The sequence below is a fragment of the Streptococcus gallolyticus subsp. gallolyticus DSM 16831 genome (assembly GCF_002000985.1).
Taxonomy (GTDB): domain Bacteria; phylum Bacillota; class Bacilli; order Lactobacillales; family Streptococcaceae; genus Streptococcus; species Streptococcus gallolyticus.
Genome location: NZ_CP018822.1, coordinates 2,383,574 through 2,441,244 on the forward strand (window position 1 = coordinate 2,383,574; position 57,671 = coordinate 2,441,244).

53 protein-coding genes, 1 tRNA gene and 1 pseudogene (1 of these 55 cut by a window edge) are annotated in these 57,671 nt (G+C 37.8%); 13 read left to right on the forward strand and 42 right to left on the reverse strand.

Going from position 1 to position 57,671, the window contains the following annotated elements; genetic code table 11:
• Positions 1–201: 201 nt before the first annotated feature.
• The 3 genes from tsf to BTR42_RS11925 form a co-directional block, all read right to left on the reverse strand.
• Positions 202–1,239 carry a translation elongation factor Ts gene (gene tsf / locus BTR42_RS11915; RefSeq protein ID WP_009855142.1) on the reverse strand — a complete coding sequence of 346 codons (1,038 nt, stop codon included), beginning with the start codon at positions 1,237–1,239 and terminating at the stop codon, positions 202–204.
• Between the two features lie 110 nt (positions 1,240–1,349).
• Positions 1,350–2,117 carry a 30S ribosomal protein S2 gene (gene rpsB, locus BTR42_RS11920; RefSeq protein WP_012962617.1) on the reverse strand — a complete coding sequence of 256 codons (768 nt, stop codon included), beginning with the start codon at positions 2,115–2,117 and terminating at the stop codon, positions 1,350–1,352.
• A 315-nt stretch (positions 2,118–2,432) separates the two neighbouring features.
• A tRNA-Cys gene (locus BTR42_RS11925) sits at positions 2,433–2,503 on the reverse strand.
• Positions 2,504–2,640: 137 nt separating this feature from the next.
• On the opposite strand from BTR42_RS11925, the gene BTR42_RS11930 reads away from it, so the two are divergent.
• Positions 2,641–3,594 (forward strand): S66 family peptidase, encoded by a 954-nt coding sequence (locus BTR42_RS11930; RefSeq protein ID WP_077497894.1) that lies wholly within the window; start codon positions 2,641–2,643, stop codon positions 3,592–3,594.
• Between the two features lie 269 nt (positions 3,595–3,863).
• Here BTR42_RS11930 and BTR42_RS11935 read toward each other — a convergent pair whose 3' ends face one another.
• On the reverse strand, positions 3,864–4,730 hold the full coding sequence (locus tag BTR42_RS11935; RefSeq protein WP_061458153.1) for an Rgg/GadR/MutR family transcriptional regulator: 867 nt from the start codon (positions 4,728–4,730) through the stop codon (positions 3,864–3,866).
• Positions 4,731–5,078: 348 nt separating this feature from the next.
• The gene (locus tag BTR42_RS11940) at positions 5,079–6,974 is read right to left on the reverse strand and encodes a M13 family metallopeptidase (protein WP_077497896.1); all 1,896 of its coding nucleotides are present in this window, start codon (positions 6,972–6,974) and stop codon (positions 5,079–5,081) included.
• 135 nt (positions 6,975–7,109) lie between these two features.
• Between BTR42_RS11940 and BTR42_RS11945 the strand changes: the two genes are divergently transcribed.
• On the forward strand, positions 7,110–8,090 hold the full coding sequence (locus tag BTR42_RS11945; protein WP_013852320.1) for a Gfo/Idh/MocA family protein: 981 nt from the start codon (positions 7,110–7,112) through the stop codon (positions 8,088–8,090).
• Positions 8,091–8,491: 401 nt separating this feature from the next.
• On the opposite strand, the gene treC is transcribed toward BTR42_RS11945, so the two are convergent.
• Both treC and treP read right to left on the reverse strand, forming a co-directional pair.
• The gene (treC, locus tag BTR42_RS11950; protein WP_077497898.1) at positions 8,492–10,123 is read right to left on the reverse strand and encodes an alpha,alpha-phosphotrehalase; all 1,632 of its coding nucleotides are present in this window, start codon (positions 10,121–10,123) and stop codon (positions 8,492–8,494) included.
• A gap of 14 nt (positions 10,124–10,137) precedes the next feature.
• Entirely contained in the window at positions 10,138–12,111 is a 1,974-nt protein-coding gene (gene treP / locus BTR42_RS11955; RefSeq protein WP_077497900.1) for a PTS system trehalose-specific EIIBC component, read from the reverse strand.
• A gap of 196 nt (positions 12,112–12,307) precedes the next feature.
• On the opposite strand from treP, the gene treR reads away from it, so the two are divergent.
• A complete protein-coding gene (treR, locus tag BTR42_RS11960; RefSeq protein ID WP_077497902.1) occupies positions 12,308–13,021 on the forward strand; it encodes a trehalose operon repressor in 714 nt (237 codons plus the stop codon).
• Between the two features lie 296 nt (positions 13,022–13,317).
• Here the strand turns inward: treR and BTR42_RS11965 are convergent, their stop codons facing one another.
• The 6 genes from BTR42_RS11965 to BTR42_RS11990 form a co-directional block, all read right to left on the reverse strand.
• Positions 13,318–14,145: a class C sortase gene (locus BTR42_RS11965; RefSeq protein ID WP_077497904.1), complete on the reverse strand. Its 828-nt coding sequence runs from the start codon at positions 14,143–14,145 to the stop codon at positions 13,318–13,320.
• Between the two features lie 187 nt (positions 14,146–14,332).
• Entirely contained in the window at positions 14,333–15,820 is a 1,488-nt protein-coding gene (locus BTR42_RS11970) for a SpaH/EbpB family LPXTG-anchored major pilin (RefSeq protein ID WP_077497906.1), read from the reverse strand.
• A gap of 112 nt (positions 15,821–15,932) precedes the next feature.
• Complete coding sequence (locus BTR42_RS11975) at positions 15,933–17,282, reverse strand: SpaA isopeptide-forming pilin-related protein (protein ID WP_077497908.1); 1,350 nt, start codon at positions 17,280–17,282, stop codon at positions 15,933–15,935.
• 336 nt (positions 17,283–17,618) lie between these two features.
• Entirely contained in the window at positions 17,619–20,360 is a 2,742-nt protein-coding gene (locus BTR42_RS12770; RefSeq protein ID WP_174564811.1) for a hypothetical protein, read from the reverse strand.
• Between the two features lie 31 nt (positions 20,361–20,391).
• Positions 20,392–21,006 carry a signal peptidase I gene (gene lepB, locus BTR42_RS11985; RefSeq protein WP_074658600.1) on the reverse strand — a complete coding sequence of 205 codons (615 nt, stop codon included), beginning with the start codon at positions 21,004–21,006 and terminating at the stop codon, positions 20,392–20,394.
• A 15-nt stretch (positions 21,007–21,021) separates the two neighbouring features.
• A complete protein-coding gene (locus BTR42_RS11990) occupies positions 21,022–21,300 on the reverse strand; it encodes a DNA repair protein (RefSeq protein WP_077497910.1) in 279 nt (92 codons plus the stop codon).
• 400 nt (positions 21,301–21,700) lie between these two features.
• On the opposite strand from BTR42_RS11990, the gene BTR42_RS11995 reads away from it, so the two are divergent.
• The gene (locus BTR42_RS11995; RefSeq protein WP_077497912.1) at positions 21,701–22,303 is read left to right on the forward strand and encodes a TetR/AcrR family transcriptional regulator; all 603 of its coding nucleotides are present in this window, start codon (positions 21,701–21,703) and stop codon (positions 22,301–22,303) included.
• 970 nt (positions 22,304–23,273) lie between these two features.
• On the opposite strand, the gene ruvB is transcribed toward BTR42_RS11995, so the two are convergent.
• From ruvB to BTR42_RS12065, 17 genes are all read right to left on the reverse strand, one after another.
• On the reverse strand, positions 23,274–24,272 hold the full coding sequence (ruvB, locus tag BTR42_RS12000) for a Holliday junction branch migration DNA helicase RuvB (protein ID WP_077497914.1): 999 nt from the start codon (positions 24,270–24,272) through the stop codon (positions 23,274–23,276).
• Positions 24,273–24,768: 496 nt separating this feature from the next.
• Positions 24,769–25,383, reverse strand: a complete 615-nt coding sequence (gene nrdG / locus BTR42_RS12005; RefSeq protein WP_003066866.1) for an anaerobic ribonucleoside-triphosphate reductase activating protein — start codon at positions 25,381–25,383, stop codon at positions 24,769–24,771.
• 41 nt (positions 25,384–25,424) lie between these two features.
• The gene (locus BTR42_RS12010) at positions 25,425–25,931 is read right to left on the reverse strand and encodes a GNAT family N-acetyltransferase (RefSeq protein ID WP_077497916.1); all 507 of its coding nucleotides are present in this window, start codon (positions 25,929–25,931) and stop codon (positions 25,425–25,427) included.
• Positions 25,932–25,942: 11 nt separating this feature from the next.
• Positions 25,943–26,089: a hypothetical protein gene (locus tag BTR42_RS12725; RefSeq protein WP_013852326.1), complete on the reverse strand. Its 147-nt coding sequence runs from the start codon at positions 26,087–26,089 to the stop codon at positions 25,943–25,945.
• Between the two features lie 239 nt (positions 26,090–26,328).
• Positions 26,329–28,545 carry an anaerobic ribonucleoside-triphosphate reductase gene (gene nrdD, locus BTR42_RS12015; RefSeq protein WP_012962622.1) on the reverse strand — a complete coding sequence of 739 codons (2,217 nt, stop codon included), beginning with the start codon at positions 28,543–28,545 and terminating at the stop codon, positions 26,329–26,331.
• 101 nt (positions 28,546–28,646) lie between these two features.
• On the reverse strand, positions 28,647–30,236 hold the full coding sequence (locus tag BTR42_RS12020; protein WP_077497918.1) for a glycosyltransferase family protein: 1,590 nt from the start codon (positions 30,234–30,236) through the stop codon (positions 28,647–28,649).
• A 42-nt stretch (positions 30,237–30,278) separates the two neighbouring features.
• Positions 30,279–30,407: a hypothetical protein gene (locus tag BTR42_RS12945; protein WP_099046295.1), complete on the reverse strand. Its 129-nt coding sequence runs from the start codon at positions 30,405–30,407 to the stop codon at positions 30,279–30,281.
• A gap of 91 nt (positions 30,408–30,498) precedes the next feature.
• Positions 30,499–30,816, reverse strand: coding sequence for a DUF1292 domain-containing protein (locus BTR42_RS12025; protein ID WP_006531413.1), 318 nt, complete (start codon positions 30,814–30,816; stop codon positions 30,499–30,501).
• Positions 30,817–30,848: 32 nt separating this feature from the next.
• Complete coding sequence (gene ruvX / locus BTR42_RS12030; RefSeq protein ID WP_009855163.1) at positions 30,849–31,268, reverse strand: Holliday junction resolvase RuvX; 420 nt, start codon at positions 31,266–31,268, stop codon at positions 30,849–30,851.
• Positions 31,265–31,534 (reverse strand): IreB family regulatory phosphoprotein, encoded by a 270-nt coding sequence (locus tag BTR42_RS12035; RefSeq protein WP_003066890.1) that lies wholly within the window; start codon positions 31,532–31,534, stop codon positions 31,265–31,267. The genes ruvX and BTR42_RS12035 overlap by 4 nt, the downstream gene beginning before the upstream one ends.
• A 321-nt stretch (positions 31,535–31,855) precedes the next feature.
• A complete protein-coding gene (gene spx / locus BTR42_RS12040; protein WP_009855164.1) occupies positions 31,856–32,254 on the reverse strand; it encodes a transcriptional regulator Spx in 399 nt (132 codons plus the stop codon).
• Between the two features lie 269 nt (positions 32,255–32,523).
• Entirely contained in the window at positions 32,524–33,678 is a 1,155-nt protein-coding gene (gene recA / locus BTR42_RS12045) for a recombinase RecA (RefSeq protein ID WP_009855165.1), read from the reverse strand.
• Between the two features lie 49 nt (positions 33,679–33,727).
• A complete protein-coding gene (locus BTR42_RS12050) occupies positions 33,728–34,987 on the reverse strand; it encodes a competence/damage-inducible protein A (protein ID WP_077497920.1) in 1,260 nt (419 codons plus the stop codon).
• A 131-nt stretch (positions 34,988–35,118) separates the two neighbouring features.
• Entirely contained in the window at positions 35,119–36,309 is a 1,191-nt protein-coding gene (locus BTR42_RS12055) for an MFS transporter (RefSeq protein WP_077497922.1), read from the reverse strand.
• Positions 36,310–36,468: 159 nt separating this feature from the next.
• The gene (locus BTR42_RS12730; protein WP_167367618.1) at positions 36,469–36,642 is read right to left on the reverse strand and encodes a hypothetical protein; all 174 of its coding nucleotides are present in this window, start codon (positions 36,640–36,642) and stop codon (positions 36,469–36,471) included.
• Positions 36,643–36,691: 49 nt separating this feature from the next.
• Complete coding sequence (locus tag BTR42_RS12060; protein WP_077497924.1) at positions 36,692–37,156, reverse strand: hypothetical protein; 465 nt, start codon at positions 37,154–37,156, stop codon at positions 36,692–36,694.
• Between the two features lie 69 nt (positions 37,157–37,225).
• On the reverse strand, positions 37,226–37,633 hold the full coding sequence (locus BTR42_RS12065) for a hypothetical protein (protein ID WP_077497926.1): 408 nt from the start codon (positions 37,631–37,633) through the stop codon (positions 37,226–37,228).
• Between the two features lie 162 nt (positions 37,634–37,795).
• Between BTR42_RS12065 and BTR42_RS12070 the strand changes: the two are divergent.
• Positions 37,796–38,637 (forward strand): annotated as a pseudogene (locus BTR42_RS12070) (helix-turn-helix domain-containing protein).
• Between the two features lie 73 nt (positions 38,638–38,710).
• Here BTR42_RS12070 and ruvA read toward each other — a convergent pair.
• The 5 genes from ruvA to argR form a co-directional block, all read right to left on the reverse strand.
• On the reverse strand, positions 38,711–39,304 hold the full coding sequence (gene ruvA, locus BTR42_RS12075) for a Holliday junction branch migration protein RuvA (protein ID WP_009855172.1): 594 nt from the start codon (positions 39,302–39,304) through the stop codon (positions 38,711–38,713).
• Position 39,305: 1 nt separating this feature from the next.
• Positions 39,306–41,249, reverse strand: coding sequence for a DNA mismatch repair endonuclease MutL (gene mutL, locus BTR42_RS12080; protein ID WP_009855173.1), 1,944 nt, complete (start codon positions 41,247–41,249; stop codon positions 39,306–39,308).
• Between the two features lie 116 nt (positions 41,250–41,365).
• Positions 41,366–43,936: a DNA mismatch repair protein MutS gene (gene mutS / locus BTR42_RS12085; protein ID WP_077497928.1), complete on the reverse strand. Its 2,571-nt coding sequence runs from the start codon at positions 43,934–43,936 to the stop codon at positions 41,366–41,368.
• Entirely contained in the window at positions 43,923–44,279 is a 357-nt protein-coding gene (locus BTR42_RS12090; RefSeq protein ID WP_077497930.1) for a YlbF family regulator, read from the reverse strand. Before BTR42_RS12090 ends, mutS begins: the two co-directional genes overlap by 14 nt.
• The gene (gene argR / locus BTR42_RS12095) at positions 44,276–44,713 is read right to left on the reverse strand and encodes an arginine repressor (protein ID WP_003066930.1); all 438 of its coding nucleotides are present in this window, start codon (positions 44,711–44,713) and stop codon (positions 44,276–44,278) included. Before argR ends, BTR42_RS12090 begins: the two co-directional genes overlap by 4 nt.
• Before the next feature lie 190 nt (positions 44,714–44,903).
• Between argR and argS the strand changes: the two genes are divergently transcribed.
• Both argS and BTR42_RS12105 read left to right on the forward strand, forming a co-directional pair.
• Positions 44,904–46,595: an arginine--tRNA ligase gene (argS, locus tag BTR42_RS12100; protein WP_009855176.1), complete on the forward strand. Its 1,692-nt coding sequence runs from the start codon at positions 44,904–44,906 to the stop codon at positions 46,593–46,595.
• Positions 46,596–46,706: 111 nt separating this feature from the next.
• Positions 46,707–47,000, forward strand: coding sequence for a bacteriocin immunity family protein (locus tag BTR42_RS12105; protein ID WP_009855177.1), 294 nt, complete (start codon positions 46,707–46,709; stop codon positions 46,998–47,000).
• 41 nt (positions 47,001–47,041) lie between these two features.
• Here the strand turns inward: BTR42_RS12105 and BTR42_RS12110 are convergent, their stop codons facing one another.
• From BTR42_RS12110 to hisS, 5 genes are all read right to left on the reverse strand, one after another.
• Positions 47,042–48,547 carry a prolyl oligopeptidase family serine peptidase gene (locus BTR42_RS12110; protein WP_077497932.1) on the reverse strand — a complete coding sequence of 502 codons (1,506 nt, stop codon included), beginning with the start codon at positions 48,545–48,547 and terminating at the stop codon, positions 47,042–47,044.
• Between the two features lie 339 nt (positions 48,548–48,886).
• On the reverse strand, positions 48,887–49,759 hold the full coding sequence (locus BTR42_RS12115; RefSeq protein WP_009855179.1) for a YitT family protein: 873 nt from the start codon (positions 49,757–49,759) through the stop codon (positions 48,887–48,889).
• Between the two features lie 83 nt (positions 49,760–49,842).
• Complete coding sequence (locus tag BTR42_RS12120; RefSeq protein ID WP_009855180.1) at positions 49,843–50,781, reverse strand: YitT family protein; 939 nt, start codon at positions 50,779–50,781, stop codon at positions 49,843–49,845.
• Positions 50,774–52,522 (reverse strand): aspartate--tRNA ligase, encoded by a 1,749-nt coding sequence (aspS, locus tag BTR42_RS12125; protein ID WP_077497934.1) that lies wholly within the window; start codon positions 52,520–52,522, stop codon positions 50,774–50,776. The genes BTR42_RS12120 and aspS overlap by 8 nt, the downstream gene beginning before the upstream one ends.
• Positions 52,523–52,678: 156 nt before the next feature.
• The gene (gene hisS / locus BTR42_RS12130) at positions 52,679–53,956 is read right to left on the reverse strand and encodes a histidine--tRNA ligase (RefSeq protein WP_061458175.1); all 1,278 of its coding nucleotides are present in this window, start codon (positions 53,954–53,956) and stop codon (positions 52,679–52,681) included.
• A gap of 316 nt (positions 53,957–54,272) precedes the next feature.
• On the opposite strand from hisS, the gene rpmF reads away from it, so the two are divergent.
• The 3 genes from rpmF to BTR42_RS12145 all read left to right on the forward strand — a co-directional run bounded on the left by rpmF (position 54,273) and on the right by BTR42_RS12145 (position 55,090).
• A complete protein-coding gene (rpmF, locus tag BTR42_RS12135) occupies positions 54,273–54,449 on the forward strand; it encodes a 50S ribosomal protein L32 (protein WP_003066947.1) in 177 nt (58 codons plus the stop codon).
• A 15-nt stretch (positions 54,450–54,464) separates the two neighbouring features.
• On the forward strand, positions 54,465–54,614 hold the full coding sequence (gene rpmG, locus BTR42_RS12140; RefSeq protein WP_002262412.1) for a 50S ribosomal protein L33: 150 nt from the start codon (positions 54,465–54,467) through the stop codon (positions 54,612–54,614).
• Positions 54,615–54,778: 164 nt separating this feature from the next.
• The gene (locus tag BTR42_RS12145; protein WP_077497936.1) at positions 54,779–55,090 is read left to right on the forward strand and encodes an antibiotic biosynthesis monooxygenase family protein; all 312 of its coding nucleotides are present in this window, start codon (positions 54,779–54,781) and stop codon (positions 55,088–55,090) included.
• A gap of 181 nt (positions 55,091–55,271) precedes the next feature.
• Here BTR42_RS12145 and BTR42_RS12150 read toward each other — a convergent pair whose 3' ends face one another.
• Both BTR42_RS12150 and BTR42_RS12155 read right to left on the reverse strand, forming a co-directional pair.
• Positions 55,272–55,730 (reverse strand): GNAT family N-acetyltransferase, encoded by a 459-nt coding sequence (locus BTR42_RS12150; RefSeq protein ID WP_077497938.1) that lies wholly within the window; start codon positions 55,728–55,730, stop codon positions 55,272–55,274.
• A 4-nt stretch (positions 55,731–55,734) separates the two neighbouring features.
• Positions 55,735–56,181 (reverse strand): MarR family winged helix-turn-helix transcriptional regulator, encoded by a 447-nt coding sequence (locus tag BTR42_RS12155; RefSeq protein ID WP_074658562.1) that lies wholly within the window; start codon positions 56,179–56,181, stop codon positions 55,735–55,737.
• Positions 56,182–56,414: 233 nt separating this feature from the next.
• On the opposite strand from BTR42_RS12155, the gene BTR42_RS12160 reads away from it, so the two are divergent.
• The 3 genes in view from BTR42_RS12160 to BTR42_RS12170 are tightly spaced (each overlapping or abutting the next) and all read left to right on the forward strand, a layout consistent with a single transcriptional unit that may run on beyond the window.
• A complete protein-coding gene (locus tag BTR42_RS12160) occupies positions 56,415–56,741 on the forward strand; it encodes a PadR family transcriptional regulator (RefSeq protein WP_012962637.1) in 327 nt (108 codons plus the stop codon).
• Positions 56,728–57,312, forward strand: a complete 585-nt coding sequence (locus BTR42_RS12165; RefSeq protein WP_077497940.1) for a DUF1700 domain-containing protein — start codon at positions 56,728–56,730, stop codon at positions 57,310–57,312. The genes BTR42_RS12160 and BTR42_RS12165 overlap by 14 nt, the downstream gene beginning before the upstream one ends.
• Positions 57,309–57,671, forward strand: the 5' end (the start) of a protein-coding gene (locus BTR42_RS12170; protein WP_077497942.1) for a DUF4097 family beta strand repeat-containing protein. 543 nt of this gene lie beyond the right edge of the window; the window shows 363 of its 906 coding nt (coding positions 1–363); it begins with the start codon at positions 57,309–57,311; its stop codon lies beyond the right edge, outside the window. The genes BTR42_RS12165 and BTR42_RS12170 overlap by 4 nt, the downstream gene beginning before the upstream one ends.

Sequence of the window (57,671 nt, forward strand, 5' to 3'; positions counted from 1 at the left end):
GATTTAATTATAACTAATGATATTATTTTGTCAATATAAAAAACGGTTTAAGAATTTTTATAATCTTTTTGTGATTTTTTCTAAAAAACAACTGTTAGTCCCTACAATTTTACACACAAGTCAATTTCTTTGATAAGACATCCACACAAAAACCACCTGAGATTTCTATCTCAGGTGGTTAGTTTTATTAGCAAGCTATTCTTATTTGTTAAGTGCTGCTGCCATTGTTGCTGCAACTTCTGATTCAAAGTCGTTAGCAGCTTTTTCGATACCTTCACCAACTTCAAAGCGAGCGAAAGTGATAACTTTAGCGTTTACTGAATCAAGGTATTGTTCAACAGTTTTGCTGTCGTCCATGATGTAAACTTGTGCAAGAAGTGTGTATTGTTGGTCAACTTTAGTGTTGTCAAGCATGAAGCGAGCCATTTTACCAGGGATGATTTTATCCCAGATTTTTTCTGGTTTGCCTTCTGCTTTAAGTTCTGCTTTGATATCTTCTTCAGCTTGAGCGATTACTTCATCAGACAATTGTGATTTAGAACCGAATTTCAAGTGTGGAAGAGCTGGTTTGTTAACCATTGCACGTGATTCGTTATCTTGATCGATTTTGTGGTTCATTTGAGCCAATTCATCGTGGATGAATTCTTGATCAAGTTCTTCGTATGAAAGAACTGTTGGTTTCATAGCTGCAACGTGCATTGAGATTTGTTTAGCAAGAGCTTCGTCGCCACCTTCAATAACAGTTACAACACCGATACGTCCACCGTTGTGTTGGTATGCACCAAAGTGTTGGTCATCAGTTTTTTCGATAAGAGCGAAACGACGGAATGAAATTTTTTCACCGATAGTTGCAGTTGCGTTAACATAAGCTGCTTCCAAAGTTTCACCTGAAGCCAAAGTAACTTTAAGTGCTTCTTCGTTGTTAGCAGGTTTTTGTTCAGCGATAGCTTTAGCTGTTTCTTTAACCAATTCAACGAATTGTGCGTTTTGAGCAACGAAGTCAGTTTCAGCGTTAACTTCAACAACTGCTGCAACGTTACCGTCAACATAAAGACCAGTCAAACCTTCAGCGGCTACGCGGTCAGCTTTTTTAGCTGCTTTAGCCATACCTTTTTCGCGAAGCAATTCAATTGCTTTTTCCATGTCACCGTCAGTTTCAACAAGTGCTTTTTTAGCGTCCATGACACCAGCACCTGATTTTTCACGCAATTCTTTTACTTGAGCTGCAGTAATTGCCATTTTTTATGTCCTCCAGGATTTTTTGTTTTCCAAAATAATAAAAACGAGACAGAGCGGTTTGCTTTCTGCCCCGTTTTAAAGCATATCAAAGACTGTTAAGCCTTAAAATCTTATTCGTTGTCGCCTTCTACAACTTCAACGATTTCTTCGATTGAGTCAGCTTGTGCTTCTGATGCAAAATCAACATCTGCATCTTCACCTTGACGTCCTTCGATAACAGCATCAGCCAATTTAGATGTAATCAATTTAACGGCACGGATAGCGTCATCGTTTGCTGGGATGATAACATCGATGTCATCTGGATCAGCGTTTGTATCAACCATTGCAACAACAGGGATACCAAGTTTTTTAGCTTCTTTAACAGCGATTTGTTCTTTGTGTGGGTCAACAACGTACATTACGTCTGGGATACGAGGCATATCTTCGATACCACCCAAGAATTTTTCAAGACGAGCACGTTGTTTGTTAAGAAGAGCAACTTCTTTCTTAGGAAGAACTTCAAAAGTTCCATCTTCTTCCATACGTTTGATTTCTTTCAAACGAGCGATACGTTTTTGGATAGTATCCCAGTTTGTAAGAGTTCCACCCAACCAGCGGTGGTTGATGTAGTATTGACCAGCACGTTCTGCTTCTTCTTTAACAGCATCAGCAGCTTGTTTTTTAGTACCAACAAACAAGATAACAGCGTCGTTAGCAGCTGCATCACGAACGAATTCGTAAGCTGCGTCAGCCATTTTTACAGTTTGTTGAAGGTCAATAACGTGGATACCGTTACGTTCTGTGAAGATGTATTTAGCCATCTTAGGGTTCCAGCGACGAGTTTGGTGACCAAAGTGAACACCAGCCTCAAGAAGTTGTTTCATTGAAATTACTGCCATGAGTAGTTTCTCCTTTTTATAATGTTTTTTTCCTCTCCCAGACTTCATCTTGCAAACCCACCCATAAAGAGCAACAGGTTCACAATACATCCAGAATGAGTATTTGTTGCATAATACAACTATCATAGTTTACCATAAAAGCCCCATTTTGACAAGTCAAATGCGACTTTAAAGAAGCTTTTCTTTAAAGTATTTTGGCAAAGATTTTTGCATACTTCCTATCATAAAATATCTGCCATGATAAATTCTTGTTCCCTTATCACAAAAACAAAAGCCCGACAGAATCGGGCTTTTGGGTGTAAACACATTATATAAAGGCGGTAGACGGATTTGAACCGACGATCAAGCTTTTGCAGAGCCGTGCCTTACCACTTGGCTATACCGCCATAACAAATAATATTCTACCTTAAAATCTAAATGGCGTCAAGTAGATTTCTTAAATTCTGAACTTATCTTACCGATTCTATTTCCTTGTAAAATACGGGATTTATGCTATAATACTAAAAATCTTTGGAGGTGTTTTATGAAAAAACTAAGTCCTAACAGTCACATTCGCGTACTCAGTCCGTCAGATTCAATTGCTCGCTTGGGTGGATTTGAAGCCAACCTTTCTGCCAAAGAAACGTTAGAAAATCTAGGATTTCGTGTGTCATTTTCAGAACATTACTTAGAATCTGATATGCTCTATTCTTCTTCAATCAAGAGCCGTGTTGCTGATTTGCACGCTGCTTTTGCTGATGACTCTGTTGATGCTATTCTGGCTACGATTGGTGGTTTTAATTCTAACGAACTGTTGCCCTATCTTGACTACGACTTAATTGCCAAACACCCTAAAATCATCTGTGGGTATTCGGATTCGACAGCTTTTTTGAATGCTATTTTTGCTAAAACTGGAAACCTCACTTACATGGGACCGTCATATTCTAGTTTTAAAATGAAAGAAGGTCAAGATTACCAGAGCAAGGCTTGGTTAAACGCCATGACAAAATCAGCTTATGACCTTGTTCCAAGTCAAGAGTGGTCGAGCGACCCTTGGTATGACCCAACACAACCACGTCATTTTATGCCAACAGAATGGAAAATTTACAACGCAGGGAAAGCTTCTGGCACCATTATTGGTGGAAATTTATCTACTTTTGGACTTCTTCGCGGAACACCTTACGCCCCTCAAGTCAACGATTATGTCCTTTTCTTAGAAGAGGCAGAAGAAGATGACTATCATGATTTTGACCGCAATTTAGCAGCCATTTTACAAGCTTACCCCAATCCAAAAGCGGTGCTTATCGGACGCTTCCCAAAGGAATGCCAAATGACACCCGAAATATTAACCTATATCCTAGACAAGCACTCACTTCTTAAAACCATTCCTGTCATGTATGACCTTGATTTTGCCCACACTCAGCCACTCTTTACAATCACTATCGGCGCACAAGCAAGCATTGACACTGATACTTTGAGTATTCATATCGAGGAATAAATACCCTAAAAAAGAATAATTAAAATATTTTCATTTGCAGATTTGCAAATAAACCGATTTCATCAATTCCTCTGCTAAAATGGGGTTATAATCTAAGGAGGAAATCTACTATGTTGAAACGCTTAATTAATTTATTACCTATTCTTATCTTTTTGCTTTTGCCACTTATTTAATAAGCAACCCTTAATAATAAACTTTAAACAAAACTCTTTTCATGACACAAAAAGAACCACCCTTATCTAATCTCTGTAAGGGCGGTTTTTATTTGTTTAGTTTTGGTCAAAAAGACTTGATAGATTTGCCTTTAAAAAAGCAACAATGGTCGGATTGCCAACTTCTTCGACGCAAGCAATATAATGCTCCAAATCAGAAAGGTCATCTGACCCACTTTCGATATGGGCAATAATTTTTTTCGAGAAATTCAAGCAAATCGTCGCAAACATATCTTGATAAGTTATGATTTTCTCCAAACATTCAATAAAATAAGTCGCTTGGTAAATTTTGCGATAACTAATCAAGGTCAAAATCAAGTTCAGAAAAACAAGCTCTGCACTTTTCTTATGATTTGGCAAAGATAAATACAATTTATCTCGCTCAACAAATGCTTTTCCAAGAAAAATCAAGTCATCATCAGATAAAATGGTCATTGTATTACCAAAAATGTAAAGCTCATACTCTGTCCATTCTTCTATCTCATAAAGATAAGACGTCAAAAAATTCTTTTCGTCTTCTGTGATAACATAGCTAGGGTCCAAAGAATGAATCGTAATCTTAATCATTAATTCATTTAAACGATTGTAAACATCAAATGATTCGGTATTTTTATCAGTCTCAAGCAGACGACGCAAACCGTCAATATCTTGCTTGTTATACAAATCAGAGATGACATTTCCTAGTTTAAAAAAACTCGTTTCTTCGTAATTATTAATGGCATGACCAAATTCTGAAAAGGTCATGTGAATCCCTGAAATAGCAATCAACAATTTATCCGCCGCTAACATGGTTTGACCATTTTCAAAACGTGACAATTGCGAAACTGATAAATTATCACGCGCAATATCTTTCAATTTCAAGCCTCGAGCAATTCTTAATTCACGGTACAATTCACCTAATTGCATTGACTTTTCAAGCTTCATACAGTCTCCTTTATGTCAAATGTTTAATCACCATCAAATCTCAAGTGATTATTTTTATGCGTCCAACTGACCAATAACCATGCCAGTCTTTACGCTTTGAATACATATTTCCCACAATTTATCGCATTGTTACAATATAACACCATTGTTTATTGTAACATACTTTTTTTAAATTCATTTGAAGATACCGTTAATCCTTTGTTCCAAAAAATAACTACCGCTGCTCAATTATCAAGAATTGCTAAAAGAGAAATAAACGAAACACAGCCTCTCCTATATTCTGAAGGTTAACAAATCCCAACAAAAAAGCTGAGCTAAAATGCTCAGCTTCAAACTTTTTTCAACAAATCACCAAATGATAACGCGTTCTTCTGGTGCGCGCCACATTGGGTCTCCTGCTTTGATATCAAATTCTGTGTGGAATTCATCAAAGTTTGTCAATGTAACATTGGTACGAAGTTTTCCTGGTGCGTGAACGTCAATGCTTGCTAACATTTGCATATATTCATCACGCGCTTTCATGCGCCAAATCGTCGCAAAGTTGATGAAGAAATCACGTGCTGAGAAATCCTCGTCTTGTTTTGCAGCTTCGAGCGCACAAGCCACACCACCAAGGTCAGCCACATTTTCAGAAACGGTTAATTTACCATTGACTTTCGCACCATATGAATCTAAACCATCAAATTGGTCAACGATTTTATCCGTACGTTCTGTAAAGGCTTTGTAATCAGCTTCTTTCCACCAGTTATTGAGGCTACCATGTTCGTCAAATGATGCACCATTGGTATCAAAAGCATGTGAAATTTCATGGGAAATAACCGCACCAATACCACCATAGTTAGCAGATGAACTTTGTTCTAAACTGTAAAATGGGGCTTGTAAGATAGCCGCTGGAAAGACAATCTGATTTTGTTGTGGGTCATAGTAAGCATTAACCATATGGGCAGGCATATGCCATTCACTACGGTCAACAGGCTTGTTCCATTTGCTCCAGCTATGTGCGATTGAAATTTTAGCAAGGTTTTGCGCATTTTCAACTAATGACAACGAATCATCAATGATTTTCTTAGCATAAGTTTCTGGCAATTTTTCAGGATAACCAATGTGTGGTGTAATCACGTTTAATTTAACAATGGCTTTATCACGTGTTTCTTTTGCCAACCAATCTGCTGATGTCAAACGTTTCTTGTAAACATCAATCATTGTCGCTACTTTATGCTCCACATCGGCTTTAGCTTCTGGAGAGAATTTTTGCCCAGCATACCAAAGACCAAGTGCTTGGTTGTAAGGACCTGAAGCTAAGTAATATGCCGCTTTTTTCTTATCCATAGCCTGTGGTGTTCCTGAAAGCGCACGACCATAAGCACCTGAAAGCACACGAATATCATCTGTTAAGTAACCGTTAAATGCCCCCGTAGCTGATAAAACCAAATCTGCCTTTAGCAAATCCCAGTTTTTTTCTGAATAATAGTCAGCAGCAAATTCTGTCCAGAAACGTTCTTCAGGAACAATCACTTTGTCAGGAATTTCTCCCAAAATTTGCGTGAAAATAGCGTCCAAAGGCAATTCTGGTGCTAATTTTGTAAAATCAGCCCAATCATATGGGTGATAAAGTTTGACGTATTCAGAAGATTCTTCACGTGACAAAACATATTTAGCGACTTTGGCATCTAATTCAATCACCTTGTCAAGCAAGTCTTTCGTTTCTTCAGCTGAAAAACCAAATTTTGGCAATAATTCTTCTTGCATTTGGCGCCAGATAGCTAGTAATTCTTTACCTTTTTCGTTATCTTCGGCATAGTAAGTCGTATCAGGCAAGATTGTTCCAGGAGCTTCTGCCCAAAGAACATTAAGCTGCGCATTCATGAAATCTGGGGCAACACCAAGTGGGAATTCATTTGGTTTTCCTGCCATTTCAAAATCGGCAATTTTGCCTGCAAATTCAGCAAAAGAATCCAAGTTTTTGTATTCTTCAATCAATGGAAGAACTGGCGCGACACCAACTTCTTCACGTTTATCATAATCTGAAGTCATACGATGAAACTTGATATAGTTTTGTAAAATACTGTCCTCTGGCACATCTTCGCCGCTAAGCCATTTATCTGTTGTCGCCAACATTAAGTCTTCAATCTCATCGGCTAAATCTGAAAAACCACCTGTACGTGGTTTATCATCAGGAATGACGGCTGTTTTTTCCCATTCGCCATTGACAGCATCATAAAAATCGTCTTGATATCGAGTCATAAAAAATCTCCTTTAATCTATTAAAACCATTTTATCAAAAAAACGTGAGAATAGCAGATATAAAGCGCATTTGTTAGAGATTAAATAACGGACTTTCTGACACTTTTTTGCTATACTTAGGGCAAGGAGGCGACTATGACTAAAAAACATTATAATTGGGCAACCCTAGGAACTGGTGTCATTGCTAATGAATTAGCGCAAGCACTTCAACAACAAGGGCGAAAACTCTATTCTGTTGCTAACCGTACTTATGATAAGGGGCTAGCTTTCGCTGAAAAATATGGCATTGACAAAGTTTATCAAACTATTGATGAGGTATTTGACGACCCTAACGTAGATATTATTTACATCTCAACGCCACACAATACACACATTAACTTTTTGCGCAAAGCCCTAGCAAACGGCAAACACGTCTTATGTGAAAAGTCAATTACGCTTAACGCTGACGAATTGGACGAAGCTATCAAGCTAGCTGAAGAAAATCACGTCATTTTAGCAGAAGCCATGACCATTTTCCATATGCCAATTTACCGCAAACTTTCAGAAATCATTGCGACTGGAAAACTCGGTGAATTGAAGCTCATTCAAATGAATTTTGGTAGCTACAAAGAATACGATATGACAAACCGTTTCTTTAATCGTCAGTTAGCTGGCGGTGCACTTCTTGATATTGGTGTCTATGCTCTTTCTTTTGTCCGTTGGTTTATGACATCAACGCCGACTCAAATTGCTTCCCAAGTAAAACTAGCTCCGACAGGAGTCGATGAACAAGCTGGGATTTTGCTAACGAATAGCCAAGGCGAAATGGCAACCTTGACATTAAGCCTTCACGCCAAACAACCAAAACGTGGAACAATCGCTTATGATAAAGGCTATATCGAACTTTACGAATACCCTCGTGGGCAAAAAGCGGTGATTACCTATACCGAGGACGGACATCAAGAAGTCATCGAAGCTGGAAGTACCGCACTCGCTCTTTCCTACGAAGTCGCTGACATGGAAAATGCCGTTTCTGGTCAAGAAAATACCATGCACCTTGACTACACCAAAGACGTCATGGACATTATGACAAAACTCCGCAAAGACTGGAACCTCACTTACCCAGAAGAAGAATGACAACACACAAAATGAGCAGGGAAATCTCCCTGCTCATATATTTTTACCCGCCAGATTCGTCTCAAAGTGCTATGGGGGAAATGGAAATACACCATATCATGTGATTATGCTCTATGCTTGTTTAATACTATTTATCATCCTTATGTGTATTGACATCTTTTTGGGAAAATCGTTGTCTAACGGAGTGTCTAAACTGCTTCTTTGCACATCATGTCTTGCTATTCTTGGCATGATTATCACTGGGTAATCGGTATGAATGTGATAAATTTGCTCAAACAAACGACTTGACGCGTATCAGAACGTTTGGTATTTCCATTAATCCACACAGCTGTCTTGGAAAAATCGGCTACGGTTTGGCCATTGTATTGATAATTACCATTCTGGTCATTATCCTACTTGCTTTATAAATTTTCTTGATAAATGGCAAGTGTTTGATAAGGTTTTAAAGTGATTTTTTCAGAAAGGTTTGTTTCTGGATAATTGCTTAACAAAACTTGTCCTGACTGATAAGCTTCTGGCAAATCAAGCTCAACTTCTTTAGCAAAAAAGTTATTCAACACCAACAACTGTTTTCCGTCAAAATGACGTTCAAACGCATAAATATAAGGATTATCTTGATAAGCTGACTGATAACTTCCTTCCGCAATAATTGGCAAGTCTTTTCTCAGACGAATCAATTGTTGATAGAAAGTGAAGATTGGTCCGCTTTTTTCATTTTCAACATTAATGTCACGATACGTTTTACCAACTTTCAACCATGGTGTGCCTGTTGAAAATCCCGCATTCTCTGAAGCATCCCATTGCATCGGCGTACGGCTATTGTCACGTGATTTTGCTTGAATAATGGCAAATGCTTCCGCTTCTGTCTTGCCTGATGTCAGTAATTCTTGGTAAGCATTTAAACATTCAACATCAACATAATCAGCCATGCTGTCATAATCTGGATCGAGCATACCAATTTCTTCGCCCATGTAAATATATGGTGTACCACGAGACAAATGAATAGCTGCCGCTAACATGGTCGCTCCCTCATTACGGAAGTTTTTAACATCTATGAAACGATTAATCGCACGAGGTTGGTCATGATTATTCCAGAAAAGTGCTGACCAGCCACCACCCTCACTCATTTTTTCACCCCAAGTGTGGAAAAGTGTTTTTAATTCTTCAAAATCAAATGATTTTAACGTCCATTTTTGACCATTTTCGTAGTCAACCTTAAGATGATGAAAATTGAAAACCATATCCAATTCATGACTGTCAGGGTTGCTATACTGGATACAATTTGGAATGTCTGTAAAGCTCATTTCACCAACCGTCATGCTATTGTCATCTTGACCAAATGTCGCTTGATTTAACATTTTCAAATAATCGTGCGCAATCGGACGGTCTGTGTATTCAGGTTTACCATCAAAAGCAGTATTATCTTTCAGCTCTTCATCTTTACCGATTAAATTAATCACATCAAAGCGAAATCCCTTGACACCTTTTTCACGCCAGAAATTAACCACCTTGAACAATTCCTCACGCACATGCGGATTGCGCCAATTCAAGTCAGCTTGTGTAATGTCAAACAAATGCAAATAATATTTGCCAGTATCACCAAATGGTGCCCAAGCATTGCCACCGAATTTTGAAACCCAATTCGTCGGCGTATCACGTAAAATGAAGAAATCTTGATAATATTTATCCCCAGCTAAAGCTTTTTGGAACCATTCATGCTCTATTGAACAATGATTCAAAACCATATCAAGCATTAATTCAATGCCATGTTCCTTAGCTTTTTGACTTAATTCTTCAAAATCAGTCATTGTCCCAAATAAGGGATTGACCGCTGTGTAATCTGAAATATCGTACCCATTATCACGTTGAGGACTTGGATAGAAAGGGTTGAGCCAGATGACATCAACACCTAATTCTTCCAAATAGGGTAATTTTTCAATAATCCCACGCAAATCCCCTACGCCATTGCCTGTCGTATCTTTATAAGATTTTGGGTAAATCTGATAGACGACTTTTCTCTTATCAAATGCCAATTTTTGCTCCTTTATCACAATTTACTTGCTGTAAAAATCGCTTCCCCACGCGCAACATCACACGGCAATTCTCGCGTAACATCCGTCTGGAAATCATTTTGATTGGTCACAATAACAGGTGTCGCCACAGGATAGCCAGCCGCTTGAATAGCTGCCATGTCAAAACTAATCAAAGCATCACCAACCGACACTCTATCACCTTGCTTAACATGAGCTGTAAAGCCGTCTCCGTCAAGATTTACCGTGTCCATACCGATATGCATCAACAATTCAAGGCCTTCATCTGAAACCAAACCAATCGCATGTTTTGTTGGGAAAAGAACTGACACCACACCGTCAACTGGCGCAACCAATTCTCCTTCTGTCGGTTCAATCACAACACCTTGTCCCATAACACCTTGGGCAAAAACAGGGTCTGGTGCTTCACTCAAATTTTTAGCACGTCCTGCAAGCGGACTTTGGATAGAAATCACTGTTCCTGCAGGCACTTCCGCATCCTTTTTAGCCTCAACAACTGCCTGAACTTGTGAATTTTCTTCTGACTTCACTTCATCTTCAGCTTTTGTCAAGAAACCAACACGACGGAAAATAAATGTCAAAACAAATGGAATAACAATTGCAATCACCATATCAATGGCAAATAAGCCCATATATTTTGCTTGAATCGAAAGAATACCTGGCAAACCACCGATACCAATCGCATTAGCCGTGATATTGAAACTTGTACAGAATAGCCCTGCAATACCTGAACCGATCATCCCTGCAACAAATGGGTAAACATACTTCAAGTTAACCCCGAAAAGTGCTGGTTCTGTAACACCAAGATAAGCTGAAATCGCTGCTGGCAATGAAATTTGAGCTTCACGTTCATCATGACGATTCATCACATAAAACGCCAAAACAGCAGAACCTTGAGCAATATTTGACAAAGCAATCATTGGCCAAAGCCCAGTACCACCAGCATCCGCAATCAATTGTGTATCAATCGCATTCGTCATGTGGTGTAAACCAGTAATAACAAGTGGCGCATAAAGTGCACCGAAGATAGCACCAAAGAGCCATTTCACAGGACCAGTCAATCCAGCAAGTACCACTGCTGAAATACCTTTACCAATTGTCCAACCAATTGGACCAAGCACCGTATGTGCCAAAATCAATGCTGGAATCAATGATAGAAACGGCACAAAAATCATTGAAATCACTTCTGGAATATGCTTACGCCAGAACCGTTCCAGATAAGCCAAAGACAACCCTGCCAAAAGCGCTGGGATAACTTGAGCTTGGTAACCAATTTTTTGAACTGTAAAGAAACCAAAATCCCAAGTCCAGTTTGCCGCAATTTCAGCAGCTGATGTGCTGGCAACATTATAAGCATTTAACAGTTGGTTTGGAGAAATCAAACAAATCCCCAGAACAATCCCCAGAATCTGGCTAGTTCCCATTTTACGTGTCACAGACCAGACGATTCCCACTGGTAAATAGTGGAAAATCGCTTCACCTGGCAACCACAAGAATGAGTTCACACCAGACCAAAATTGAGAAACCTCAACAATCGTCTTACCATTCAATGCTGACCATTCTACACCTTCAAGGATATTACGAAAACCTAAAATCAAACCACCAACGATAATCGCTGGAATGATAGGTGTAAAAATTTCCGCCAACATTGCAAGCGCACGTTGTAACCAATTTTGATTTTTCTGCGCTGCTGATTTAGCCGCTTCTTTTGATACCCCTTCGATACCAGAAACCGCTGTAAAATCATTATAAAAAATAGGGACATCATTTCCGATAATTGCTTGGAATTGCCCTGCATTTGTAAATGTCCCCTTAACCGCAGGGATGGCTTCCAAACGCTTAACATCTGCCTTACTCTCATCATTTAAAACAAAACGCATCCGCGTCGCACAATGCGTTACCGCCGCAATATTTTCTTTCCCGCCGATAGCTTCAAGCATTTCACGGGCATCTCTTTCAAATTTTCCCATATGTCTTCGGTAAAACCGACTCCTTCGTTAGTCTATAAATAGTTGCTAGCTTTATTTACAAGGTTATTGTAATCGTTTTCTATTTTGTCTGCAAGTTGTTTGGCATAAATAAGCACATTTTTTCTTGAATTTTTTCAAGTTGTATGGTAATTTAAAAACAACTTTAGAAAACTTAAGGAATTTTTCAACACAACTCATGAAAAAATACGAACAAATCTTTAAAGAACTTGAACACGATATCACCTCTGGCATTTACCAAGCAGGCGACTATCTCCCCACCGAAAATGAGCTAACCCAGACCTACCATATGAGCCGTGACACTATCCGCAAAGCGCTTAGTCTCCTTGCCGAAGCAGGGCTTATTCAGAAAATTCACGGTTCTGGCTCTCAAGTCATCAAGCACGAGCAGATTGATTTTCCCGTTTCACAGCTCACAAGCTATAAAGAGCTGGTCGACGCTCACCATATCAATTCCAAAACCAATGTCATTGCCATTGATAAACTTATCGTTGATGAAAAATTAGCTACGCTGACAGGTTTCAAGAAAAATAACCTTGTCTGGCGAATCATTCGCCAACGTGTCGTTGACGGCACCGCTTCTGTCCTTGACATTGATTATTTAGACAAAAAAATCGTGCCAAATATGACACGAGAAATCGCCGAACAATCCATTTACGATTACCTTGAAAATCAACTCCACCTCATCATCGCTTACGCTCAAAAAGAAATCACCATTGACCAGCTAACTGACCGTGACAAACTACTCCTTGACATCGGTGCCGAACACCACGTCGTCTCTGTCAAATCAAAAGTTTACCTCGCCAACAAACACCAATTCCAATTCACCGAAAGCAGACACAAACTCGAAAAATTCCGCTTCGTTGACTTCGCAACCCGAAAACCACAGTAACACGTGACACCTATTTGAGAATAAAAAAACGCAGTCTCTCCCACATCTCGAAAACTTTGAAATGCGGATTTCCTGCCGAACTGTCAGCCCTACCACCCACACTAACTAAGGAAAAAACAATGATTGTTGCTGTTCAATTTCAGAAATACTTGCTAGCAAAGCAAGCACAAAAATGATGCCTACCGTCGCCCAAACAGTTTGAGCTAAAAATTGAAAGCAAGGAAATTAAAGCAAATAGCAAAAAAATTCTTCAACCAAAAAAGCAGCTGGACACGAAATGTCCAGCTGCTTTTGCATTAATGTCGTAATCTGCGGTAAACATTTACCACCAATAAAAGCACGATTAAAATAAATATTCCAAGGAATGGCGCAACCATCAATGGTTTCACCTGACTGGCTTCAGATGTCACACGCGCAGCATTTTCCTGATTAGCGATACGGTGACCACGAACCAAGAGACGGTGAGTATTGACTCCATACGGCGTACAAGTCACCAAAGTCACATAGTCTTGCTCTGGGTCGATTGCTAACGCCGACACGTCATCTGGCGTTACCGTCAAAATTTGGTCCACTTCGTAAGTCAACGTCTCGTCCAAAACCTGAATCATGAACGTATCGCCCTCAACCAAGCGGTCAATATCCGTAAACAACTTCGCAGACGCTAAACCACGGTGACCTGAAATCACAGCGTGCGTTCCTTTACCACCCACAGGAAGTGATGTCCCTGGGATATGCCCAATAGCCACCTGCAAGACACTATCGTCCGTACCATGGTAAATCGGCAAAGTCGTATTCAACTTAGGAATTTCAACATAAGCCATAATCCCCGTACCAGTCACATCAAGCGTCTGGTCATAGGTCTTAGTCTCAGCACTCGACAAATTCAAATCAGGAATAACCCCTGTCTGCAACGTCTGATTATAAGCTTGCGCAGCAGCCAACATCTCTGCTTTCTTCTGCTCACTCATATCCTCAACATCTTGCACATAACCAGCAACCGCCTCAGATTGGTGAAATGAATTCCAATAATCGCTAACTGTCGGATACAATAACAAGGACAGCCCGATTAATAATATGCCGACGAGGCTAATCGTCAAATAATTCTCTTTAATCTTTTTTATCATAATAAAGGGCTCTCCTCACCATTGCAATAGGAAAGGGAGCGAAAGAAAAGTTGACACTCCTCATCCACTCCCTGCTAGGTAACAAGGCTCTAACAGCCGACCAATCGGTCTAAAACTCATTACAAAGTATTAACGCTTTATTTTCCACCTTGCAACCTAACGCCTATAACAACAGTCTGCCTAGTGTTTATTTAGCATCCATGCGTTTTTTAGTAACAAGCAAGATACCAGCAGCAAGAACAAGAATAGTACCTACAACGTAAAGGATAGTTGTTCCCATACCACCAGTTGAAGGAAGAACAGAACCTTTTTTGTTGACAACATCAGTTGTTAAAGAACCATCAGTAGTGCTTGAAGTAAAATCAGCACTTGTTTGGTCAACTGAAAGTGAAATCAATTTAGGTTCATCAGCTTCTTCACTGTGACTTGCTGAAATTGTAAATTCAACATCAGAGGCTTTGTTGTAACCATCTGGTACGGTTGTTTCTACAAGTTTGTAATCACCATCATCAAGACCTGAGAATGTGAAAGTAGTTGTATCTCCAGCTGAGATTGTTTCTACTTCATTCCATTTACCAGATGAATCTTTTTTGTAAAGAGTGAATCCAGCACCTTCTAGTGGACTAGTTCCATCTTCTTTAACTTTATTTACAACAACTTTGTAAGTAAAGACGATAACAGTATCTTCTGGAGTTTCACCAGTATCGCCTGGTTTAGATGTACCATCACCAGTATTATTTGGGTTGTTTGAGTATGTTAATTTAACTTTGTTAGGGTTACCAGCTGAACCAATAACAGCTTTTGAGTTCAGAGTAGCATTGTATTCTACAACAATATCATCATCTTTAGTAATTGTAGCTACAGCTTTTACATCAGTGATGATAACAGAAAGTGTTGTTGTACCAGCTGAATTACTAGTTGTTGTTACTGTGTATTGATCAGAAGTAAGAGTTGTACCATCAGCTGTTACTTTTGTAATTTTGTCAAATGTCAAACCTGCAGACAAAGTATCTGTAAATTCAACGTAGTAATGGTCATATTCAGAGATATGTGCCGGTAATGTTGCTTTCAATTGGAAAGGAATTGTATCTCCAATATCATAGTCAGCAGAATCTTGCCAATCAGTAGTTGTACCAGCTGTGTCGTTAGTATCTTTAACTTTCTTTTGAACAGTAGGTGTGTCATTTTTAAGTTGTGCTGTTGCATCACCGACAACTTGTAAGATAAAACGAGTATAGGCTGCATTTTTTCCATTTTGTGACTCATCTTTATCTTTCACCAAATAGTAACCTGGTGCTAAACCAGAAATAACAGTTGAACCAGCACTACTTGTTGCACTACCTGAAGCAGTTGTAACATTTGCACCGGCTAATTTAGCAAATGCTTTTGCTGTGGTTGAATCATATTTTTCTCCAGAAATTTTTTCGGCGATTGTTGCTGCATCAGTTGCATTGTCGTAGGTAAAAGCAGTAACACCAGAACCCCAAGCAATATTTGAAAGAGTAGTGCCATCCGATGAAAGGTCACCACTAAAAATTTGATAAGCTTCATAAGTGTGACCTTCACTTGTACCACTAATAGTCAAACTATAAGTTGTATCGGCGAATGCCTTTCCACCAACAAAGGTGAAAAGAGCTGCCAACAATATAGCAAAAATTAATTTAAAGTTTTTCATTAAAATCCTTTTCTTTCTTTTTTGATTTAGTGTGAGTAGAGTAAAAATATAATCTAAGGCTTGGCGAGTATCGACTAAGCAACACCACCTTTACCAATAAAACTAGTTATCATCATAGGTGACCTCCTATCTGATAACGTTTATAGACTTTAAAGATTAACAAGCCAATAGCAAGCAATGATAACACCGCACCAGCTATGTAATGCCATTGCGTTCCATTACCACCAGTATCAGGCAAGTCGTATTGCTTCTGAGCAGTATTCCTAATGGTAATCGTTGCAGAATCTGAAGCAATCGCCATATCAGCTGCTTCCTCAGTAGGAACAGCATTATTACTATTAGTGTAGCTAGTATCATAACCAGAAACAGCGTTCTCTTTAACGTAATAAGTATAAGTGACCGCATTGCCAGATGAATCCGTACCCGAAACAGGTAATTCTGTATAAGTTTTCGTCCAGTTATCATCATGACTTAACGTTTCCCCAGACTTATAAGTTGATTCGGTCGAAGTTCCGTCCTCTGCCGTTGCAACCTGAATCACATCATAAGTGATAGAACCATCAGAACGACTTGTTTCATCACCATCAGCCGTGAACCATTTCTTATTGACGGTTAAATCAATCGTCTTAATCTTTTCGTTTTCAACGTAAACTGAATCTGAAGTCTTGGCTAAGTTGACTGCACCGCTAAGAACACCTGTCGGTGTTATCGTATTCTCCGTATCGTAGTAGAAGTAATACTTACTTGAACTATCCGACAACTCATAACCTGACGGCGCAGTTGTCTCTTTGAAGTAATAGAAATTACCTTCTGTAAATGTTGACGGTAGGTTTGACTTCGTGATTGTAATGTGACCATTAGCATCCGTTGTATAGGTTGCAATGGCTTCATCATTGCTATCATCGTCATCACCGTCATATTTATAGACAGTAAACACCGCATTTGCCAAACCTAAACCATAGTTATCCGCATCAACCTTATTAATCGTATATGATTTTTCGGTATCAATTCCTGCATCAGTACCAATCTTCGACCATGCTACTTCAGTAGTTGTTCCAGTCGATCCATTACTAAGTCCTGATAAGGTAGCTGTATTGGTTGGCCAATACGTACTAGACGTATCTGGATTTTCTTTTGAAACAAGATAGTCATAGGCGAGCGTATAAGCTGTGGCATCTTTCAAGGTAACCGTCAAGGTACTTGTATAGGTTCCATAACCGTTATCCGTTAACGACACTTTCCATGACCATTCGCTTGTTGGAACTTCCTCACCACTATCAGCGTAGTAAAGTTTAACCGAGCTTTGGTTTAGTGCTACCGAAATGTCCGCACCATAAAACGTTAGAACGTCTGTCAAAGTCAGTTCATCCGTTCCGTCAACCAAGTCCTCAGCACTTGGATTAATGGATAAACTATAGTGCAAAGCACGATTGTTATTATCCCACGTACCAGTCTTAGTCATCGGAGTGGTTTCAGTTTTTTCTTTACCAATCGTTACATTCTGTGTCTGACTATCAGAACCATAATCTTGGTCACCGTCAACGATAACAGATACTGTATTGGTTAAGGTATCTGTTACAACTGTTCCTTCTTCAGGTAGGTCATTATAAGTCGTTGTAAAGGTTAACCAGAAATCGTTATTTCCACCAATATTATTCTTTAGTGTCTGACCGTCAGTCGTACTAAAGTTTAAGGTAACAACATTATCATCCGAAATACTACCAGTTAGGTCAATATTATACGTTCCCCAACCATTTTCACCACTGGTAATACTAGTACCACTGATAACGGCTGAAATTTATCCATAGTGTTGGCCATAAGTCAAACCAGTCAATGAAACAAGGGCTACACCATCACCGTCAACTGGTAACGTATCAGTAACAGTCATGCTTGTCGCATCATCACTCAAGTTAACCTTAACTTTCCATGTAATCACACCATCTGTGCTAGATTTCGTTGACGTTGCTGGGTTTTCATCACCATCCATTTTAACAACATTTGGATTGCTAGTATGGTGATAATCAACCTGGCTACTGTGATCCCCAGAAGTGATTGTATTTCTAAAATCTAATGTCGCTCCGTCACTCAACTTAGCTGTCGAAGCATACTCAAATGATACATTATCGGTTGACTCAAAATCAGACGTTAGTGTAATGACAAACTCTGTGTAATTAACACTATCATCCAAGTTTGCATAATCTGTATAAGACTCTGAAGACCGTTGTCTTGCTTTTAAGGTGAAATTCCCTTCACCAAAAATACTAACCAACTGCGTGTATAAATCTTCTAATTGTGATTTTGAATACCAATGAATCTCAGAATTCCGATTGTATGGTTCCATCAAAACATCAGTAAACGTCGTTCCTTTTTCAATCACTCCACTGTCAGGCATCGTGATTTCAGTTTTCCAATTAAGAACTTTGACATCAGAATCATCAGTATCTTCTTCACTCACAAAAGTCTTAGTCAAATCACCAGAACCTGGTACAGACGGGCTCGAAGAATCTTTTGTTTGATCATCAGTCGTTGTGGTATCACCGTCATCATCTAGGGTTACCGTATTTTTGACTTTAGAACTTGACCAACCAGTGTCACTCACATCTGTAGTGTAAGTGATAGTGTAGTTGTTAGTATTTTTTCCGTCTGAAACAGCATTAAATTTTATTTTAGAAACGTTACCAGAACTATCATACTGAATGGTGTAACCAGTATCGCTTGGAGAAATCTTCAAATCACTCGCTTCGCTAAGGAAACTATCTGTTAAAATAGCCCCTGCAATATCATTGCCATTAGGATTGACCGTGATTATCCAAGTGATTTTACCCGTGCTACTATCATATTTACCACTTTTCTTAACTTCATTTAGTTTTAAGTCAACACTTGTACTACTACTCGTCTCACGTTTATCACTATCGTCTTTAGAAACAGCATTGACAGTATTACTAACTTTCACGTCTTCACCAGCCGTTAAATCCGCAACTTTATAACGATAAGTGATTGTGTAGAAATGCCCAATTGCATTTCCGTCTGAATCCGTTCCACCACTTGTCAATTGATCCAAAGTTAGCGACCAAGTACCATTAGCCGTATCAAAAGTTGGACTTTTAGACACCGTCTCCGTGCTTGTAACGTTGCTTGTACTACCTGCATAAGTTGATTTTGTAATCGAAACATTATCAACAGAATCAATTGAAATACCAGAGGCTGTTAAAGTATCTGTTAAATCAATATTTCCAGGTGTTCCATACTTAGAATCTACCGTAATGGTATAAGTAATATACGGTGTATCTCCGTCGTATGAAACTGTACCAGTTTTTGATGTGGTTAAGTCGTAATTCTTTGTAATATCACTCGCTGGAATTTCAACTTTAACATCATCTGAATAAACAACAGTATACCCACCATCACTGGTCTTATGCTCTAAACCAAAGATTGCTTCATAATTAATATACCCTGTAGACTCAACCCCACTTCCCATTGATGACACGTAAGAATCGTCAAACGAAACCAAGATATAATATTTACCAGTTGACTCATCATAGTAAAATTTATATTTATAAGCTTCCGTACCATTACCATCACGACCAGTGTATTCTGTTCCGAGTGTAATGTCGGCACCAATTGAGGTATCATCTGGCAATGCGAGATAATAATTTTTTTCACTCGTCAAATCGGTTTGGTTAATCTTAAATGATAACTTTAATGAAATCGTCAATTCTTCCGTTGACAAGTCTTCTTGAACAGAGCTTTCGTCATAGCTGTATCCCGTCAAGTAATCTGAAAAGTCAGCATATGTGACATCTGCGACAGTATAGTTTGAAAAACTATCTGACTTAAAATCAACGCTTGTGACATTTTCTGAACTGTCTTGGTTAATCGTTGTATCAGTCTGTCCTGTGAGGTCCTCCACCTTATTGACATCATTGTCCACAAAGTGATAAAGCTTCCAGTTACCTCCGAGTTCAGAACTTGAAACGGCATTCTTAAAGGCGATTGAGACATTGACATCCTTACTTGGTTCAACTTCTTCACCACTTGCTGTGACAAACGAAATATCATATGTATAAGCTTGTGCCAAAGTTTGCTTTGTTTCACTCAAAACAGATGTCAGCTTGTCATTAATAGCGCTCGTATCTGATACTGAGCTGACTTTTAACGTAACAGGTTCTGAAAACGTATCATCCTCATACGTTACCGTCACCGTAACATCTGATGTTTCAGCACTTAAACTTCCTGCAGCGACAGAATCTGACGTTTCTGTCTCTGCTTCTGATGTCGTTGTGCTACTATCTGATGCTTCTGAACTTTCTGCTTGACTGCTTTCTTCTTGCAAATCTTCAGTAGTTGTTTCTTCCGAACTACTTACTGACTGAATAACAGAAGAACTGCTATCTGTACTAATTGTTAGCGCTGGCAAAATTAAAAGATAGGTTGTGCAAAAAACAATAGCAACCGATAATACTAAAGCAATTTTTGCAATAATACTATCTTGTACCCTCTTTTTTATCAGATTTGCTAGCTTAATCCCTAACTTCTTCATCCGACTCCTTTCTAAATAAATCTTTTTTCATTTATTCAATCGTTCCAATTCGTGTGAGCGGCCAAATTCTAAACGTTAGCTTGCCAACTAACTGTTCTTCACTCACAGTACCAACAGCGGTGTTACGCGAATCAATTGAGACACTTCGGTGATCTCCCATGACGAAGAATTTTCCATCTGGAACTTGATAAGGCAAATCAATATTGGTTTCACCATAAGCTTTCTCACCATCTGCAAGATATGGCTCATCAATCTTTTCGCCATCAACATAGACATTTCCGTCCTCGTCAATGTTGACCCATTGACCAGATGTCGCAATCACACGTTTCACCAAAACTTTATTATTGTAATAAAATGCAACGACATCACCCTGTTTCAAATTTTTACTACTAACAGAAACTACCATATCTCCAGCTTCTAGGTTAGGAGTCATTGAATTTCCATAGATTTGTAAAACTGGCAACCAGATTGTCGCCACGAGTACAGCAACAGCTGCTACTGTAAGCAACGTAAAGATTGTTCCTCGTAATGTTCGTATATAACGCTCGCGGTATTTCATTTTTCCTAATTCTTCCGAAAGCGCATCTGCTTTTGGTAAATCAGCTAATTCTACTTTCTGCGATTTTTTCTGAAATAAATGCTTCATCCCAAAAGTATCCTCTTACGATTTTTCACTATCTTCTTCGCTCGCACCCGCAAGACGCTTTACACTATTAAGGTAAACATTCGCAGCCGCTTGAGCTTCATCGAAAACTTTACTGATAGCCAACGCAGCTTCAGCAATCGAACCTGCCTCAGAAAGATTAATCTCGCGACGCTGCAGCTTGCCTTCTAATTCGTTAACACGCTCTTGAAGCTCTTCGATTTCTTTTGCTTGCTCAACTAACAGTTCAAATAAGTCTGAACGTTTAAGCTTTCTTAACTGTTTTGGATCAAGCACGGCGCCACCTCTTTCTAAATTATTTCCAAATCATTACCACATACTTTTTACGTTTTTTTTATATTTCACTTACTCTCTACGAAATATAAAAAACAAATCTCTACATTTATTTTTTTATATGTATAGTTTTTTAAATAATATTATAATGTTTTCTAGTTAATTTGACAATAAACTTTATACAAGTGATACATTTTTTAAGAAAATGTATCATCGTTTATAATTTTCTTAATTCTTAATATTTAATAACTGCTAATTTAGAATTATATTTGTCATTATCTCAACACTTGCTCACAAAATGATATGGCTTAATCTTTCAGAATATGATACAATGCTAACTTGATTGGATATAATTTTTTGTCTTTTCAGAAATATTACATTATTCAAGTAGAGGGGTTATTTTATGCCACATTTATCAAAAAAACAGCATCAAATTTTGGAAACCAAACATCGCTTATCTAAAGCACTTTATCTACTAGTTACTGAACGGCATTACGACAAAATCACTATCTATCACATTTTGGAAAAAGCTGGCGTCTCACGGCGAACCTTTTACCGACACTTTAATAGTAAGTCTGACTTAATGGACTATTGTTTAGATAACTTTATTGAGGGGTATTACCTCCAACGTGACAATTTTATATTAGCACAACAGGCAGAGGACGTTTTCCTCGTCACATTAAATTTCATGTACTATAATCGTGAATTTATCCGCTCACTTGTCGAAAGTGGACATTTCTCGCTTTTAACTGCAAAATTTAATGATAAATCTGAACTAATATATAAAACGATAAATCTCCCTTGGTGTGTTGAGGACACCGCAGATCATAACATTGATTACATCTCAAAAGGTTTATTCGGAGCTTATCTCAATGTTCTACAATTTTGGTTAACCAAAGATGAACCCGAAAGACCAGAACATATCGCCAAGAATCTTGCACTGCTTTTTAGTTCCATCCCAGGTTACTTTGACAACGTTTCACAAAACTCTAACAAAGATAACTAAGTTAATGGAAATTAAAGGTGTTTTTTTTTACCAGATTTTTCACTATTTATGAGAAAAGACAGTTTTTCTCATTTATTAACATATTGTAAACCTATAGTTGACAGTATTGTCAAACGAATTAACAATCTTATTACCAATAATTAGCTTTTTACACCTTTAGGGTTTACATTGGTATTGACAGTTGTTTAACAAGCTTTACAATTTTTGACATCGTTTCTCACTATAATCGCCCTTAGGTAACAATGTGTTGCAAAGCACACATTAGTCACTTTTTATGTTCTCGCAAGTTTATAACTACATGTTATCGTAGCACCAAAAAGCCTAGCATAGACAACGAACCTAACCCCAAGAGTTCGGCAAGAATCTAACAATTGGGATGCGGTTTATTATCCGTGCTAGGCTTTTATTCATGAAATTTTCTGTGGACAAGTCAAAGTATTCTGCAAATACGTAAAAAAAGCCGAAAATCACCAGCTTTTTTACACAGATATCAACATTTATTCACAGCTTGTGGATAAGTATGGTTATATACTGGGGATAACTTGTGTATAAACACGTCAAGAATCCCATAACATCAAGCCTTAGCGCTAATCCACAGATTTTGGAAACACCTTGTTTATAACTCATTTTTCACAAGAAGAAATTTTCATAAAACCCACTAAAAACCTTGATTTCAAGGGATTTCTAATATTTTCACTAAAAAAAGAAGTTGTGTACTTTTCCACAGCTTCTATTATTTTTAACTAAACTTCCACAATCTGGGAGAAATTGCTCAAGAATTTACTATTTTCTGTGCTATTTTCCGCTACCCTATGGCTTAAATTTACTATTTTTCTACTTATTTTGCGGTTCAAAACGAAAAAGAAAGAACCCCACTAGCGGAGTTCTTTCAGGAGATTATGAAAAAGAAAAGTTTTAGGATTGTTTATAGTATATAAAGGCTTGCTTAAACTTACCTTAAGCTAAAAAATTATTTTTCCGAATAAGGATAGCCCAAATGTTCATAAGCTTTTTCAGTTGCCACACGACCAGTACGGGTGCGCATAATAAAGCCTTTTTGAATCAAATACGGCTCATACATATCCTCAACAGTATCACGCTCTTCAGCGATATTAACGGATAGCGTTCCTAAACCGACAGGACCACCGTTATAAACCTCAATCATAGTACGCAAGATTTTCTGGTCAATGTAATCAAGCCCCTCATGGTCAACATCTAACATCGTCAATGCTTTATCGGTAATATCTTTTGTGATAATACCATCTCCCATAATTTGGGCGTAATCACGTACACGTTTTAAGAGACGATTAGCAATACGAGGTGTTCCACGACTACGTCGTGCCAATTCTTGGGCAGCTTCATGGACAATTTCCATTTCAAAAATATCTGCCGTGCGTTCAACAATTTCTGTCAAATCTTCAACGTCATAGTATTCCATATGCCCAGTAATGCCAAAACGAGCACGTAAAGGATTAGAAAGCATACCAGCACGTGTTGTCGCACCAATCAAGGTAAACGGTGGTAAATCCAAGTGAACACTACGACTAGTCTCGCCATTGCCAATCATGATGTCAATATAAAAATCTTCCATGGCGCTATAAAGCACTTCTTCCACAGCCATTGGCATACGATGAATTTCGTCAATAAAAAGCACATCACCAGGTTCCAAATCATTCAAGATAGCAACCAAATCACCAGCTTTTTCGATAGCAGGTCCAGATGTCTGTTTTAAATTCACCCCTAATTCATTAGCAATCACAAATGCCATTGTCGTTTTACCAAGACCTGGAGGTCCAAACAATAGCACATGGTCTAAAGACTCATCACGTAATTTTGCTGCCTCAATAAAGATTTTTAGCTGATTTTTAACCTTATCTTGTCCGATATATTCTTTAAAAAACTGAGGACGAAGCGTGCGCTCCGCAAATTCCTCATCACCCATAATATCATTATCTAAAATTCTGCTCATATCCCTATTATACCAAAACCAAGACCTACAGTGAATTGTTTAGCTAGGAAATTCCTCTAATAGCAATGATAACTAGCAATTTTATTAATAAAAAATTGTCATCAACTTAAACTAAACAGAAATTCCACCAAAATGAAAAAAATTGAAGAATGAATTTTTCCCCAATTTTTAATTTATAAACAAGTCAGTTTTTATCTAAAATAGCCTCTAAATATTATTAATTGCTATATTAACAGAATATTATTGCGAGCGAAGCGAGCACCAAAACGATACTTTGTGCCGCTTAAACAATCTGGGAGATTGTTTAAGGTTGCAGATAAGAGAAACGAAGTTTCTCCTACATCTCGGAAGTTTTAAGAATTCCTTGGGTTCCTTCAATAGTCCACTGGACTATGAACCTGCCGTCGGCTCAAAGCATCCAGTGGAAGGTTTGAGGTCTGAGCCTAGAAATAAAAAAGCGAGGAACCTAAGGAAAGTATCAAAAAAATATTTTTCCTTAAATCAAATCATCACGGCTGACTTGTTCAAATTTTTGGTCACCGTCATTTAATTTATCCCAGATGACAACTTCACCAGCTTTCAACGACTTTTGCACATCAATGATACGTTGATTAGAAGAGCCACGGAATTGCAACATTAAATTCTTCTTGGTAATATCAAAACGCCCGTCAACCAAAATATCGATTAAACTAAGCATTTCTAGCTTATCTGGCGTTTCTTGCATCATTTCTTCCCACGTATAACCTGTCCAAGACCAAATATCCTTTTCAGGCAATTCACGGCGCACGCGCTTGATTAATGGCAACAGAATCCCCGTATTAAGAAATGGTTCACCACCAAGAAGCGTTAGCCCTTGAACATAAGGTTGTGCCAAATCAGCCATGATTTGCTCTTCAAGCTCTTGTGTATAAGGCATACCAGCCTTGAAAGACCACGTTGCCGCATTGTAACAGCCTTTACAGTGAAACATACACCCAGAAACATAAAGAGAATTACGCACACCCTCACCGTCAACAAAGTTAAAAGCTTTGTAGTCAATGATTCGTCCTTGACTTAATTCCTCTGACTTCCATTCACCAGGCTCGGGAGTATTCCAATTTTTTTCTTCCATCCTAGCCCTCTTTCTATTTTTAATTTCCACTTATCCACAGGTTATTCTTCATCCAAATTTATCCAATAACGCTCGGTTGACTCACGGACATCCTCTAAAACACCACCATTTGCCAAAATCACCTTTCGGCTAGCAATATTATCCGTGTGACAAGTCACCAAAGCTTGCTTGATATTTTTCTTTTTAGCTTCTAGTAAACCTAGATGAAGCTGTTCCTTAGCCAATCCCTTATGACGCTCTGACGGACGAATCGAATACCCAATATGTCCCCCCTTATTTAAGAGATTATCATTTAGACGTAAACGTAAATGCAAAAATCCTAGAGCCCTTCCGTTATCATCAAAGGAAACAAATTGAATCGCTGGAACAAACATTGACGGCACATCAATACCCATTTCACTTAATTGATTTCTTTCAATCCAGTCCTCATAAACAAAGTTATCCACAGACCAAAAACCGCCGTCATGAGCAGATTGACTTGCCTCAAATTCTTTCATCATGTCAATAACAGCTGCTTTATCTGATAATTCAGGTCTTCGTAATTGCATAAACGGTACCTCTATTTGCTTTTCTTTTTAGCTTTTTCTAAAAACTGCGCTTTCAACTGATTAACACGCGCTTTTTTGTCAGTTTTCACATTTGAATGTTTTTCGTGAAAACGTTCAACTTGTTGCATCCCCTTATAATCTAACTGATATTTTCCCATATGCTTTCCTTTCATTAAACTATCTATTAATACAATAAAGAAGCTGGGACAAATGTCTCCAGCTTCAATATGTCCTGAAACTGTCTAAACCATATTTATTAACGCGTTTTCCATATTTGATATAAGTGATAGAAAGTCTCAAACAAGGAAAATGACTCGTTTAAAATAAGCAGGAAAAACTCCCAAACTGACAGGTTGGTGACTTTGTCAAGAACTGAGAGCCCTGTTATTTTCCCATTTTAAGCTTTATGTTTGCTGTAATCACCAGGATTTTTAATTGTTGAGCCGTTCATGTGTTTTACACGAGCAGAAATTTCTTTGTGACGACCATTTACCATTGGACGAGCTTGTGGGTTTCCAAGATAACCACAAGTACGTTTAACAACATCTACTGTTTTAGGGTCGCTGTTACCACAGTTTGGACAAACAAAACCACGTTCAGTTGGTGTAAAGTCACCTTCAAATCCACAGCTATAGCAACGGTCAATTGGCGTATTTGTTCCAAGGTAACCAACACGGCTGTAAGCATAATCCCAAACAGCTTCTAGAGCTTTTGGATTTTGTTGAAGAACTGGGTATTCACAGTAATGGATAAAGCCACCTGTTGCACCAGCTTCTGGATAAGCTTTTTCAAAGTCTAATTTTTCAAATGGTGTTGGATCCTTACGAACATCATAGTGGAATGAGTTTGTATAGTATTCTTTATCTGTAATGTCTTTAACGATACCGAATTTTTCCGTATCAAGACGGCAGAAGCGGTCTGTCAAGCTTTCAGACGGTGTTGAATAGATTGAGAAATGATAATCAAATTCATCTGACCATTCTGTACACAATTTTTTCATCTTACGAATGATATCAACTGTGAATTCTTTGGCTTCTGGGTTTGTTTCCCATTCTGGACCATAAAAGACTGTACCAACTTCGTAAAGTCCGATATAACCAAGTGAAACCGTTGCACGGCGATGACGGAAAAGTTCATCAACATTATCATATCTGCCGAGACGTTTACCAAAAGCACCGTATTGGTAAAGAATTGGCGCATTTGCTGGTGTCGCTTCTTTGACACGTTCTACACGGTAAACAAGTGCATCTTTAGCAATGCCCATACGTTCGTTGAAGATTTCCCAGAATTTATTGATGTCGCCATTTGATTCCATAGCAATACGTGGAAGGTTTACAGTCACAACACCAAGGTTCATACGACCTGAGTTAACTTCGACACCATTTTCATCTTTCCAACCTTGTAAGAATGAACGGCATCCCATTGGTGCTTTAAATGAACCTGTCAATTCAACGATTTTATCGTATGAAAGAACGTCTGGATACATACGTTTTGTCGCACATTCCAAAGCTAATTGTTTAATATCATAGTTTGGTGTTCCCACTTCAAGGTTAAGACCACTCTTCAAAGTGAAGATAAGTTTAGGGAAAATAGCTGTGCGGTGTTCACTACCAAGACCTTTAATGCGGATTTCAAGAATCGCTTTTTGAATTTCACGTTCAAACCAGTTTGTTCCTAGACCAAATCCAAGAGAAGTAAATGGTGTTTGTCCGTTTGATGTAAACAACGTATTGATTTCGTATTCAAGACTTTGCATAGCATCATAAATGTCTTTTTTCGTTTTTGTACGAGCATAATCTTCACGACGGTCTTCTGCTACCCAATCTTGAGCATCTTTAAGGTGTTTTTTATAGTTAAGTTCAGCATATGGTGCCAAAAATTCATCGATACGGTCAGCTGTACAACCACCATATTGGCTTGACGCAACGTTCGCAATGATTTGTGAAATTTGCGCTGTTGCAGTTTGGATAGATTTTGGACTTTCTACCTCAGCATTACCAATCTTGAAGCCATTTGCAAGCATACCCTTGAAATCAATCAAACAGCAGTTTGTCATTGGAGTGTATGGGCTGTAATCAAGGTCATGATAATGAATATCACCTTTTTGGTGAGCATTGGCAACGTGAGCTGGCAACATTTTAAGACCAATTGATTTACCAACAATACCTGCAGTCAAGTCACGTTGTGTATTGAAAACTTCACTATCCTTGTTAGCGTTTTCATTGACGACAGTTTGGTCTTTGTTCAATAGTTTATCAATCGTAAAGTTGATGTCTGTCGCTTGAGAGCGCGCAAAATCACGTTTTGTACGATAATTAATATATTCTTGTGCAATCGCATATTCATTTGCTTCTAAAAGCTCATGCTCAACGATATTTTGAATTTCATAAATTTTGACATTATCTTTGAAGCGATCAAAGATTTCAGCAATGATGTTATCTGAAATAGCTTCCAATTTTGCTTCAACAACTGGTGACATTTTTGTCACATTATTACTTGCTTTAACCAAAGCGTTATAAATTTTATCTGCATCAAAGTTCACAGAACGTCCATCACGTTTGATAACTTTGACAGCTGGTTGAGTCGCAATTGTTTCTTTTTCTAATGTAATCATATGAACACTCCTTCTTACTCGTCTATTATAACACGTAAGAAAAAAAAATCAATATCTTGTGGTCATTTTTTTATTAGACCACAAGATATTGCGTTTAGTCTCTATTTTTTATGATAGACGGTAAAGCCTGATACACCGCTGATTGAGACCTCTTCATAGTTTGAAGAAATATCATTTTTTATCGTATCAGAAATTTTTTCATCATTATTAACAATAATATACGACGCTAGATTTTGTAATAATTCATCTTCTAATGTTTTTTCATTAGATGTTTTAGTTGTATTCACAACAGGTGATGTAAATTGTGAACTACTTGCTAATTGACTCTTAATACCAATCTTAGATGACGTATCCCAGACGTAAATCGTATCATCACTAGATGTTTGTTTTTTCAAATAGCTTGCAATAGTCGAGCGTTCACTATCAGTACCAGATGACAAGAAATAAGAAACCACAGGTTGTCCTACACCGATAATAAGCAACAAAATCGGCAAATAAAGATGACGACTTAGATATAATCCAAAAATGCCTTTGTCATCACTAGATGATTTCTTACGACGATGTGATGTTTTCGTCAAGCTGCGTTGATAACGTTCACCCAATGCCATTGCGGTTAACAACAAACCAAAAGGCAATACTGTTAACAAATGATAGAAATGATAACTTTGTGACAAAAGGTCAATAACTAAGAATCCTAAGAAAACAAGGAAGATAAGCCATTTAGATACCTTGTCACTAGCTCCCTTGATGATTTTTCCAAAAGTAAGAGCACCAAGTAAAATCCCTGAAACTAGAGCCACAACAACTTGGAATAGCAATGTCAAGATAAAATTACTATCACTTGTCGCAAAATACGTAAATTGATAAACAATTGCTTGAGAAATATAGGATGATAACACCTGCAAATTCAGGATAAAGTAACCAACTGTGTAAAAGACAAGAATTGTCCCGAAAATGATACACAATAATTGATAAAATCCTCGAGCGAAATGTTTTTGTGTTAAATTATAAACGATAATGGTTAGGAAAGAAAGTCCCCAGAACACCAAAGTACGTGGCTCTAAAAGTATTGCTGCTGCGCCAGCAAATCCATAAAGGATAAAGGCTTCGTCTTTGATAATATCCGCAAAATATTTTGTTAGGAACCACAAAGATACCATGACAAATGGCATCGCAAATTGGATAGGGTACAGACCACCAAAACCAAGAGCAATGTTTAATAGGTAAAAAATACCACTAAAAGCAACTGCTACACGTTGGCTGCTAGTAAAGTAATTAACCAATTTATAGAAATAGATTCCTGACAAGTAGAACGTTGCAATTTGAATTGGCACCAACCACAACGTAGAACCAAGATAGTAAGCCAAAGCAATCAAAGCATAATAAAGGAAACCACCTGTCGCAAACATATCTGTAAACGGAAGTTGTCCTTTAGTAAACATTAAACCAATGTAAAGGTTTTGAGATTGCACACTATTTGCCATATCTGTAAAGACTGGCATTGATACAGACAAACAACTAACAACAACACTCAATATTAAAAGGTAAAGTTTATGAGGTTGTGGGACTTTTGTTCTTCTAGACGCCTCTTGGTGACTTTTGTTCTCACTAACCTTACGAGCTGAACGACTTGAACGGCTGTAAGATTGTGCAGTACTCTGATCTACATTTACTTGTTCTGATGTATTCACTTATTCTCTCCTTGAATTGTCATACTTTAAGTATAACAGAAACTAATCATTAGTCAATTTAGGGAGTATAGCACAGTAAACTAAAATTTCCCTAAAACGGTGATAAGGCTTGGTTTTATAGCGCTTCAAGAAGCTTCTTTCTTCTTGGCTCAAACACGCTTTCTTTGTCATGATTCACACCTCCTTTACTTAGTATTCGTAAAAGAGCATGAAAAAAAGCATAGGCACAACCTATACTTCCCTTCAACATATCAAGACAATATTAGTCCTCATCTAAAAAGCTATTGAAAACTTCTTCAATCATATCCCACTCAGCATCTGAATCTTCAGGAATTGGTTGAAGGTCTCCTTCAGTTCCATCTTCATTTTCAGTAAATGAGTAAGCTTGAATTTCAATTTGTCCTTGTTCATCTTCTTCAGCACCCGCTGGTACCAAGAGAACGTAGTTTTTACCAAATTCTTCACGACCATCAATAGTCAAAAGAATTTCAAAAAGTGTTTCATTACCTTGTTCATCTACAAGTGTAATAACTTCATGTTCGTGATCATGATTATGATCGTGATTATGGTTATGTGCCATAAAGTTTCTCCTTTAATGAATTAATGATTAGATTAAAACATTCTATCTAAATAATTTTGCAAAATAAGCTGCGCAGCCAATTTATCAATAACTTTCTTACGTTTTCCACGGCTAACATCAGCTTGTTCAACCAACATTCGCTCTGCTTGAACAGTTGTCAAACGTTCATCTTGATAATCAACAGGAATATTGAAAAGTTCGTTGATTTTATCGCCGTATGCCTTACTAGCTTCCACGCGAGGACCTTCTGTATTATTCATATTTTTAGGCAAACCAACAACAAACTTGTCAACCTTATACTGTTTAACTAACTCTTCAAGTCGTTCAAAACCAAATTCGCCAGCTTCTTCATCAATTCTGATAATTTCTACGCCCTGTGCTGTAAAGCCTAGCGGGTCACTGATAGCAACGCCAACTGTCTTTGAGCCAACGTCTAGTCCCATGATTCTCATTTCAAGTCAATTCCATTTCCTTTGAGATAGTAGCGGACAAGCTCTTCAACAATTTCATCTCGTTCGTATTTACGAATTTGATTTCTGGCATCATTGTAACGAGGAACATAAGCAGGGTCCCCACTTAAGACATAACCAACAATCTGATTGATTGGATTATACCCTTTTTCATCGAGAGAACGATACACAGTTGTTAAGGTTTCACTAATTTCTTTCTTGTTGCTATCGTCTAAATTAAAGCGTACAGTTTCATCTGTAAATCCCATACTTACACCTTCTTTCTAAAATAGCTGTCACCATTTATTATAGCTTATTCACAAAGATTTCACAAGAATCTGACTTTATTTCACCAAAGTTTATTTTCATTTTCAAATCCTTCGTTTCAATTGTCCCATTAAGCAACCTTTACTCCCCATGCCTCAACTATCACCGAACTTTTTACTATCTTTATAAAAATAAAAAAGAGCAAAGCACTCGTTTTTCCACGCGCAATCAACTACTATAACCTTTAAAAATTCTTTGGTTCTAACAATCTACGCTAAGGAAAATATTAAAAAAGCTCCAAAACGGAGCTTTTAGACTATCTATTACAGCGCTGCACGAAGGCGAGCTTCTGCATTTTCCACATTACGAATGGAACGTGGCAAGAAAGCACGAATATCATCTTCTTTGTACCCTACTTGAAGGCGTTTATCATCAATCAAAATTGGGCTCTTCAAAATACGCGGATTTTCTTGAATAAGGTCAATAACCTCGCTCAGACTTAAATCCTCAATATCGCAATCAAGTGCTTTTGCGTAACGGTTTTTAGATGAAACGATACTTTCAATCCCGTTTTCTGTTTTAGTTAATATCGCTAAGATTTCTTCTCGTGTTAGTGGTTCTTTTCCTAAATTCTGTTCTTTATAAGGGAGCTGATGAGCGTTTAGCCATGTCTTGGCTTTCTTACAGCTTGTACAACTTGAAATTGTGTAAATTTTAATCATGTGCACTCTCACTTTCTATCCCATGATAGTTGTATTATAGCACACCAACCTTAACGAAAACATAGGACCTAAGACCTATTTTTTCAAAAAGTCAATTAAAAAGATTATTTTTTTCAATAAAAATCTAAAAAAATCATTTGTGATTTTGAAAACGCTCCATTTATTTCTGAAAAAATCAAAAATCAGCTCAAATATTTTCATCTTAGATTGACATTCTTACACAAGAAAACTCCGAGACAATTGTCCCAGAGTTTCAACGTTATTATGAATTATTCTTCGATTTCGATAGCATCATCTAAATCAAGAACAACTTCGTCAACATTATCATTAGTTGCTGCTGATTCTTCAACAACATCTGCTGCTTTCTCATCTTCGGTTTCTTCTACAAGACCGTAGTGAACACGTACTTTGTGGTCGATTTCATCAAAGACTTCTGGGTGTTCTGCCAAGTATTTCTTCGCATTTTCAGAACCTTGTCCGATTTTCTCACCGTTATACGAGAACCAAGCACCTGCTTTTTTGATGATGTCTAGGTCGCTAGCAATCTTAACAAGCTCACCCGTACGTGAAATTCCTTCACCGTACATAATTTCAACTTCAGCTGTTTTAAATGGTGGCGCAACTTTGTTTTTAACCACTTTGATTTTAGTTTCTTTACCGATATTGCTATCTTTTTGGTCACCAGAACCTTTGATTTGTGTGTTACCACGGACATCAAGACGAACTGACGCATAGAACTTAAGCGCGCGTCCACCAGGTGTTGTTTCTGGGTTACCAAACATCACACCAACTTTTTCACGCAACTGGTTGATGAAAATCGCAATTGTTTTTGTTTTGTTGATTGAAGCTGACAATTTACGCATTGCTTGACTCATCATACGAGCTTGCAAACCAACGTGATTATCACCAATGTCACCATCGATTTCGGCACGAGGTACAAGGGCAGCAACAGAATCGACAACGACGAGGTCAACAGCACCTGAGTCAATCAATTTTCCTGCAATTTCAAGACCTTGTTCCCCAGAGTCAGGTTGTGACAAGAGAAGCTCATCAATGTTAACACCAAGAGCCGCAGCATAAGCTGGGTCAAGTGCGTGTTCGGCATCAATAAAGGCAGCAATTCCACCTTCTTTTTGAGCTTGTGCTACCGCATGAAGCGCAACAGTTGTCTTACCAGAACTTTCAGGTCCATAAATTTCAATGATGCGCCCTTTAGGGTAGCCACCTGCACCCAAAGCAATATCAAGAGCCAAGCTACCTGAACTCATGACTTGAACTTTTTGTTCAGCACGTTCACCAAGGCGCATAACAGCTCCCTTACCGAAATCTTTTTCAATTAATTTCAAGGCATCATCAAGTGCCTTTTTACGCTCATCACCAAATTTTTTAGTGATAGCTTCTGTTTTCTTTGTCTTTTTAGCCAAATTTTTCCCTTTCTGTTTGTTCGAGATACTAACTCTATTATACCAAATTTTAGCCTTGTAATAAAGCTTGACGTACTAAGTTGAAAGCATATAAAGTAGCAATATAACGGACGTCTGAACGGCTTCGCCCACCTATAACAACACGAATAGAATGAACTTTTTCTCTAGTAGCAATACCAATGAAAACTGTTCCTGCTGGGTGTCCTTCTAAGCTATCTGGTCCTGCAACACCTGTCAAACCGATACCAAAATCAGCATTTGTCAATAAACGTGATTGCTCTGCCATTTTTTCAGCTGTAAAGTGACTTACCACACCATGTTCTTGCAAATCTTCAAGAGGAATGTGAAGCATTTTTGATTTTTCTTCTATACTATACGTCACAAATCCGCCATTAAATACTGCAGATGACCCTGAAAAATCAGCGATACTAGATTGGAATAGCCCTGCGGTCAAACTTTCTGCCGCTGTAATAGTTTTGTGCTTTTCTTTCAACAAATCAAAAACAACACGCGCCATACTGTTATCATCACCATAGCCATAAAGTAACTGTTCAAGAGGAATACTATTTAATGTTTTTTTGGCTAGAATTTTATGCTCTAGAGCATCCAATTTCGCTTTTGCTGACGCCACATCATCTGCCTTGGTTGATAAACGAAGGGTCACCTCACCTGTTTTCGCATACGGAGCAATCGTTGGGTCTGTTTGATTATCAATCAAATCTGTCAAAACGGTCACTAACTGGCTTTCACCAATCCCAAAGAAACGCAACACACGTGAATAAAGCTGCTTATGGTTTCCAGACAATAAAGGTACTAGAGAATCCAATACCATTGGTTTTAATTCACTCGGCGGTCCAGGGAGAACAACGTAGGTCACGTCATTTACTTCTAGCACGCCACCAACAGCCAAACCAGTGCTATTTTGCAACGGTATTGACCCTTCAATCAGCTGTGCTTGACGTTCGTTATTAGCCGTTCTAGCAAACTGCGGACGTGTCGCAAAAAATTCGTCCAAACGCTTGTTAGCTTGTTCATCAAAGACTAAATCGCGTCCCAAATATTTTGCTAACGTTTGTTTTGTTAAATCATCTTCTGTCGGACCAAGCCCTCCACATAAGACAACTAATTCACTTCGCTTGCTTGCTAAATCAATAACTGATAAAAGACGTTCTTCATTATCACCAACAGCTGTTTGAAAGAACACATCAATTCCTAACTTGGCAAATTCTTCCGATAAAAATTGAGCATTTGTATTTGTGATTTGTCCTGTTAGAATTTCTGTTCCCACAGCAATGATTTCAGCTTTCATAATTGCCACCTACTTATCTATTCGTAATTTAGTTTTATTCTATCAAAAAAAGCAACAAATTTGCTGCTTTTTGCTACAAAGTCAGATTTTAATGAGAAAATATTAGTTTAATCCACTGTCAACTTGCTTTACTACTTTGTCAACCTAGGCTGTTTTCTTAACCAGATAATGACTAGTAAAAACAAGAAAAGTAATGATGCCATAAAGTTGACTGCCATGACTTTTTCAACAGCAAATACTTTTACCATTAAGCTCAAAAGGCACAATAAACAAATACTTCCCAAGCGACTAATGGTCGATTTAAAGGAAACAAGAGACGAGATATTGTCAATTGACACCATTTTGTTGAAATAATAATTTAAAATAAATTCAATGACATAAAAAACAAAGATGAAAATAAAATAAGCTGGCAATAACACCCAAAGGTGTTTTGAAAGGAAGGTCAAAGGAAGAAAAATAATCAACGGACAAAACTTAATAAGCCCTGCGTATTTTTTAATCCCATCAATATTGATAGAATATGAAAACAGCGTGATGATTTGAAAAGCGATGTAAAAGGCTGGAAAACATTTGGTATCTACACCTTTGCTCAGGAAAAACGATTGCCACAACTGAAAATGGGTTTGAAAAAAGATTTGCGTCAAGAAATCAAAAATCAGAATAACACCCAGTCGTGGTTGCTTTCTTAACTCGATAAAACTATCTGTAATCTGCTGTTTTAAAACAGAAACATGGCTCTCTTCTAGTGTCGTATTTTTTAGATTTTCATTGAAAAAGAAAAACGTCACAAGAGTTGAAGCCACTAAAAAGGCAATACCTAAAACATAAATATTGATACCAATGCTTAGATAGAGAACACCACCCAGACTACTTCCCAATAAAAGCCCGACAATTTCCAAACGATTATTGAGCGCTAGAAATTTTCGAAGGTCGTCCTCACGATGAGCTATTTTTAATTGATTGATAATGTAGGCATCAAGCGTTCCACTATCCAAAGCCGAAGCAATCCCATAGCAAAACCAAGCAGCGAAGATAAGGTAAAAATTGTTACTAAAAAGGACAATCAAAAACATCACTATCAAAAATAACTTTGATAGACTATAAATGTTTTTGCGGGAATAATTGTCTGCAATCAACCCGCTTGGAAATTCAAACAGAACAATTGCAATACTATAAGCTGATTGAACAATCAAAATCTGCGACAAACTCAACCCTTTTGACAATAAAATAACCGTTAAAATCGAGTGCGGCATGGAATAAGCCACCGTAACTAAAAAATTTGCCAAAAGGTAAACAAAAGTGTTCCTAGTAATACTTTTCATAACTCCCACCTACCCTCATCATATCAATTTTTCTTTACAGAATACTCTTATTTCCCGATGATGTCAAGATTTATTTGAAACTTTAAACTAAACCAGAAAAACAATCTTTTTGGCAGTTAGCACCACATTTACACCTAATTGACAACCATGTAAACCTCATCAATGCTTCTTCTTCCAATAGAGCCAAGTAACACTGACACCTAGGCTTAACCCTATCCCCTCAAAAAGAAATAGCAATCGACCAGACTTCATGGTTAAAACACCAAAAATGATTAAAGCAAGGAGAATTAGTAGTATAAAAAAATATTTGACATAGTTTTCTTCTTTTTTCATCCATTTCACCTATAAAAGCTGACCAAATCACTAATGGCCAGCTTTCCTTTTATCGATATTGTGCAGCGGCTGCTTTGATTTCAGCAATTGTTGCGGATTGGCTTGGGTCACTGGTATCAAAGGTAATCGTCCCCTCTTCAGTTGTCAAACTACCAACGACTGTTGATTCTGCATCATCAGCCGAATAGCCAATTACTGGTGCTTTATCTGCGGGCGTTGTTCCATCATCAATGACAACGATACGTTTGTCATCAGACAAATCCTCAAACAGACAAAACTCATCTGGGTTGTCACCAGTGGCTCTAAAGTATTGAATAAATTCTCGAATAGTTGTATTGCTAATCTGTGACACCTCGTCATCAACTGATGATTGTTGTTCCACGACTGTATCTTTAGTATCAGCTGTCACAACCTTAGTTGGTTGAACCGAAGTTTGCTTTGTTGTCAAACTAGCACCAAATGCGCCTAATAAAACAAGAGCTGAAAGTGATATAATAATATTCTTTTTCACCATATAAAACCTCCTTTAGTCTATCATACACCGAAAATAGCATAAAATAACATTTTGTAGCGTTTAGTAACATTATTTACGGCGTTTTTTAATGAGCCAAAAGTATCCCACAAAAGCAAATAGAGCAGATAAATAATAACCAATCATTAAGCTAGTCGCTAGTGTATCCCTGATGAGTCGAAGTCCTACCATAAAACTTTCGCCAAAAGCACCGATAAATGGAATCAGATAAAGATACAGCAAAATTACCCCAATTAAAACAAGGAGAACATTGCCAGCCACTAACGATTGCTTGCTACGCCATTGATAAATCAGTAGCAAAACAATCAAAATACTAGCAACAAGCCAATGATTTTTCAAAAATAAAATCCCTGAAATAGTCGTTAACTGATACGTTTCAACTGAAATACCAGACGCATACGGCAAAAAGAGACTGATAATATATGCAATTATAATCACAAATGGAAAATACTTTTTCATCCTAATAGTTCTCCTTTCACATCTATGCCAAATTTAATCTTGACTATACACCACATCATGAGGTTTTATTCATTTAAATATATACTTATATGATACAATAAAAACACGTCAACATAACATTTTGTAGCGTTTAGTAACACAAATTTTTTAGGAGATTAGGATATGCGTTGGGATTTTGGAAAAGTTTATAAGGATATTCGGCAATCAAAGGGGTTAACACAGGAAGAAATTTGTGGTGACATGCTCGCCCGCTCTACTCTAGCTCGTATCGAAAGCGGTCAAGTTATCCCTAAATTTGATACTTTCATTTTTCTTCTCCAGCAAATCAACATGAGCTTGGAAGAATTTGAATACATTTGCAACGTCTATCAGCCAAGTGAACGTCAAAAATTATTAAATATCGCTAATAATAATCTATCAATTACCGACAACACCGAACTCTTATCTCTCAAACAACAATGTCAAGAATATCTTCAAACACACCATGACATACCGATTCAACAACTTCTTGACAGACTAACTGCTACTATCCACATAAGAGAATTTGGTGGGGAATCAAAAGATACTACCTTTCAAGAAACAACTCAGAAAATTTGGCATTATCTTGAAAAACAAAACACTTGGTATCAGAATGATTTCAAATTACTATTAACAATTCTTTACCATTTTCCACTAGAGACTCTGAAAACAATCACTCCCAAAATTTTAACTAACTTAACCTTTACAACATCAAGCCGTTGCAATTGACCTTGTTAACCAATCTCGCAAGCATTTATCTGGACAATCATCAAACCAAAGAATGTGAAACATTTTCTCTAGAAGCCCTCAAACTTGCTAAGGAATTAAAACGCTATGACTTTTTAGGAATTGCGCAAGTCCGCCTTGGCATTTGTCGTGATGATAATAGTTTAATTGATAAAGGAATGTCTCTACTACGCTTAACCGAAGAAGAAAAGATTTTTGAAGCACTTGAAAAAGAAGTAGCAAAGCACAGGCAAATTTAAGCATATAAAAGCACTCCCCAACTGAGAAGTTGAGGAGTGTTTCATGTGAAACAATAGCCAAAAAAGCTTTAAATTAAGCTTTCATCAACATTTTAAGGCTTGATTTGATGTATTGTTCTGCTGTTTCATTTGTTCCTTCAAAGAACTTACGAATTTTCTTGAGCTCTGCAGCTTTATAGCCAAGTGCCAAAAGAGCTTCCATAGCTTCCTCAAGCTGCTCGTTTGTAGCTGTTTTTGTCTGAGAAGCTTTGCCATTTTCCACCGAAACATCGACAAATTTTCCTGCTAAATCCAAGACCATTTGTTGAGCTGTCTTTTTTCCAATTTTTGGAAATTTCATCAAATACTTGATATCACTAGTGTCAATCGCATTGACAAGCCCTTCATTATCATCAACCGCAATAATCGCTAGCGCAGTTGTCGGACCAATCCCAGAAACTGAAATCAAGTTAAGAAAAACAGCTTTTTCATCTTCTGTGTGAAAACCAAATAACAATTGCGCATCTTCACGAATGACTTGGTGTAAATAAATCTGAACCTCTTGGTTGACAAGGTCTGAAAAACTGTATGGGTTAGCAACGTTGACAATATAGCCCAGCCCTCCAGCCTCGACAACAATGTATTTGGCGGTAATTTTAGTTAATTTTCCTTTGATATAATCGTACATCTTAGTATTTTCCTAACTCTCTTAAACTTGTGTGATTTTCTTGAATACGGCGGAACATTTTTTCCATGTCAGCTTTGGTAAAGTTGACAAGAACTGGACGTCCATGTGGACAGTTATAAGGATTCTTACATTGTGATAACTGAACCAAAAGATGTCGGGCGGAATAATCATCAAGAATGTGATTCGCTTTGATTGAGCGTTTGCATGACATCATGATTGCCAATTCTGCACGATATTTCTTCACCGATACTTCATTTGTCAACAACAGCATATCACACATCTCATAAACAGCCGTCTCAATTTCCTCTTCTTTCATCCAAATTGGGTGTTCACGGAGAATAAAAGTGTTGTTTCCATATGGTTCTAGATAAATACCAACTTGATTTAACAGCTCCATTTTTTCTTGCAACTTAATAAAATCAGCTCCAGAAAACTCAAAAAGATATGGCATGAGAAGCTGCTGTAAAGAGCTGTCAACGTCGCCGATTTTCTCACGATAATATTCATATTTAACACGTTCTTGAGCAGCGTGTTGGTCAATGATATAAAGCCCACCATTTCCCTGTGCAAAAAGATACGTTCCGTGCATTTGTCCGAAATAATCTAATTCTGGGAAAGTTGATGACTCCTCATTATCAAGACTTTCAATCATCTTATTGATTTTTGTCTTGTTTTTAAAATCGAGATTATCATGTTCATCATCTTGACTATCTACTTCGGAACGCTGCGCATATTTCACTGATGTTTGTTGCTTGTCAACTTCCTTGACAGAGTTGTCAACCTCATTGAATAACTGTACTGGTTGCTCTTCAACCGTATCTGACTTGACAAAGAAATCACGACGTTCTTTATCATAATAAAGGTCTGTTTGTTTCAACGGCAGGCTCGTTTGCTCTGGTTTCGGAAGCCCACGTGTGCTTGATTTCGCCAGATTTTCTAGAGCATCAGGTATCAAATCTTGCTCACGCAAACTCTCTGCAATAGCAGAGCTGATTAAGCTCATCAGTTCTTTTTCCTTTGAAATACGAACTTCTTGCTTCGTTGGGTGAACATTGACATCAGCTAAATAAGGGTCGATTTGAATGTCGATAACAGCAATCGGAAAACGTCCCACCATCAATTTTGAACCATAACCGTCCAAAATCGCACGATTGAGCAAAAAGTTTTTAATATAACGACCGTTAATCAAAATCGTAATATAGTTTCGGTTCGCTCGTGTCAATTCTGGCAGACTAATGTAACCAGACACTTCAAAATCGAGGTCAGCATTCGAAATCTCAATCATTTTTTTAGCCGTATTAAGCCCATAAATACCAGCAATTGCTTGTCGCAAATCACCAGTACCAGATGTTGTTGTCATTTGACGACCATCATTAATCAAGCTAAAAGCCACCTCTGGGTGCGCCAAGCTCAAACGATTCACCACATCAACAATATGAGCTAATTCGGATTGGAGACTTTTCATGTATTTAAGACGTGCTGGCGTATTATAAAAGAGATTTTCAACCGTAATTTTGGTACCAACAGGTGTAGAAATCGGTTCTTGTTTTTCGATTTCACCACCTTTGGCTACTAGCAATGTTCCATAATTTTCATCTGCCGTTGCTGTTTTGACTGTAAAATGACTAATGGAGGCAATTGACGGTATCGCTTCACCACGAAAACCTAATGTCCTAATACGGAAAAGGTCAGCTTGATTTTTAATTTTACTTGTGGCATGGCGGTGCAAACTTAATGCAACATCATCTTGAGCAATTCCTTCGCCATTATCTGTCACTTGAATTTTCTTTAAACCAGCTTCTTCAATTTCAATGGTGATTTGGCTGCTCCCTGCATCAATCGAATTTTCCACCAATTCTTTGACAACGCTAGCTGGTCGTTCAATAACTTCACCCGCTGCAATTTGGTTAGCCAAAACCTCTGGCAACTCAATAATTTTACTCATGATTTATCTATTAGCAAGCCTTTTAAAGGCAGCCTTATTCCTTTCATTCTTGCTTGTTTATCTTCTATTATAACACAAACTAAAAAGGCAATCTTCTTTAAGACTGCCTCTTATTGTTACAACATATTTTTTAATTCATAAATAACATTCATGGCTTGCATTGGTGTTAAATTCATCAAATCAACTTTTTTGAGTGCTTCAATCACTTCTTGGTTAGATGAGTCATCAGCAAATAAACTTAGTTGCTCTGCCACTGGTTCTGCTACTTCAGATTTTACAGTAATTGGCTCAGCTTCTACCTCAGGGGTCAATTGAAGCTGCGCAGCACCTGATTCTAAATTCGTCAAAATGCTGTCCGCACGTTGTAATAATTCTTCTGGTAAACCAGCAATTTTTGCTACATGAATTCCGTAAGATTTGTCTGCTGGACCTTCTGCAATTTTATGAAGAAACGTCACATCACCATTTTTCTCAAGAGTCGCAACGTGCACATTGACAAGATGTGTCAAGCTTGTTGACAAAGCTGTCAACTCATGATAATGGGTTGCAAACATGGTCTTTGCACCGATATGATCATGGATATATTCAATGATTGATTGCGCCAAAGCCATACCGTCATAGGTTGCTGTACCACGACCTAGCTCATCAAAAAGAATCAAGGATTGAGAACTTGCACGTTTGATAGCTTGGTTAGCTTCCATCATTTCCACCATAAACGTTGACTGTCCTGAAATCAAATCATCTGCCGCACCAATACGCGTGAAAATCGCATCAAATACTGGTAAATTGACACTTTCAGCAGCTACGTAAGACCCCATTTGAGCCATAATAACTGTCAAGGCAAGTTGACGCATATAAGTTGATTTACCACTCATATTTGGACCAGTAATCAGCTGAATGTTGATATCGGCATCAAACGTAATCGTATTAGGAATATATTCTTGCATTCCCATGACTTTTTCAACGACCGCATGACGACCTTTTTCAATTTTAATCTCATGGCTATCGTTGAATGTTGGACGAACATAATGATTATTTTCTGCAACAACGGCTAAACTTTGTAAAACGTCAACGGTTGAAATCGCCTTAGCCAAGTCTTGCAAACGCGTAATGTAACGCTCGACTTGTCCGCGAACGCGCATGAAAATATCATATTCTAAGCTTGCTGATTGCTCACGCGCCTCCAACATCTCACCTTCAATTTTTGCCAATTCTGCCGTTCCGAAACGCTCTGAATTTTTCAACGTTGCCTTGCGGAAGAAATAATCTGGCACTAGAGAGAGATTGGAATTTGTCACATGGAAATAGTATCCGTCTTTTTTATTATAATCAATTTTTAGATTGGTAATCCCACTTGCAGCACGTTCCTTAGCTTCAATTTCTGCAATCCAGCTAGTCCCCTCGCGCATAACCTTACGGTATTTGTCCAAAGTCTCATCAAAGCCTGTACGGATAATGCTACCTTCTGTGATAACAGCAGGGGCATCTGGGTCAATAGCTGAGCGAATCAGCGATTCTAGCTCTGGCAAAGTGTCAATGCTGTTGACAAGCTTGTCAAGGTGAGGGCTCTCAAACGATTCTAAAATCGCCTTAATCGTTGGCACTTGTGCCAAAGTATGACCGAGTTGTAATAAATCTTTTGGATTAGCTTTTCCAAATGACACACGACTCGCTAAACGTTCAATATCATAAACACCTTTGAGACTATCCGTCAAATCACTACGCTCAAAGAAATTATCTAGGAAAACTTGAACAATATTTTGGCGCTCTTCAATCTGTGCTTGTTTCACCAAAGGACGGTCAATCCAATTGCGCAATAGACGCATTCCCATAGCCGTTTTAGTTTCATCTAGTAACCAATAAAGGCTACCATGTTTTTTACTTGTTCGAGCATTTTCTAATAAATCCAGACTAGATTTTGTCGTATAAGACATTTGCAAGTAATCTTTGATTTCATAATGAACCAATTTTTGCAAATGGCTTAGCTCACGTTTTTGCGTTGTATGAACGTATTGTAGCAATTTCTCAGCTGCTGAAATTTCTAAAGCCGTTAAATCTGGGTCGATTAAATGCACATCTTCATAACGTTCTTGTTCAAACGATAAGAGTAAATTTAATTGTTTAACTAAGCTATGTTGCTCTGTTTCAGAAAGCTCATAACCAACAACGATTTCACGCGCTTTAAGGTTCAGAATTTCACTTCTAAGGCTTGTAAAATCAGAAAGACTTGTTGAGAAAAATTCACCTGTTGACACGTCCATATAGGCTAGCCCAAACGTTTTGCCGTCAGAATCGATAGCCACCAAGAAATTGTTAGCATTATCTGGTTTAGAGGAATCGACAGCTGTTCCTGGCGTAATCACTTGAACGACTTCACGTTTAACCACACCGACGGCTTGTTTTGGGTCTTCCATTTGCTCAGCAATTGCCACCTTGTAACCCATTTCCACTAATACATCAATGTATTGTTGCGCAGAATGATAAGGCACACCTGCCATTGGAATTGGATTGTCAGCATTTTTATTACGACTAGTTAAACTAATCTCTAAAATCTGTGCAGCTTTAACCGCATCATCATAAAATAATTCATAAAAGTCTCCCATGCGGAAAAGTAAAAAAGCATCTGGATAATCTTTTTTTACGTCCAAATACTGTTGCATGCCTGGAGAAATTTTATCTTTTGTCATTATTAGTTAACTCCTCGTTAATTTTCGTTTCCAAGTTTTTCGTGATGTATTGAACCAAATCACTAGCATCTTGCATCTTGTTACGATAATCTTTGACAATCGGGAGATCCGATAAGTCTTTTTGTAGCTGGTCAGCTTGTTTTCCTGCTACTTTTTCAGCCACTAACTTGTCAATCTTGTGATAAAGCACAGCCTCCTGCTGATAAGCTTTCATATCGTCAACAAGACTGTCAAGTTCTGGAAAAGTTTTGATTTTTTGTTCTACTTTTTGAAATTCTTGCACACTATCGTGCTTTTGAATAGCTTGAACTAACTTGTCCACTGCTTGGTCGTACTTACTCATAAGCTCGTTGATAAGTCTCTTTCAAATGCTTGAGCTGTCTCTTCATCTTTACAGATAACAAGCAAAGTATCCGCACCTGCCACCGTTCCAAGAATCTCTGGAATGTCGCTACTATCAATCAAGTTTGCCAAAACATCTGCTTCACCAAGATTAGTATGAAGAACAAGCATGAACCCAGCACGAGCAACTTTCAAAATATATGAGCGGATATTAGCACCAAAAGTTGTCTCTGATGTTTCTGATAAACTATAATAAAGCTTACCTGATGAATCACGTAATTTCAAAAGACCAATCTCACGAAGGTCACGTGACAAGGTTGCTTGAGTGACACTAATCCCTTCTTCTTGCAAATGACGCTTGATTTCTTCTTGTGTTCCAATATGACCTGATTGAATCAAACGTTTGATTCGATTTTGACGTTCTATTTTATTCATATAACTTTCCCTTTGTGTATATTTATCCTTAAAATTATACCAAAAAAAAGAAAATTTTTCATCTCTCTTTTGCGCTGTTTTCCTTATGATAACTTATTTTTTACTGCTTCAAACGTTTTCTTTCAGCTAGTCTCGTTTATTTCTTATTTTTATGTTAAAATAATATGACTAACTAATTTAGGAGAAACTCATGGATACAAAACGTACAATTGCTGAACGCATTCAAAATATTGTTCCAGAATTAGACCAAGAACAAATTATTAATCTACTTGAAATTCCAAAAAATTCTGATATGGGTGACCTTGCTTTTCCTGCTTTCTCATTAGCAAAAATCCTTCGCAAAGCACCCCAAATGATTGCTGCTGATGTTGCCGAAAAAATGGATGCAACTGGCTTTGAAAAAATCGAAGCTGTTGGTCCATACATCAACTTCTTCCTTGACAAGAAAAGCATTTCTGCTGATGTTTTAGGTCAAGTTATTGCAAACGGAAGCGACTATGCTAGTCAAGATTTAGGAGAAGGGCGTAACGTTGCTATCGATATGTCAAGCCCAAACATTGCTAAACCATTCTCAATTGGACACCTTCGTTCAACCGTTATCGGTGATAGCCTGGCTAATATTTTTGAAAAACTCGGCTATAAAGCTGTTAAAATCAATCACCTCGGTGACTGGGGTAAACAATTCGGTATGTTGATTGTTGCCTACAAAAAATGGGGTGACGAAGAAGCTGTTAAAGCTCACCCAATCGACGAACTCTTAAAACTTTACGTTCGCATCAATGCCGAAGCTGAAACACAACCAGAACTTGACGAAGAAGCTCGCGAATGGTTCCGTAAATTGGAAGCTGGCGACGAAGAAGCTATTTCACTCTGGCAATGGTTCCGTGACGAAAGTCTTGTTGAATTCAACCGTCTTTACGATGAACTCGGTGTTTCTTTTGATAGCTTTAACGGGGAAGCATTCTACAACGATAAAATGGACGAAGTTGTCGATATCTTGACAGAAAAAGGACTTCTTGAAGAATCTCAAGGTGCTCAAGTCGTTAACCTTGAAAAATATGGTATCGAACACCCAGCTCTTATCAAAAAATCTGACGGTGCAACACTTTACATCACACGTGACTTGGCTGCCGCTCTTTATCGCAAACGTACTTACGACTTTGCCAAAGCCATTTACGTCGTTGGTAACGAACAATCTGCTCACTTCAAACAATTAAAAGCGGTCCTTAACGAAATGGGATTTGAATGGAATGAAGATATTACTCACGTTCCATTTGGACTTGTTACTAAAGAAGGTAAAAAACTGTCAACTCGTAAAGGTAATGTTATCCTTCTTGAACCAACAATTGCCGAAGCTGTCAAACGCGCTGAAGACCAAATCAATGCTAAAAATCCTAACCTTGCTGACAAGGAAGCAGTCGCTCACGCTGTTGGCGTCGGTGCTATCAAATTCTACGATTTGAAAACAGACCGTTTGAATGGCTATGACTTTGACCTTGATGCTATGGTATCATTTGAAGGTGAAACTGGACCTTACGTACAATATGCACACGCACGTATCCAATCTATTCTTCGTAAAGCTGAGTTTACACCATCTGTCAACCAAGTTTACAGTCTTGATGATGCTGAAAGCTGGGAAATTGTAAAACTTATCCAAGACTTCCCACGTATCATCAAACGTGCCGCTGACAACTTTGAACCTTCTATTGTTGCAAAATTTGCTATCAATCTAGCCCAAAGCTTCAACAAATACTATGCACACACACGTATCCTTGATGAAAGCCCAGAACGTGATAGCCGCCTAGCACTTAGCTACGCTACTGCAACTGTTCTAAAAGAAGCGCTCCGTCTGCTCGGCGTTGAAGCACCAAACGAAATGTAATTATTTCTTTATAAAAGCAAAGAGAACGAGATTATTTTTCGTTCTTTTTCTCTTGATATTTTTCTATCAAAATTATAAACTGTAAGCATAACAACAAAGGAGATTTTATTTATGGAAAAAGGAAATCAATTAATGGAAAAACTCAGTAAAGCCTATGCTAGCCTGCCAGATAACGAGCCACTGAAAGCAGATATTTTTGCAGTAGCGCAGGATTTAGAAAAAAATGAAAATGACCAGTTGGCACGTACAAAACTGGCACATGCCATTTCTCAACATTTACTAACACATCATCTCAAAACAGAATCTGAAATCACAGCACTTTACAACGAAGTTGCTGACAGTCCTGAAAAATATAAAGGGAATGCCGCTTTAGCTATCATGCTAGGTAGCCTATTTCACCCCTAACAAAAAAGCCGTGTTAAACGGCTTTTTTCATTTGTCTAAACTCATTTTTTCTGAGCATTTAACCAATCAAAAATGTTGTCATAAGCTGTTCCGTCAACTTTTGCGGTGCTTGTTCCACCATTAGTTTTATTGTTTGGTGAAAAACCTGAAAGGTCGTCAGCCTCTTTAATATCAGAAACGCTCTGTACACCAGACACCTTATCATTGAAGAAATACGTCCATGACCAATGTCCAAGATAAGAGGTATCTTTCATGTCTGAACCTTCAACGCTTTCATAATATGAGAACCACTTATTCGTTGCTCCGCTATCTACTAAAGCTTTATAGATTGGTAAAGAATAATCGCTTGGATTGACAACCGTATCATTAGCGGCATGGATAAACCAAATTGGAATATCTTTAAGCGCAGCAATTTTATCCTCGTCAAAGTAGATATCATCTGTTTTGACAAATGCTGTGCCAGACAAGCTTGTATCACTAGGAACAGTTGTATAAGTACCGTCCTCATTACGCTGATATTGATAGTAAGAATAAGCTGCCGCCTGCGGAACAAGCGCTGCAAAATAATCTGGATTATTGATAGCCAAATTAAGCGTCATGTAACCACCATTTGAACCACCAGTTAAATAAATACGGTCTGTATCCACATCTGAATGATTCGAAACGTAATCCTTAATAGTATCCATGAGTACCTCTGTGTAGCGAGACACACCTGCCCCCGCTCCATTTGTACCATCACCCTCATCCATCCAATACGTTGGGGTTTGAACCGCTAAAACATAGGCTCCCGTTTGCTTACCTGCTGTAAAATGTGATTGGATATCATCCTTAGCAAGCGCTACAACTTCATTTCCCAACAATGTAATATCGGTATCTGTACCGCCTTCGCCTTGCCCATGTAGCCAGATAATCAAAGGATTTTTCTTTCCATTTTTCAAACTTTCTGGTTCATAAGCGGCATATTGAAGGGTGAGTTCTTCATCTTGATTGGTCAACGGATTCGTGTAAGTTCCAGAATAAGACCCACGATTGCTAAATGCTGCTACATCTGTTGAAATGCGATTGTTAATAGCGTTACTCTCACTGTCAAGCTCGCTTTCTTCGCCGTTTACAGTTACTGTCAACCCTTGAATTGAAACCGTGTAATCACCTACCCATGTATTATGGAAATTTTCCATGTTGTAAAAGAAAGGACTGGCAACACCAGAATTTGATTCGGTGTCAAAAGTAACTGGCATTTGAATAGTGACGTACTTACTATCTTTGGTAACTTTTTTTCCATTTTTATCAGATAAATAAACCTTGCTGACTTGGCGTTCTGTACCTGCCGTTGTAACAGTGACATTTTCTTTTGATACTTTAGAGACTTTACTGTCTAACTTTACAACAACTTTTGGTACTGCTGGACCAAATTCATACCCCTTTACAACAATTGATGTTTTAGCAATAGCAACATCAGTGTCAGCAGATACAACTTGACTTCCTGCAAACACTCCCAAAAAACTAACAGCACTCAAAACGATTCCCTTTGAAATTGATTTTTTCATGTCAATCTCTCCTCCTAAATAAAATTACAGGTGCTTATATTTTGCGAAAATACTTTCCACAATGAACACAAGTTCTCCAAAGAATTTCTGACAAAAACAAAAACCTAAATCTAATCAACAGAAAAATAGAGGAACGATTGGTGCTATTCCTAATTTTCTTGTTAGATTTAGGTTTTGCCTGCTTGACCAGTAACAATCCTTACAAGGATCATCATACCATAAAAAGAGCTGAATAAAAAGCGCTTTCAAAACTTTCAATAGCATATCATTAAATTGTCAGACTATAATATCAAAAAAAGAAAAGGCAAATGAAAATTCACCTCTTCTTTTCGTTATTAATTACAATTTATCATAATTTTTTCGTCGAATTTTGAAATCAGATGACACAACCTCATCAACATCAATGATTGAGATAAAAGCATCTGGGTCTAAATCTGCCATAATGGCTTTAACATCACGGACTTCACCTGGATTTAAGACCACATACAAAATATTTTTTTCGTTTCCAGAGTAAGCCCCTTGGCCATTCAGATAAGTGACCCCACGATTAATGCCATTAAGAATAGCTTGCGCAGCTTCTTCAGATTTTTGTGTGATAATAATCATGCCACGCACTGTGTAACCACCATTTTGGACAATTGTCAGAACTTGACTGTAAACAAAGCTTGCTACCAACGTGTAAAGCATATGTTGTAAATCAATGTAAACCAGCGACGCTGTAAGAACCACGGCATCGACAAAAAGCAGTGTCTGACCAAGTTTGAAACCGAATTTTTCTTCGATAACGCGTCCGATAATATCTGTTCCGCCCGTTGTAGCTCCGTAACGAAAGACTAATCCACTACCGACACCAGAAAATAAACCAGCAACGACAGCAACCAACATCATATCATTTTCGAGAACAATCTGAATCGGCACACGTTGCCAAAACCAGATAAACCATGACATCAAAACAGTGCCATAAATGGTTAGCGCTAGCGATTTTCGTCCAAAAATTCGCGCCCCTAGAATGAACAAAGGAACATTCAAAATAAGTGACGAATAAGCAGGGTTGATTCCGTAAAGAGCATGGGCAATCAAGGTTACACCCGCAACCCCACCTTCAGCAAGAGCATTTGCCATATTAAATTTGACAAAACCGAAAGTATAAATGGCTACACCTATGGCAATTAACACCAAACTTCTTATTTGTCCAAGCTTTTCACGAACCATGTCTCATACCTCCAAAACAAAATTTTCTGCGTCTTGTAAATTATAACGCCATAAACAAAGAAGCTGAGAACTTTCTCAACCTCTTAATCCTCAACAAAACGTCCAATAATATGAACATTTTCAGCAACTGAAACAAAGGCATTTGGGTCAGTTTTTTTCATCAGATACTTAAAGTCGTTATATTCCTCGCGAGTAATAATAGCCAACAAAATTGCTTTTTTCTCATGATTATAAGTTCCTTCGGCATCATTGATTTGTGTCACCCCACGATGTAATTTGGTGTGAATCATCGCAATTACCTTTTCAGGCCGGTTGGTCACAATCGTTGCTTGCATTTTCTTCTGCTTAGTGAAAATAGCATTTGTCACACGGCTAGAGACAAAGATAGTCACCATAGAATAAAGGGCATATTGCCAACCAAATAAAATGCCAGCAAAAATCATGATAACACCATTAACCATGAGAGAAATGCTTCCCACATCACGGCCTGTCTTTTTCCGAATGGTCAAACTAATGATATCAGTACCACCACTTGAAATACGAGATTTTAAACTAAAGCCAACACCAGTCCCCATGACCAAACCACCAAAAATGGCATTAACCAGGGGATCAGTCGTCAGAGTAATTTCAGGAACAATTTGAATAAAGAAAGAACTCATCGAAACTGTAATGAGTGTAAAAACAGTGAATTTATGTCCGATTTTATACCAAGCTAAAACGAGCAACGGCACATTAATCGCATAAAAAACAACTGAAATTGGCAGCCTAAAGCCAATTAAACGCTCACTAATCGCCGATAAAACCTGTGCAAAACCAGTTGCACCACTTGAATAAACGTGTCCTGGTTGGAAGAAGAAATTAACCGCAATTGCCGATAGCAAACCATAAAAAAGAGAAGCGGAAACTTTTTCCGCATACTTCTCTCTTGAAATGCTCTGCATTGTCTTTAACAGACCATATCTTTCTGCCCAACGGCTAACAATAAACTTTGTTTTCTTTTTCAAAGATGTTTTCTTAATCATTGTTTTCGATTGCTAAAGCCAATTCATCTAATTGTTTATCTGAAACAAGACTTGGTGCTTGTGTCATTGGATCCGCAGCTTTATTATTTTTAGGGAATGCAATGACTTCACGAATGTTATCTTCACCAGCAAGAAGCATAACGAAGCGGTCAAGACCGATAGCAAGTCCACCATGTGGTGGGAAACCGTAGTTCATAGCTTCTAACAAGAAACCAAATTGGTCATTTGCTTCTTCTGCTGTAAAGCCAAGCGCTTTAAACATACGTTCTTGCAATTCTTTTTGGTTGATACGCAAGCTACCGCCCCCAAGTTCATAACCGTTAAGAACGATATCGTAAGCAACTGCACGTACTTTAGCAAGGTCACCTTCTAATTCATGAGCGGATTCTTCAGTTGGCAATGTGAATGGGTGGTGAGCAGACATGTAACGTCCTTCTTCTTCAGACCATTCAAACATTGGCCAATCAACAACCCAAAGGAAATTAAATTTAGAGTTGTCAACCATGTCAAGTTCTTTAGCGATACGAGTACGAAGAGCACCAAGAGTATTATCAGCAACTTCAAGAGTATCGGCAACGAAAAGAACCAAATCATTTTCTTCGAGTTGTAAACTTGCTGTCAACTTATCTTCGATACTTGTTAAGAATTTAGCAACTGGCCCAGTAATCGCACCATCAGTAAATTTGACCCATGCAAGACCTTTGGCACCAAATTGTTTTGCAAATTCTGTTAATTTATCAATGTTTTTACGTGAGTATTTATCCGCATTCCCCTTAACAACAATAGCTTTTACAACTGGAGCTTGTGAGAACACTTTGAAATCAACATCCTTGACAACTTCTGTCAAGTCTTGTAAAAGCATTTCAAAACGAGTATCAGGTTTGTCTGAACCGTAGTTGTTCATTGCATCGTCATAAGACATACGTGGGAATGGCAATGTGACATCAATTCCTTTTGTATCTTTCATGACTTTAGCAATCATTCCTTCAGTGATATCTTGGATATCTTGGTCTGACAAGAATGATGTTTCCATATCGACCTGTGTAAACTCAGGTTGACGATCACCACGCAAATCTTCATCACGGAAACATTTAACGATTTGGTAGTAACGATCAAAACCAGCATTCATCAACAATTGTTTTGTGATTTGTGGACTTTGTGGCAAAGCGTAAAAGTGACCTTGGCTCACACGACTTGGTACCAAGTAGTCACGCGCACCTTCTGGAGTTGATTTTGTCAACATTGGTGTTTCAACATCAATGAATTCTAACTCATCCAAATAGTTACGGATTGAGTGAGTAACTTTTGCACGTAATTTAAAGTTGTTAAGCATTTTTGGACGACGAAGATCCAAATAACGGTAACGTAAACGATTTTCATCACTAACTTCAACATCATCTTTAATTTCAAAAGGTGTTGTTTTAGCCGTATTCAAAACTGTCAATGCTGATACTTTCAATTCAACAGCACCAGTTGGCAAGTTTTTATTTTCTTGTTCACGTTGTGCAACTTCACCAGTAACTTCGATAACAAATTCGTTACGAAGGCTTTCAGCTGTGGTCATAACATCACTTGAAACTTCCTCTGGATTAATGACTAATTGCATGATACCTTCACGGTCACGAAGGTCGATAAAGATAAGCCCACCTAAATCACGACGACGACCAACCCAACCTTTTAAAGTAATTTCTTGGCCGATATGTTCACTACGAACACGACCAGCATACATTGTACGTTTCATTGATATGTTTCTCCGTTTTTTAATTTATTCATTCCCACCTATTATAGCAAAAAGCACGTAAAAACCCCACCCATGCGGGGGAGTTTTTTAAATTCTTTTCTCACTTAAGCCTTTTCATTAATAATTAAAGTGCCTAAGTATGTATAAAGAAGAAATTTAACCCAATTTATTCAATACTTCAGCGAAGTTGTTTGTAATTTCGTCAAAGCTTACGGTCACTTCTTCGCGAGTTTTATTATTTTTCACAGCTACTTGACCTGCTTCAATTTCACTTTCACCTAAAGTGATAATTGTTTTAGCATTAAAGGCGTCTGCTGATTTGAATTGCGCTTTGATTTTACGTCCAAGGTAGTCACGTTCTGCTGAGAAACCTTGGTTGCGGATAGCTTGAACAAGTTCCAATGCTTTAAGGTTTGCACCTTGTCCCAAAACAGCAATGTAAACGTCCATTTCTTTTTCAACTGGCAATTCAATACCTTGTTTTTCGAGGATAAGAAGCAAACGTTCAAGACCAAGTCCAAAACCAAAACCTGGTGTTTCTGGTCCGTCAAAGTATTCAACGAGACTGTCATAGCGACCACCAGCACAAATTGTCAATTCAGATTTATCAACAGTTGTGATGAATTCAAAGATAGTGTGGTTATAGTAATCAAGACCACGAACCATGTTTGTATCAATGACATATGGGATATTGAGAGTTTCAAGCATACTACGCACAGCATCAAAATGAGCTTGGCTTTCGTCATCAAGATAATCAAGGATTGATGGTGCGTTTTCAACAGCAATCTTGTCTTCTTTTTCTTTTGAATCAAGGACTCGAAGTGGGTTTTCATCTAAACGACGTTGACTGTCTTTTGACAATTGCTCACGCATTGGCGTAAGGTAATCAATCAAAGCTTGACGATATGCCGCACGGCTAGCTGCACTTCCCAAAGTATTCAAATGAAGCGTAACATCTTTAATGCCCAGCGTTTGGAACAATTGGTAAGCCATCGCGATTGTTTCAACGTCTGTGGCAGGATTTGCTGAACCGAAACACTCAACGCCAACTTGATGGAATTCACGCAAACGACCAGCTTGTGGACGTTCGTAGCGGAACATTGAGCCGATGTAGTACATCTTAACTGGCTTTTGAACTTCTGGTGCAAATAATTTATTTTCCACAAAAGAACGCACAACAGGGGCTGTACCTTCTGGACGCAAAGTAATATGGCGGTCACCTTTATCGTGGAAATCATACATTTCTTTTGTCACGATGTCCGTTGTGTCACCAACAGAACGGCTGATAACCTCATAATGTTCAAACATTGGTGTACGAATTTCGCTGTAATTGTATTTTTTAAATGTTTCACGCGCAACAGCTTCCACGTATTGCCACTTAGCGCTTTCGCTAGGTAAAATATCCTGTGTTCCTTTAGGTTTTTGTAATTTCATAAATTTAAGACATATTGGCACCAAATTTAAACAAATTTAGCTCCTAATTCCTTTCTACTATTGTAGCGATTCAATCATTTCTATTTTATCACAAAAACAAGTTATACAGAAGAATAGTCTGTTCTTTTTTAGGATTTTCTTATGAATTATTCCTTGATGACTTTCGTTTTTAACTAGCAGCCAAGCATTAATAACCACACTCGCACCTATTTACAATTTTTTTGTCAAGTAACTTTACTTTACAAAAAAGATATGTTATTATGTTAAAGTTGATTAAAAATCAAGAACAAAAAAATATTATCGGAGGAAATAAAACATGGCAGTACCTGCACGTCACACTTCAAAAGCGAAGAAAAACAAACGTCGTACACACTACAAATTGACTGCTCCATCAGTTAAATTTGACGAAACTACTGGAGATTACTCACGTTCTCACCGTGTATCACTTAAAGGATACTACAAAGGACGTAAAATCGCTAAAGCAGCTAAATAATAGAAGGGAGATACCATGCGCGTAAATATTACACTTGAACACAAAGAATCTGGTGAACGCTTGTACCTTACTTCAAAAAACAAACGTAACACTCCAGACCGTCTTCAATTGAAAAAATACTCACCAAAATTGCGTAAACACGTAATCTTTACTGAAGTTAAATAATTGAATACATTAAAAGCCTATGAAATCAACGTTTCTAGGCTTTTTTAGTTCAAAAATAGCATTTTTGACTGATTGGATATTAAACCAAATCATTTTTATCTCAAAAATTTTGAAAATTGAGTTTCTCCTTGTATAATTAAAGTAACCCAAAGGAGGAATAACATATGATTATTAAAACAGTTACTTTTGGAGTAAAAGCTGCTGCTAAAGATAAATTTGAACAAAAATTCCGCAACGACGCTATCTCGCTCAAAAATTGGGAAACATGTTTAGGAAACGAGGTCTGGATTCAAGATAATTCTGATACAAATAGTGTTTCCTTTACTGCCGTTTCACGTTGGGACAACCAAGACGATTTCAAAGCTTGGTTGAAACGTCCTGAACATATCCAACATCACAAAGAGCAACACTTCAAAAAAGAAGATTCACCTATTTTAAAGAAAAGCGTTCAAGAATATGCTGTTCTTGAGGATTAATAATCAAAATGCAACCGTATGTAACGGTTGCATTTTTGATAAACTGATTTCAGCTACTGTAAACTTGTTGTAAAGAACAATGTTTGTCACTTGTGTACACCAACAGTTATCAAAGACTACTTTACAACAAAGTTGACACCGTTGTAAAGATACTGCTATCATGCTAATCTTTCCTTACACATTATAATTCTTTCTCAAAGGCAATATCACCACGTTCAAAAGGAAATTTTTCTTTATCAACAGGAATCTCAGTAAAGCCAAATTTGCGATAAAGATGAACAGCAGATAGACATTTTCGATTGGAAACAATGATAAGTTTTGGCAAATGAAGGGACTCCGCATACTCAATGCACGCCTTTAAACAAGCACTCCCTGCACCGCTGCCAGCAAATTCGCTTTTTGCTGCAAATTTCATGATTTCCCAATCCCCATCTTCTCTTGGAGCGACCATACACGATGCCATAACAGCTCCCTCATCATTTAAAGCAAAGAAAATCTGACCACCATTTTCAATATAATGCTCAATATTAGTTAACTCGCGTTCATCTTCTGCTTCTACCGTAAACATTTCAGAAATCCAAGCAAGGTTCATTTCCACAAAATCTTTTTTATATTTTTCATCATACGGTACAACTTTCATTCCACTACTCTCCTTGTACTGAATTTTTTCCCAATATTTTAGTAATTAAAGTCATTGCTTCTGCTAATTGTTTCTGCTCTGAATAACTCAATGTCGCAATAATATCGCCAATTTCTTGATTAGATTTTTCAATAAAATCTCGCGCACGTAATTTCCCTGCATCAGTCAAAAAAAGATGATAAGCTCTCCCATCTTCCTTTGACGTTTGGCGATAAATATAACCTTTTTTCTCGTGATTTTTCAAAATCCTACTCAAATAGCTTTTATCAATATTCATCTCTTGGGCGATATGTGTTGCTGTACAGCCTTCATTTTCATAAATTTCAAAGAAAATCCTTGCTTCCGTCACGGAATACTCAGAACCCAAATAATGATTACCGAGTAAATTCATAAAAGGCATATACATGCGATTAAAGGCACGTATCGAATAAATGGTTTCTCTATCTGGCATTATTCTCTCCTTTTAGTGGACTTTATCAACTATATTTTAAGATTTTTAGTGGATTTTGTCAACTAATTATCGCTATTTAAGCTTAATAGACCTCAATAGCATTAAAAATACACGTATGAACTCTCCTACATATAAAATTCTTATACATTATGCTTGACTTGCTGCTTATTTTTCTATATTCTATATGTAAAATAATTATATATAAAATTTTTACATATCAAAAAGGAGTTTTCATGTATTTTCCAACTTCGGCAACTGTTATCGAATTCCTCATTTTAGCCATTGTTGACAAAGACGACTCTTACGGTTATGCCATTAGCCAAACCATTAAGCAAATTGCTAACATCAAAGAATCCACCTTATATCCAATTTTAAAAAAACTGGAAAAAGCGGGCTATTTAACCACTTATCAACAAGCCTACCAAGGACGTAAACGAAAATATTATGCTATCACAGCAGCTGGTAAAGAACAGTTGACCTTTCTCAAAAAAGAATGGCAACGGTACAAAGAAAAAGTCGATGAGATTATTGAAGGGAGATTAGAGGATGACAAAAGTTGACTATTTAGCAAAATTAGATAAATACCTACGTAAGTTACCCAAAGAGGATTACCAAGAAGCTATGGACTACTTTAGTGAATACTTTGAAGAAGCTGGTCCAGAAAATGAAGCACAAGTTATCGCCGAACTTGGAACACCAAAAGAAGCGGCGCGAGACATCATTAGTCGTTTGCTTGACGAAAAAATCATCGACCAAGAAAAGACACCTAAAAGCAGAGTATCTATGGTTTGGCTTGCTATTTTAGCGGTTATTATCACCCCTGTTGCTCTCCCACTGGCTCTTGTTCTTTTCTTAGCCGTCATCACTATCCTAGCTCTTGGAGTGGCGGCTATCGCTGTTGTCCTTTCCTTTGGGGTTGTCTTTCTGACTTCTGGAATTTACATGCTATTTGACAGCTGGTCTTACCTGAGCATTTCATTTTCCGCAACTGCTCTTAGTTTTGGTCTAGGACTTTTAGCTCTCGGTTTATCATTACTAACCCTCCTTGCTGCAGGAGCTGTTTGTAAAGTAGTTGGACGTAGCATTGTCAATTTAGCACGAAAGACAGCAAACAAAAGGAGAAAATTATGAAATCGTGGACAAAGACTATTTTAGGCATTGGCGTTAGTTGTAGTTTATTAGGAGCAGCCCTTGCAGGTTATGGTTTCGCAACTGGTGGACTCTCTGATTTAGAAAATAGCACCGATATGGTAGGAAATGTAAACTATCAAAAAGCTAACCTTGACAATTTCAGTAAAATTGATATTGACAGCACAACATCTGATGTCATCATTTCAAAGGCCAATATTGACAAACCCTTTATTTCTTACTCAGACAATAAAAAAACACCTGTCAACTACGAAGTCAAGGATGACACCCTTACTGTAAAGCAAACAGGAACTCGTACCCAAATAGGGAATGCAAATATTCATTTTCTGAGTTTAAAAGAT

What these genes read in the sequence shown, in the direction of transcription:
- tsf (WP_009855142.1), bottom strand. Translation starts at nt 1,239, where the DNA reads ATGGCAATTACTGCAGCTCAAGTAAAAGAATTGCGTGAAAAATCAGGT.
- rpsB (WP_012962617.1), bottom strand. Translation starts at nt 2,117, where the DNA reads ATGGCAGTAATTTCAATGAAACAACTTCTTGAGGCTGGTGTTCACTTT.
- BTR42_RS11930 (WP_077497894.1), top strand. Translation starts at nt 2,641, where the DNA reads ATGAAAAAACTAAGTCCTAACAGTCACATTCGCGTACTCAGTCCGTCA.
- BTR42_RS11935 (WP_061458153.1), bottom strand. Translation starts at nt 4,730, where the DNA reads ATGAAGCTTGAAAAGTCAATGCAATTAGGTGAATTGTACCGTGAATTA.
- BTR42_RS11940 (WP_077497896.1), bottom strand. Translation starts at nt 6,974, where the DNA reads ATGACTCGATATCAAGACGATTTTTATGATGCTGTCAATGGCGAATGG.
- BTR42_RS11945 (WP_013852320.1), top strand. Translation starts at nt 7,110, where the DNA reads ATGACTAAAAAACATTATAATTGGGCAACCCTAGGAACTGGTGTCATT.
- treP (WP_077497900.1), bottom strand. Translation starts at nt 12,111, where the DNA reads ATGGGAAAATTTGAAAGAGATGCCCGTGAAATGCTTGAAGCTATCGGC.
- treR (WP_077497902.1), top strand. Translation starts at nt 12,308, where the DNA reads ATGAAAAAATACGAACAAATCTTTAAAGAACTTGAACACGATATCACC.
- BTR42_RS11965 (WP_077497904.1), bottom strand. Translation starts at nt 14,145, where the DNA reads ATGATAAAAAAGATTAAAGAGAATTATTTGACGATTAGCCTCGTCGGC.
- BTR42_RS11970 (WP_077497906.1), bottom strand. Translation starts at nt 15,820, where the DNA reads ATGAAAAACTTTAAATTAATTTTTGCTATATTGTTGGCAGCTCTTTTC.
- BTR42_RS11975 (WP_077497908.1), bottom strand. Translation starts at nt 17,282, where the DNA reads ATGACTAAGACTGGTACGTGGGATAATAACAATCGTGCTTTGCACTAT.
- BTR42_RS12770 (WP_174564811.1), bottom strand. Translation starts at nt 20,360, where the DNA reads ATGAAGAAGTTAGGGATTAAGCTAGCAAATCTGATAAAAAAGAGGGTA.
- lepB (WP_074658600.1), bottom strand. Translation starts at nt 21,006, where the DNA reads ATGAAGCATTTATTTCAGAAAAAATCGCAGAAAGTAGAATTAGCTGAT.
- BTR42_RS11995 (WP_077497912.1), top strand. Translation starts at nt 21,701, where the DNA reads ATGCCACATTTATCAAAAAAACAGCATCAAATTTTGGAAACCAAACAT.
- ruvB (WP_077497914.1), bottom strand. Translation starts at nt 24,272, where the DNA reads ATGAGCAGAATTTTAGATAATGATATTATGGGTGATGAGGAATTTGCG.
- nrdG (WP_003066866.1), bottom strand. Translation starts at nt 25,383, where the DNA reads ATGGAAGAAAAAAATTGGAATACTCCCGAGCCTGGTGAATGGAAGTCA.
- BTR42_RS12010 (WP_077497916.1), bottom strand. Translation starts at nt 25,931, where the DNA reads ATGCAATTACGAAGACCTGAATTATCAGATAAAGCAGCTGTTATTGAC.
- BTR42_RS12725 (WP_013852326.1), bottom strand. Translation starts at nt 26,089, where the DNA reads ATGGGAAAATATCAGTTAGATTATAAGGGGATGCAACAAGTTGAACGT.
- nrdD (WP_012962622.1), bottom strand. Translation starts at nt 28,545, where the DNA reads ATGATTACATTAGAAAAAGAAACAATTGCGACTCAACCAGCTGTCAAA.
- BTR42_RS12945 (WP_099046295.1), bottom strand. Translation starts at nt 30,407, where the DNA reads ATGACAAAGAAAGCGTGTTTGAGCCAAGAAGAAAGAAGCTTCTTGAAG.
- BTR42_RS12025 (WP_006531413.1), bottom strand. Translation starts at nt 30,816, where the DNA reads ATGGCACATAACCATAATCACGATCATAATCATGATCACGAACATGAA.
- ruvX (WP_009855163.1), bottom strand. Translation starts at nt 31,268, where the DNA reads ATGAGAATCATGGGACTAGACGTTGGCTCAAAGACAGTTGGCGTTGCT.
- BTR42_RS12035 (WP_003066890.1), bottom strand. Translation starts at nt 31,534, where the DNA reads ATGGGATTTACAGATGAAACTGTACGCTTTAATTTAGACGATAGCAAC.
- spx (WP_009855164.1), bottom strand. Translation starts at nt 32,254, where the DNA reads ATGATTAAAATTTACACAATTTCAAGTTGTACAAGCTGTAAGAAAGCC.
- BTR42_RS12050 (WP_077497920.1), bottom strand. Translation starts at nt 34,987, where the DNA reads ATGAAAGCTGAAATCATTGCTGTGGGAACAGAAATTCTAACAGGACAA.
- BTR42_RS12055 (WP_077497922.1), bottom strand. Translation starts at nt 36,309, where the DNA reads ATGAAAAGTATTACTAGGAACACTTTTGTTTACCTTTTGGCAAATTTT.
- BTR42_RS12730 (WP_167367618.1), bottom strand. Translation starts at nt 36,642, where the DNA reads ATGAAAAAAGAAGAAAACTATGTCAAATATTTTTTTATACTACTAATT.
- BTR42_RS12060 (WP_077497924.1), bottom strand. Translation starts at nt 37,156, where the DNA reads ATGGTGAAAAAGAATATTATTATATCACTTTCAGCTCTTGTTTTATTA.
- BTR42_RS12065 (WP_077497926.1), bottom strand. Translation starts at nt 37,633, where the DNA reads ATGAAAAAGTATTTTCCATTTGTGATTATAATTGCATATATTATCAGT.
- ruvA (WP_009855172.1), bottom strand. Translation starts at nt 39,304, where the DNA reads ATGTACGATTATATCAAAGGAAAATTAACTAAAATTACCGCCAAATAC.
- mutL (WP_009855173.1), bottom strand. Translation starts at nt 41,249, where the DNA reads ATGAGTAAAATTATTGAGTTGCCAGAGGTTTTGGCTAACCAAATTGCA.
- mutS (WP_077497928.1), bottom strand. Translation starts at nt 43,936, where the DNA reads ATGACAAAAGATAAAATTTCTCCAGGCATGCAACAGTATTTGGACGTA.
- BTR42_RS12090 (WP_077497930.1), bottom strand. Translation starts at nt 44,279, where the DNA reads ATGAGTAAGTACGACCAAGCAGTGGACAAGTTAGTTCAAGCTATTCAA.
- argR (WP_003066930.1), bottom strand. Translation starts at nt 44,713, where the DNA reads ATGAATAAAATAGAACGTCAAAATCGAATCAAACGTTTGATTCAATCA.
- argS (WP_009855176.1), top strand. Translation starts at nt 44,904, where the DNA reads ATGGATACAAAACGTACAATTGCTGAACGCATTCAAAATATTGTTCCA.
- BTR42_RS12105 (WP_009855177.1), top strand. Translation starts at nt 46,707, where the DNA reads ATGGAAAAAGGAAATCAATTAATGGAAAAACTCAGTAAAGCCTATGCT.
- BTR42_RS12110 (WP_077497932.1), bottom strand. Translation starts at nt 48,547, where the DNA reads ATGAAAAAATCAATTTCAAAGGGAATCGTTTTGAGTGCTGTTAGTTTT.
- BTR42_RS12115 (WP_009855179.1), bottom strand. Translation starts at nt 49,759, where the DNA reads ATGGTTCGTGAAAAGCTTGGACAAATAAGAAGTTTGGTGTTAATTGCC.
- BTR42_RS12120 (WP_009855180.1), bottom strand. Translation starts at nt 50,781, where the DNA reads ATGATTAAGAAAACATCTTTGAAAAAGAAAACAAAGTTTATTGTTAGC.
- aspS (WP_077497934.1), bottom strand. Translation starts at nt 52,522, where the DNA reads ATGAAACGTACAATGTATGCTGGTCGTGTTCGTAGTGAACATATCGGC.
- hisS (WP_061458175.1), bottom strand. Translation starts at nt 53,956, where the DNA reads ATGAAATTACAAAAACCTAAAGGAACACAGGATATTTTACCTAGCGAA.
- rpmF (WP_003066947.1), top strand. Translation starts at nt 54,273, where the DNA reads ATGGCAGTACCTGCACGTCACACTTCAAAAGCGAAGAAAAACAAACGT.
- rpmG (WP_002262412.1), top strand. Translation starts at nt 54,465, where the DNA reads ATGCGCGTAAATATTACACTTGAACACAAAGAATCTGGTGAACGCTTG.
- BTR42_RS12145 (WP_077497936.1), top strand. Translation starts at nt 54,779, where the DNA reads ATGATTATTAAAACAGTTACTTTTGGAGTAAAAGCTGCTGCTAAAGAT.
- BTR42_RS12150 (WP_077497938.1), bottom strand. Translation starts at nt 55,730, where the DNA reads ATGAAAGTTGTACCGTATGATGAAAAATATAAAAAAGATTTTGTGGAA.
- BTR42_RS12155 (WP_074658562.1), bottom strand. Translation starts at nt 56,181, where the DNA reads ATGCCAGATAGAGAAACCATTTATTCGATACGTGCCTTTAATCGCATG.
- BTR42_RS12160 (WP_012962637.1), top strand. Translation starts at nt 56,415, where the DNA reads ATGTATTTTCCAACTTCGGCAACTGTTATCGAATTCCTCATTTTAGCC.
- BTR42_RS12165 (WP_077497940.1), top strand. Translation starts at nt 56,728, where the DNA reads ATGACAAAAGTTGACTATTTAGCAAAATTAGATAAATACCTACGTAAG.